This is a genomic window from Kribbella italica, from assembly GCF_014205135.1.
GTDB lineage: Bacteria > Actinomycetota > Actinomycetes > Propionibacteriales > Kribbellaceae > Kribbella > Kribbella italica.
Genome location: NZ_JACHMY010000001.1, coordinates 7,824,363 through 7,880,135, shown reverse-complemented (window position 1 = coordinate 7,880,135; position 55,773 = coordinate 7,824,363). Strand labels below are relative to the sequence as shown.

Annotated in this window: 56 protein-coding genes (2 of these 56 running past the window's edge); 37 read left to right on the top strand and 19 right to left on the bottom strand. The window is 70.3% G+C overall.

The features are described from left to right. From HDA39_RS36945 to HDA39_RS36935, 3 genes are all read left to right on the top strand, one after another. Positions 1-1,366, top strand: partial view of an alpha,alpha-trehalose-phosphate synthase (UDP-forming) gene (locus HDA39_RS36945; protein ID WP_184803264.1) — the 3' portion only. It extends 32 nt beyond the left edge of the window; the window shows 1,366 of its 1,398 coding nt (coding positions 33-1,398); its start codon lies beyond the left edge, outside the window; the stop codon is at positions 1,364-1,366. Then, complete coding sequence (locus HDA39_RS36940) at positions 1,353-2,828, top strand: FGGY family carbohydrate kinase (RefSeq protein WP_184803262.1); 1,476 nt, start codon at positions 1,353-1,355, stop codon at positions 2,826-2,828. Before HDA39_RS36945 ends, HDA39_RS36940 begins: the two co-directional genes overlap by 14 nt. 167 nt (positions 2,829-2,995) lie before the next feature. Continuing rightward, complete coding sequence (locus HDA39_RS36935) at positions 2,996-4,378, top strand: ATP-binding protein (RefSeq protein WP_184803260.1); 1,383 nt, start codon at positions 2,996-2,998, stop codon at positions 4,376-4,378. A 124-nt stretch (positions 4,379-4,502) separates the two neighbouring features. Here HDA39_RS36935 and HDA39_RS36930 read toward each other — a convergent pair whose 3' ends face one another. Continuing rightward, positions 4,503-4,877, bottom strand: a complete 375-nt coding sequence (locus tag HDA39_RS36930) for a hypothetical protein (RefSeq protein ID WP_184803258.1) — start codon at positions 4,875-4,877, stop codon at positions 4,503-4,505. A 315-nt stretch (positions 4,878-5,192) separates the two neighbouring features. Between HDA39_RS36930 and HDA39_RS36925 the strand changes: the two genes are divergently transcribed. Together HDA39_RS36925 and HDA39_RS36915 are read left to right on the top strand one after the other, a co-directional pair. Further along, the gene (locus tag HDA39_RS36925) at positions 5,193-6,101 is read left to right on the top strand and encodes a phosphotransferase family protein (protein WP_184803256.1); all 909 of its coding nucleotides are present in this window, start codon (positions 5,193-5,195) and stop codon (positions 6,099-6,101) included. Between the two features lie 196 nt (positions 6,102-6,297). Next, positions 6,298-7,722, top strand: coding sequence for an aminopeptidase P family protein (locus HDA39_RS36915; protein WP_184803254.1), 1,425 nt, complete (start codon positions 6,298-6,300; stop codon positions 7,720-7,722). Here the strand turns inward: HDA39_RS36915 and HDA39_RS36910 are convergent, their stop codons facing one another. Continuing rightward, positions 7,723-9,678 (bottom strand): M13 family metallopeptidase, encoded by a 1,956-nt coding sequence (locus tag HDA39_RS36910; RefSeq protein ID WP_184803252.1) that lies wholly within the window; start codon positions 9,676-9,678, stop codon positions 7,723-7,725. Positions 9,679-9,868: 190 nt separating this feature from the next. On the opposite strand from HDA39_RS36910, the gene HDA39_RS36905 reads away from it, so the two are divergent. Beyond that, positions 9,869-10,819: an SMP-30/gluconolactonase/LRE family protein gene (locus tag HDA39_RS36905; protein ID WP_184803250.1), complete on the top strand. Its 951-nt coding sequence runs from the start codon at positions 9,869-9,871 to the stop codon at positions 10,817-10,819. On the opposite strand, the gene HDA39_RS36900 is transcribed toward HDA39_RS36905, so the two are convergent. Both HDA39_RS36900 and HDA39_RS36895 read right to left on the bottom strand, forming a co-directional pair. Next, positions 10,820-11,113 (bottom strand): HU family DNA-binding protein, encoded by a 294-nt coding sequence (locus tag HDA39_RS36900; protein WP_184803248.1) that lies wholly within the window; start codon positions 11,111-11,113, stop codon positions 10,820-10,822. Between the two features lie 57 nt (positions 11,114-11,170). Continuing rightward, positions 11,171-11,923, bottom strand: coding sequence for a phytanoyl-CoA dioxygenase family protein (locus tag HDA39_RS36895; protein ID WP_337926143.1), 753 nt, complete (start codon positions 11,921-11,923; stop codon positions 11,171-11,173). 129 nt (positions 11,924-12,052) lie between these two features. Here HDA39_RS36895 and HDA39_RS36890 point away from each other — a divergent pair, with 129 nt between their 5' ends. From HDA39_RS36890 to HDA39_RS36880, 3 genes are all read left to right on the top strand, one after another. After that, positions 12,053-12,883, top strand: a complete 831-nt coding sequence (locus HDA39_RS36890) for a helix-turn-helix domain-containing protein (RefSeq protein WP_184803246.1) — start codon at positions 12,053-12,055, stop codon at positions 12,881-12,883. Positions 12,884-12,949: 66 nt separating this feature from the next. Then, positions 12,950-13,972 (top strand): LCP family protein, encoded by a 1,023-nt coding sequence (locus HDA39_RS36885; RefSeq protein WP_184803244.1) that lies wholly within the window; start codon positions 12,950-12,952, stop codon positions 13,970-13,972. 17 nt (positions 13,973-13,989) lie between these two features. Continuing rightward, positions 13,990-14,502, top strand: coding sequence for a DUF1990 family protein (locus HDA39_RS36880; protein ID WP_337926052.1), 513 nt, complete (start codon positions 13,990-13,992; stop codon positions 14,500-14,502). A 130-nt stretch (positions 14,503-14,632) separates the two neighbouring features. Here the strand turns inward: HDA39_RS36880 and HDA39_RS36875 are convergent, their stop codons facing one another. Continuing rightward, positions 14,633-16,930 carry a fibronectin type III domain-containing protein gene (locus tag HDA39_RS36875; RefSeq protein WP_184803242.1) on the bottom strand — a complete coding sequence of 766 codons (2,298 nt, stop codon included), beginning with the start codon at positions 16,928-16,930 and terminating at the stop codon, positions 14,633-14,635. Between the two features lie 283 nt (positions 16,931-17,213). On the opposite strand from HDA39_RS36875, the gene HDA39_RS36870 reads away from it, so the two are divergent. Further along, positions 17,214-17,903 (top strand): uracil-DNA glycosylase, encoded by a 690-nt coding sequence (locus HDA39_RS36870; protein WP_202894424.1) that lies wholly within the window; start codon positions 17,214-17,216, stop codon positions 17,901-17,903. Here HDA39_RS36870 and HDA39_RS36865 read toward each other — a convergent pair. Continuing rightward, positions 17,881-19,575 (bottom strand): ABC transporter ATP-binding protein, encoded by a 1,695-nt coding sequence (locus HDA39_RS36865; protein ID WP_238356246.1) that lies wholly within the window; start codon positions 19,573-19,575, stop codon positions 17,881-17,883. The two genes, HDA39_RS36870 and HDA39_RS36865, sit on opposite strands and share 23 nt — an antisense overlap. A 203-nt stretch (positions 19,576-19,778) precedes the next feature. Next, entirely contained in the window at positions 19,779-21,488 is a 1,710-nt protein-coding gene (locus HDA39_RS36860; protein ID WP_184803236.1) for an ABC transporter transmembrane domain-containing protein, read from the bottom strand. Between the two features lie 226 nt (positions 21,489-21,714). Here HDA39_RS36860 and HDA39_RS36855 point away from each other — a divergent pair, with 226 nt between their 5' ends. The 7 genes from HDA39_RS36855 to HDA39_RS36825 all read left to right on the top strand — a co-directional run bounded on the left by HDA39_RS36855 (position 21,715) and on the right by HDA39_RS36825 (position 29,083). Continuing rightward, on the top strand, positions 21,715-22,914 hold the full coding sequence (locus HDA39_RS36855) for an ROK family transcriptional regulator (protein ID WP_184803234.1): 1,200 nt from the start codon (positions 21,715-21,717) through the stop codon (positions 22,912-22,914). 88 nt (positions 22,915-23,002) lie between these two features. Beyond that, entirely contained in the window at positions 23,003-24,331 is a 1,329-nt protein-coding gene (locus HDA39_RS36850; protein WP_184803232.1) for an ABC transporter substrate-binding protein, read from the top strand. Then, entirely contained in the window at positions 24,331-25,290 is a 960-nt protein-coding gene (locus tag HDA39_RS36845; RefSeq protein ID WP_238356244.1) for a carbohydrate ABC transporter permease, read from the top strand. Before HDA39_RS36850 ends, HDA39_RS36845 begins: the two co-directional genes overlap by 1 nt. 12 nt (positions 25,291-25,302) lie before the next feature. Then, entirely contained in the window at positions 25,303-26,193 is an 891-nt protein-coding gene (locus tag HDA39_RS36840; RefSeq protein ID WP_202893232.1) for a carbohydrate ABC transporter permease, read from the top strand. Further along, positions 26,190-27,443, top strand: a complete 1,254-nt coding sequence (locus HDA39_RS36835; protein WP_184803231.1) for a 6-phospho-beta-glucosidase — start codon at positions 26,190-26,192, stop codon at positions 27,441-27,443. The genes HDA39_RS36840 and HDA39_RS36835 overlap by 4 nt, the downstream gene beginning before the upstream one ends. After that, positions 27,434-28,480: an N-acetylglucosamine kinase gene (locus HDA39_RS36830; RefSeq protein WP_337926051.1), complete on the top strand. Its 1,047-nt coding sequence runs from the start codon at positions 27,434-27,436 to the stop codon at positions 28,478-28,480. Before HDA39_RS36835 ends, HDA39_RS36830 begins: the two co-directional genes overlap by 10 nt. 69 nt (positions 28,481-28,549) lie before the next feature. Next, positions 28,550-29,083, top strand: a complete 534-nt coding sequence (locus HDA39_RS36825; protein ID WP_184803229.1) for a hypothetical protein — start codon at positions 28,550-28,552, stop codon at positions 29,081-29,083. Between the two features lie 82 nt (positions 29,084-29,165). Here HDA39_RS36825 and HDA39_RS36820 read toward each other — a convergent pair whose 3' ends face one another. After that, positions 29,166-30,071, bottom strand: coding sequence for a mechanosensitive ion channel family protein (locus HDA39_RS36820; RefSeq protein ID WP_184803227.1), 906 nt, complete (start codon positions 30,069-30,071; stop codon positions 29,166-29,168). 226 nt (positions 30,072-30,297) lie between these two features. Between HDA39_RS36820 and HDA39_RS36815 the strand changes: the two genes are divergently transcribed. Further along, positions 30,298-30,750: a GNAT family N-acetyltransferase gene (locus tag HDA39_RS36815; protein ID WP_184803225.1), complete on the top strand. Its 453-nt coding sequence runs from the start codon at positions 30,298-30,300 to the stop codon at positions 30,748-30,750. Between the two features lie 63 nt (positions 30,751-30,813). Here HDA39_RS36815 and HDA39_RS36810 read toward each other — a convergent pair whose 3' ends face one another. Continuing rightward, entirely contained in the window at positions 30,814-32,100 is a 1,287-nt protein-coding gene (locus HDA39_RS36810) for a neutral zinc metallopeptidase (RefSeq protein ID WP_184803223.1), read from the bottom strand. 20 nt (positions 32,101-32,120) lie between these two features. Further along, positions 32,121-33,431, bottom strand: a complete 1,311-nt coding sequence (locus HDA39_RS36805) for a neutral zinc metallopeptidase (RefSeq protein WP_184803221.1) — start codon at positions 33,429-33,431, stop codon at positions 32,121-32,123. 217 nt (positions 33,432-33,648) lie between these two features. Between HDA39_RS36805 and HDA39_RS36800 the strand changes: the two genes are divergently transcribed. Next, entirely contained in the window at positions 33,649-34,416 is a 768-nt protein-coding gene (locus tag HDA39_RS36800; protein ID WP_184803219.1) for an SDR family NAD(P)-dependent oxidoreductase, read from the top strand. Here HDA39_RS36800 and HDA39_RS36795 read toward each other — a convergent pair. Beyond that, positions 34,413-34,853, bottom strand: a complete 441-nt coding sequence (locus tag HDA39_RS36795; RefSeq protein ID WP_184803217.1) for a GNAT family N-acetyltransferase — start codon at positions 34,851-34,853, stop codon at positions 34,413-34,415. The two genes, HDA39_RS36800 and HDA39_RS36795, sit on opposite strands and share 4 nt — an antisense overlap. 84 nt (positions 34,854-34,937) lie before the next feature. Here HDA39_RS36795 and HDA39_RS36790 point away from each other — a divergent pair, with 84 nt between their 5' ends. After that, positions 34,938-35,672, top strand: a complete 735-nt coding sequence (locus HDA39_RS36790) for an SAM-dependent methyltransferase (protein WP_184803215.1) — start codon at positions 34,938-34,940, stop codon at positions 35,670-35,672. Continuing rightward, positions 35,669-36,091, top strand: a complete 423-nt coding sequence (locus HDA39_RS36785; protein WP_184803213.1) for a hypothetical protein — start codon at positions 35,669-35,671, stop codon at positions 36,089-36,091. The genes HDA39_RS36790 and HDA39_RS36785 overlap by 4 nt, the downstream gene beginning before the upstream one ends. Here HDA39_RS36785 and HDA39_RS36780 read toward each other — a convergent pair. After that, a complete protein-coding gene (locus HDA39_RS36780; protein ID WP_337926050.1) occupies positions 36,088-36,636 on the bottom strand; it encodes a class E sortase in 549 nt (182 codons plus the stop codon). The two genes, HDA39_RS36785 and HDA39_RS36780, sit on opposite strands and share 4 nt — an antisense overlap. A 211-nt stretch (positions 36,637-36,847) precedes the next feature. Next, complete coding sequence (locus HDA39_RS36775; protein WP_184803209.1) at positions 36,848-37,786, bottom strand: LysR family transcriptional regulator; 939 nt, start codon at positions 37,784-37,786, stop codon at positions 36,848-36,850. 107 nt (positions 37,787-37,893) lie between these two features. Between HDA39_RS36775 and HDA39_RS36770 the strand changes: the two genes are divergently transcribed. Then, positions 37,894-38,697, top strand: coding sequence for an alpha/beta fold hydrolase (locus HDA39_RS36770; protein ID WP_184803207.1), 804 nt, complete (start codon positions 37,894-37,896; stop codon positions 38,695-38,697). Positions 38,698-39,054: 357 nt separating this feature from the next. Here the strand turns inward: HDA39_RS36770 and HDA39_RS36765 are convergent, their stop codons facing one another. Next, positions 39,055-39,849 carry a TrmH family RNA methyltransferase gene (locus HDA39_RS36765; protein ID WP_337926049.1) on the bottom strand — a complete coding sequence of 265 codons (795 nt, stop codon included), beginning with the start codon at positions 39,847-39,849 and terminating at the stop codon, positions 39,055-39,057. A gap of 103 nt (positions 39,850-39,952) precedes the next feature. On the opposite strand from HDA39_RS36765, the gene HDA39_RS36760 reads away from it, so the two are divergent. Then, the gene (locus HDA39_RS36760; RefSeq protein WP_184803205.1) at positions 39,953-42,748 is read left to right on the top strand and encodes an AfsR/SARP family transcriptional regulator; all 2,796 of its coding nucleotides are present in this window, start codon (positions 39,953-39,955) and stop codon (positions 42,746-42,748) included. A gap of 3 nt (positions 42,749-42,751) precedes the next feature. On the opposite strand, the gene HDA39_RS36755 is transcribed toward HDA39_RS36760, so the two are convergent. After that, on the bottom strand, positions 42,752-43,636 hold the full coding sequence (locus HDA39_RS36755; RefSeq protein WP_184803202.1) for a DMT family transporter: 885 nt from the start codon (positions 43,634-43,636) through the stop codon (positions 42,752-42,754). 41 nt (positions 43,637-43,677) lie between these two features. On the opposite strand from HDA39_RS36755, the gene HDA39_RS36750 reads away from it, so the two are divergent. Then, on the top strand, positions 43,678-44,175 hold the full coding sequence (locus tag HDA39_RS36750) for a MarR family winged helix-turn-helix transcriptional regulator (protein ID WP_337926048.1): 498 nt from the start codon (positions 43,678-43,680) through the stop codon (positions 44,173-44,175). Here the strand turns inward: HDA39_RS36750 and HDA39_RS36745 are convergent. Next, a complete protein-coding gene (locus HDA39_RS36745) occupies positions 44,172-44,600 on the bottom strand; it encodes a hypothetical protein (RefSeq protein ID WP_184803198.1) in 429 nt (142 codons plus the stop codon). The genes HDA39_RS36750 and HDA39_RS36745 overlap by 4 nt on opposite strands. Then, positions 44,597-45,184 carry an RNA polymerase sigma factor gene (locus tag HDA39_RS36740; RefSeq protein ID WP_337926047.1) on the bottom strand — a complete coding sequence of 196 codons (588 nt, stop codon included), beginning with the start codon at positions 45,182-45,184 and terminating at the stop codon, positions 44,597-44,599. Before HDA39_RS36740 ends, HDA39_RS36745 begins: the two co-directional genes overlap by 4 nt. A gap of 115 nt (positions 45,185-45,299) precedes the next feature. Between HDA39_RS36740 and HDA39_RS36735 the strand changes: the two genes are divergently transcribed. The 9 genes from HDA39_RS36735 (at position 45,300) to HDA39_RS36695 (ending at position 50,954) form a co-directional block, all read left to right on the top strand. Continuing rightward, positions 45,300-45,794 carry an Asp23/Gls24 family envelope stress response protein gene (locus tag HDA39_RS36735; RefSeq protein ID WP_184803194.1) on the top strand — a complete coding sequence of 165 codons (495 nt, stop codon included), beginning with the start codon at positions 45,300-45,302 and terminating at the stop codon, positions 45,792-45,794. Then, positions 45,791-46,081 carry a hypothetical protein gene (locus tag HDA39_RS36730; RefSeq protein ID WP_184803192.1) on the top strand — a complete coding sequence of 97 codons (291 nt, stop codon included), beginning with the start codon at positions 45,791-45,793 and terminating at the stop codon, positions 46,079-46,081. The genes HDA39_RS36735 and HDA39_RS36730 overlap by 4 nt, the downstream gene beginning before the upstream one ends. Continuing rightward, complete coding sequence (locus tag HDA39_RS36725; protein ID WP_184803190.1) at positions 46,078-46,260, top strand: hypothetical protein; 183 nt, start codon at positions 46,078-46,080, stop codon at positions 46,258-46,260. The genes HDA39_RS36730 and HDA39_RS36725 overlap by 4 nt, the downstream gene beginning before the upstream one ends. Further along, positions 46,253-46,594, top strand: a complete 342-nt coding sequence (locus tag HDA39_RS36720) for an Asp23/Gls24 family envelope stress response protein (protein WP_184803188.1) — start codon at positions 46,253-46,255, stop codon at positions 46,592-46,594. The genes HDA39_RS36725 and HDA39_RS36720 overlap by 8 nt, the downstream gene beginning before the upstream one ends. Then, positions 46,591-47,124, top strand: coding sequence for a DUF6286 domain-containing protein (locus HDA39_RS43965; protein WP_184803186.1), 534 nt, complete (start codon positions 46,591-46,593; stop codon positions 47,122-47,124). Before HDA39_RS36720 ends, HDA39_RS43965 begins: the two co-directional genes overlap by 4 nt. A 1-nt stretch (position 47,125) precedes the next feature. After that, complete coding sequence (locus HDA39_RS36710; protein ID WP_184803184.1) at positions 47,126-47,701, top strand: hypothetical protein; 576 nt, start codon at positions 47,126-47,128, stop codon at positions 47,699-47,701. A 99-nt stretch (positions 47,702-47,800) separates the two neighbouring features. Beyond that, the gene (locus tag HDA39_RS36705) at positions 47,801-49,066 is read left to right on the top strand and encodes an erythromycin esterase family protein (protein WP_184803182.1); all 1,266 of its coding nucleotides are present in this window, start codon (positions 47,801-47,803) and stop codon (positions 49,064-49,066) included. 13 nt (positions 49,067-49,079) lie between these two features. Next, positions 49,080-49,880: an alpha/beta fold hydrolase gene (locus HDA39_RS36700; protein WP_184803180.1), complete on the top strand. Its 801-nt coding sequence runs from the start codon at positions 49,080-49,082 to the stop codon at positions 49,878-49,880. Between the two features lie 123 nt (positions 49,881-50,003). Further along, positions 50,004-50,954 carry a ferritin-like domain-containing protein gene (locus tag HDA39_RS36695; RefSeq protein ID WP_184803178.1) on the top strand — a complete coding sequence of 317 codons (951 nt, stop codon included), beginning with the start codon at positions 50,004-50,006 and terminating at the stop codon, positions 50,952-50,954. Between the two features lie 46 nt (positions 50,955-51,000). Here the strand turns inward: HDA39_RS36695 and HDA39_RS36690 are convergent, their stop codons facing one another. Then, positions 51,001-51,852 carry a phosphotransferase gene (locus tag HDA39_RS36690; RefSeq protein WP_184803176.1) on the bottom strand — a complete coding sequence of 284 codons (852 nt, stop codon included), beginning with the start codon at positions 51,850-51,852 and terminating at the stop codon, positions 51,001-51,003. A gap of 81 nt (positions 51,853-51,933) precedes the next feature. Between HDA39_RS36690 and lexA the strand changes: the two genes are divergently transcribed. From lexA to HDA39_RS36670, 4 genes are read left to right on the top strand one after another with little or no spacing between them, the layout of a single operon-like run. Beyond that, positions 51,934-52,593 carry a transcriptional repressor LexA gene (lexA, locus tag HDA39_RS36685; protein ID WP_184803173.1) on the top strand — a complete coding sequence of 220 codons (660 nt, stop codon included), beginning with the start codon at positions 51,934-51,936 and terminating at the stop codon, positions 52,591-52,593. A 7-nt stretch (positions 52,594-52,600) separates the two neighbouring features. Further along, positions 52,601-53,686 carry a DNA glycosylase AlkZ-like family protein gene (locus HDA39_RS36680; protein ID WP_184803171.1) on the top strand — a complete coding sequence of 362 codons (1,086 nt, stop codon included), beginning with the start codon at positions 52,601-52,603 and terminating at the stop codon, positions 53,684-53,686. Beyond that, positions 53,683-54,669: a proline racemase family protein gene (locus tag HDA39_RS36675; RefSeq protein WP_184803169.1), complete on the top strand. Its 987-nt coding sequence runs from the start codon at positions 53,683-53,685 to the stop codon at positions 54,667-54,669. The genes HDA39_RS36680 and HDA39_RS36675 overlap by 4 nt, the downstream gene beginning before the upstream one ends. Before the next feature lie 24 nt (positions 54,670-54,693). After that, the gene (locus HDA39_RS36670; RefSeq protein WP_184803167.1) at positions 54,694-55,455 is read left to right on the top strand and encodes an isocitrate lyase/PEP mutase family protein; all 762 of its coding nucleotides are present in this window, start codon (positions 54,694-54,696) and stop codon (positions 55,453-55,455) included. A 76-nt stretch (positions 55,456-55,531) separates the two neighbouring features. Here HDA39_RS36670 and HDA39_RS36665 read toward each other — a convergent pair whose 3' ends face one another. After that, positions 55,532-55,773: the final stretch of a TetR/AcrR family transcriptional regulator C-terminal domain-containing protein gene (locus HDA39_RS36665; protein WP_337926046.1), read on the bottom strand. 733 nt of this gene lie beyond the right edge of the window; the window shows 242 of its 975 coding nt (coding positions 734-975); its start codon lies off the right edge, out of view; the stop codon is at positions 55,532-55,534.

Here is a 55,773-nt window from a genome sequence, read left to right as displayed (position 1 = left end):
GGCCAACCGGTTGCCGGTCGACCGGGTCGAGATGCCCGACGGAAGTACGGCGTGGCGGCGCAGCCCAGGAGGACTGGTCACCGCCCTGGCACCGGTGATGCAGCGCCACCACGGCGCCTGGATCGGCTGGACCGGCGGCAAGGACGAGAAGGTCGACCCGTTCGACTCCGACGGCATGCACCTGGTCCCGGTGACGCTGTCGGCCGAGGACGTCGAGCTGTACTACGAGGGCTTCTCGAACGCGACGCTCTGGCCGCTGTACCACGACGTGATCGTGCCGCCGGAGTTCCACCGGGAGTGGTGGGAGGCCTACGTCGCGGTGAACCGGCGGTTCGCCGAGGCGGCCGCGGACGCCGCTGACGACAACGCGGTGGTCTGGGTGCACGACTACCAGCTGCAACTGGTCCCGGCGATGCTGCGCCGGCTGCGGCCCGACGTACGGATCGGGTTCTTCCTGCACATCCCGTTCCCGCCGACCGAGCTGTTCGCGCAGATGCCGTGGCGCCGGCAGATCCTGGACGGCCTGATGGGCGCCGACCTGGTCGGGTTCCAGCGCCCGGGCGCCGCCTCGAACTTCGCCCGCCTGGCCCGCAACCGGATGGGCCTGCGGACCCGCGGCGACCGCATCCACCTGCCCGACGACCGGATCGTGCGCGCCAAGGCGTTCCCGATCTCGATCGACGTCGGCGAGCTGGAGCAGCTGGCCCGCCAGCCCGAGACCGAGGCCCGCGCGCTGGAGATGCGCAAGGAGGTCGGCAACCCGCAGCACATCCTGCTCGGCGTCGACCGGCTCGACTACACCAAGGGCATCCTCCAGCGGCTGCGCGCCTTCGGGGAACTCCTGGACGAGAAGCGCGTCTCGGTCGACGACGCGGTCTTCATCCAGGTCGCGACGCCCTCACGGGAGCGGGTGGAGCAGTACCGGATGCTCCGCGACGAGATCGAGCTGCTCGTCGGGCGGATCAACGGGCAGCACGGCCGGATCGGGACGCCGGCCATCAACTACCTGCACACGACGTACTCGCGGACCGAGATGGCCGCGCTGCTCCGGGCCGCCGACGTCGCCGTCGTGACACCGCTGCGGGACGGGATGAACCTGGTCGCCAAGGAGTACGTCGCCTGCCGGTACGACGACACCGGCGCGCTGGTGCTGAGCGAGTTCGCCGGCGCGGCCGACGAGTTCCGGCAGGCGTTCCTGGTCAACCCGCACGACATCAACGGGATGAAGGACACCATCGTCGACGCGATGAACACCGACGACCGCCAGCTCGGCCGCCGGATGAAGGCGATGCGCAAGCACCTGGCCGCGCACGACGTGAACGTCTGGGCGGCGTCCTTCCTCGAGGCACTGCATGCCGCCGACTGACGGCCCGTACGACGGTCCGCCCGCCGGCGACCGAGTGCTTGCGCTTGATCTCGGCACGTCCTCGGCCCGCGCCCTCGTCCTGTCCGCCGACGACGCCTCGCCGGTCCCCGGCGCGCTCGCGCGGCACAAGATCGCGCCGACGTACGGGACCGGCGGGTCGGCGACGATCGACCTGCACGCGTACGTCGAGGGTCTGCTCGGCTGCCTCGACGAGCTGCAGCACAACGGCCATCTCGACGGCATCACCGCGATCGTGCTCTCCTCGCAGTGGCACTCGATCGTTGCCCTCGACAACGACGGCGGCGCGCTGACCCCACTGATCACCTGGGCCGACACGCGGTCGGTCGAGCCGCGGCTCGACCCGGCGTTCGACGAGCACGCCTTCCACGCCCGCACCGGCGCCTGGCTGCACCGCCTGTACTGGCCGCGCCGCATCCCGTGGCTGCTGTCCGAGGTTTCCGCTGTCTCCTTCGCCGGGCTGCCCGATCTCGTGATCGAGCGCCTGACCGGAGACCGCGTCACCTCGGTCTCGATCGCGTCCGGCACGGGTTCGCTCGATCTCGCGACCGGCGAGTACGACGCCGAGGCGCTCGCCATCGCGGGCGTGAAGCCCGACCGCCTGCCGGCGATCGTGCCGAGCGGCTGGACCGGCGTACTGGCTGCTTCCTACGCGCGCCGCTGGCCCGGGCTGGTCGGCGTACCGGTCCATCCGCCGACCGGTGACGGCGCCGCGTCCAACGTGGGCAGCGGCGGGTACGACGAGTCGACCGCCGCCGTCACGGTCGGCACGTCGGCCGCCGTACGGGTCGTGCACCCGATCGACCAGGCGCCCGAACTCCCGTGGGAGCTCTGGCGCTACCGCGTCGACGACCAGCGCGCGGTGACCGGCATGGCCTTCTCCGCCGCCGGAAACCTGCACGCCTGGCTCACGAACGTGCTGCAACTCGACGAAGCGCACCAGGAGCCCACCGACGTCGAGATCGGCTCGTCGCGCGTCATCGCGATCCCGTTCCAGGCCGGCACCCGTCCACCCGAGACCGTCCCGGGCGGCTCCGGCGTCTACTTCGGCCTCTCCTTCGACGACGACGCCGCCGACCTGCTCGCCGCCTCTCTGCAAGGTGCCTCCCTGGAGATCGACCGCGGCCTCCGCATGCTCGACACCCTCTTCGGCCGCGAGCTCGAGGTCGTCCTCGGCGGCGGCGGCATCGACGCCTCCGCCTGGTGGCGCCGCTGCCTCACCGCCACGTTCGCCCGCCCCACCGACGTCTGCGCCGAAGCCGAGGTCGGCGCCCGCGGCGCCGCCGCCGTAGCCCTCGGGCTGGCCCCGGTCCCCGGCGGCGAACACCTCAAGCCGGCAGCCCCCGAGGTAGAACGCATCGAACTCCTCCGCCCCCGCTACACGATCCTCCGAGACCTCGCCGTCCAGGCGGCGCAAGAGCTCACGAGGTATACATCCGGCTAGTAACGGACCGATTATCCGGTGGACGCACCGGACCGGCTCGTCTCCCGGCCTGCGGCGGGGCAGACTGACCACCTATCACGTCCGAGCACGGGGAGGACGACGTGACGATGCCGCCATTGGGGCGAAGAGGCTCCGGGCCGCCCGCCGAAGCGCACACACTGAGCGAGTTGAGCGCGGCGCTCGGACGACTCAGGTCGGTCGCCACGATCCCGTACCGCGAACTGCACCGACGGGTGCTCTGCATCCGCCGTGCCCGGGACGCGCCGGCAGTCGCCTACGACACGGTGTACCGCTGCCTGCGCCCGGGCCGGCACCGGCTCGCCGTCGAGCTTGTCGTCGACATCGTGGTGGCGATCACCGGTGACCCGGACACAGGACGGGCTTGGCGTCGAGCGTACGAGTCGGTCGTCGACCAGCTCAGCGACGAGCAGACCGTCGAGTTGACCACCAAACTCGCCCCGGTGCAGGGGATCTTCGTCGGTCGGGCACCGGAGCTGAACAGGCTGCGAAGCCGGTCGACCGAGCAGACCACGGTCCATCTGATCGACGGGATGCCAGGTGTGGGCAAGACCTGGCTGGCGAACGAGGCCGCCTGTTCCGCGGTCGGTGCGGTGCGGCCGGACTTGGTGGCCTTCGTCGACCTGCGCGGCCACGACCCGGTGCGGTCGCCGGCGGACCCTCGCGCCGTACTCGGTGAACTGCTGCGACTGCTGTCCGTCCCGCTGGCACGCTTCGCCGAGCTGACCACCGAGGCTCGCTCCCGGTTGTTCCGCGACGAGCTCGGCGACCACCGGATCGTGCTCGTGCTCGACAACGCGGCGGGCGACGACCAACTGCAGTGGCTACTGCCGGACAACGCCGGCAGCGTCGTGTTCATCACCAGCCGGACTCGGCTACGCCGTACTGCGGGACTGCGGACGCCCGTCGGTGTCCTTCCCGAGGGCGACTCGGTGGAGATGCTGCGGCGAATGCTCGATCGCGACGACGACATCGAACTGCTGCACCAACTGGCCCGGGCGGCGGCACACCTTCCGTTGGCGTTGGCCCTCGTCGGGGCACGGGTCAGGGCCCAGCCGGACTGGACACTGGCCGACCAGGTCGAACGGCTCGCCGAAAGAGCCCGGCGGCTCCGGATCGATGCGGGCGTGGAATCCGCCCTCGACCTGTCGTACCGGGCGCTCGACGCCCCGGCCCGGGCCATGTTGCGGGCGCTCAGCCTGCACCCCGCCCGACGAATGGACCTCGGCGTGGCCGCAGCTCTGGCCGGCGTTCCCATCGACCAGGCCGTCGATCAGATCGGCGCGCTACTGACGGCCAATTTGCTGACCCGGGTAGGACGCGACCGGGTCGAGATCCACGAACTGGTGCGGCTCTTCGCGTCCGCGTGCGCCTACGACGAGGACCCATCCACCGGTAGAGCCAGAGCAGCGGTCCGAATGGGCACCTACTACGCCGCGACCGCCGACCATGCGTCAAGGATCTGGTGGCGACCCGGCGACCAGTGGAAGCCGGTGATCCGGCCGGCGTCGGCGTCGGCCTCGCCGTACTGAGGGGACGAAGCGGTCGCGTGGATCGGACCAAGCGTGGAGCAGGCGTCGCAGTTCCTCGCCGTCGCACGCGAACGCCTCCGAGCCGTACGGCTCGGAGGCGTTCGTTGTTCCACGGCCCGTCGTGTTACCGAGGCGGGGTCAGACCAGCCCCACAGCGCGCGCCGTTGGAACCGGAAATGCTGACGACGTCGCCGCTGTAGACCCAGCCTGGCTGGTTGGAGTCAGCGTCGCGGGCGTAGTACCAGAGGTTGCCGTACTGGTTCGTCTTCCGGCACCAGATGTATGCCTTGCCCGAGCGGGTTTCGTTCGTGCGGCACTCCGCGGCCGGCCCACTCTTGTAGGGGACCGCACCCAGGGTCATGAGCGAGCCACCGTCGAGGTTCGGCCCCGACTGCGTGCAGTCCGGTGCAGCGTTGGCCACGGTGGCGCCGGCACACACCAGCCCGGAGGCCACAACAGCCGCTGCCATCGCGACCCGGGTCAGTTGCGTCATCTTCATCGTTCAAGTCCTTCCGAGAGCTTGCCTGGACGGCTCCGACCCTGCACCGCGCGACCGGAACCCCACCGGTTTTCGGTCAAATTCGACCAAGCAGCGGTGACCCTGCCCTGTGGCGCGTGGTGACGGACATCCCAGATCCGGAGCGGTTGCCCTGGAGGGACGTTCGTCATGGAGTCCATGGGCAAGAAGAAACCAAGGCATCGTCCACTCCGTCGGGCAAGTCCAGTGCCACACCATGCCGGGCCGGTCCGGCGGGCAGCAGTCTCGGGTGAAAAGCGTTTCCGTGCGGTGGCGTCCGGGTGATGAGGTGGGCGCATGACTGTCCGACCGAAGACCCTGGCCTGGGTGGCCGCTCAGCTCGCTGACGGTGAGCGGATCGTCGGCGTCGACATCCTGGTCGGTGGGATCACCGCCGAGATGCGGCGGCTGACCATCGCCGGACCTGATGGCACCCGCGCCCTGGTGCTGCGTTCGTACGTCGACGTGCCCCACGCCAAGGACGCGCTGACCAGGGAGGCCGCGGCGCTGACGATGCTTGCGGCAACCACTGTGACGGCTCCCGAACTGGTTGGCGTCGATGCACTCGCGGACGAGTGCGAGTACCCGTCGCTACTGATGACCGCACTGCCGGGCCGGGCTGTTCTCGATGACGCGGGGCTGGAGGCCCGGATCCCGTTGCTGGCCCGTGAGCTCGTCAAGATCCACGCTCTCCAGCCCGTCGAGCGGCCTCCCACCTACCAGACCTTCACAACCGCCGGCAGCGTCATCGTCCCGCCAGGTGCTGACGCGCAGACCTGGTCGGCCGCGATCGACGTCCTCCGCGGCCCGGTGCCGTCGTACGACGGTCGCTATCTGCACCGCGACTTCCAGCCCGGCAACGTCCTGTTCGACGGGCAGGACCTCACTGGCGTGGTCGACTGGGCCGGCCCCTCCTGGGGTCCGGCCGACCTCGATGTCGCGCACTGTGCCGCCAACCTCGCGCTGATCCACGGGCCTGCTCGCGGCCTCGAGTTCGTCGCCGCCTACGAGGCTGCCGGCGGCCTCCTCGCGAAAGCTCCCGCCGATCGCCGGTACTGGCTGATCCGCGACGCCCTCTCCTTCTCCGAGGAGCTCGACGCGGTGACCGGAGCCTGGCGGGCAGCAGGCCGACCCGACCTGACCGTCCGGACCGCCGAGCAACGCCTCGACACCTACCTCCAGGAGCTGGGCGGCCGCCACCACTGACAGCACTCGCCAAGGCCCGGATGACGCCCAGTTCGCGCACGAGGAGGCGAAGGCGTTCGCGCCGAGCGTAGGCTTCGTGGACGGGCGGAACGCGATCACCCGCATCGGCTCCGACCCCGCCGAAGCGCTGCCGGACAGCGGCACGCTCCGCGGTGACCACCTGTACACCGAGCGTTGAGACGAGGAACGGCCGACGATGACCGAGACGACCGAGAAGGCCCCGAAGACGGCCAGCCACGACAACGAGCCGAAGGACAAGCTGCGCACCTTCATGAACTCCGGCTGGGGTGACATCGAGCGCACCGACGCCAGCCTGCGCGACGTCGCGGCCTGGACCGAGAAGCGTCGCGCCGCGCTGTCGCAGGCCTTCCCCGGCGAGCGTCTGGTGATCCCCGCCGGCACCTACAAGGTCCGCTCGAACGACACCGACTTCGTCTTCCGCCCGCACACCGACTACGTCTGGCTGGCCGGCGACCAGACCTCGGACGCCGTCCTGGTGCTCGAGCCGAACGGCAGCGGCCACGACTCGGTGCTGTACTTCCGCCCCCGCTCCGAGCGCAGCCAGGGCGAGGAGTTCTGGCGCGACCGGATGTACGGCGAGCTGTGGGCCGGCCGCCGTCCGTCGCTGACCGAGACGGCCAAGGAGTTCGGCCTGGAGACCCGGCACGTCGACGACCTCGCCGCGGCCCTCAAGAGCGACGTACCGACCCGCGTACGCCGCGGCGAGGACGCTTCGCTGGCCGCCCTGCTCAGCGGCACCAAGGTCGACGCCGATCGCGACCACGAGCTGGCCGCGACGCTGTCCGAGCTGCGGCTGGTCAAGGACCCGTTCGAGATCGAGCAGCTGCGCGACGCCGTCGCGATCACGCACCGCGGCTTCTCCGACGTACTGGCCGAGATGGAGCAGGTCCGCAAGTACGGCGAACGCTGGATCGAGGGCACCTTCTGGCGCCGCGCCCGCGCGGAGGGCAACGACGTCGGCTACACGTCGATCGCCGCGGCCGGCTCGCACGCGACCACCCTGCACTGGATCGAGAACGACGGCCCGGTGAACGACGGCACGCTGATGCTGCTCGACATGGGCGTGGAGAACCGCAACCTCTACACCGCCGACATCACCCGCACGCTGCCGGTGAACGGCGAGTTCACCCCGCGTCAGCGCGACCTCTACCAGCTGGTCCTGGACGCGCAGAACGCCGGTATCGCGGCGCTGCGGCCGGGCGTCGCGTTCGGCTCCGGGCACAAGGCCGCGATCGAGGTGCTGGTCCGCGGCCTGGACGCGATGGAGCTGCTGCCGGTCTCCGCCGACGACGCGCTCGACCCCGACAGCGGCATCTACCAGCGCTACACGCTGCACGGTGTCAGCCACATGCTCGGCCTCGACGTGCACGACTGCGCCGCGGCCCGCAACGAGCAGTACCGCGGCGACCTGAAGACGGGCTACGTGCTGACCGTCGAGCCCGGTCTGTACTTCCAGGCCGAGGACCTGACCGTGCCGGAGGACCTGCGGGGCATCGGGATCCGGATCGAGGACGACATCCTGATCACCGACGAGGGCACCGAGAACCTGTCGGCAGCGATGCCGCGGGAGATCGATGCCCTCCAGAACTGGATGAGCTGACTACCAGATCTTGACTCTGTCTTCCTCCGGCAGCCACATCGTGTCGCCGGAGGAAGTGCCGAAGGTGGTGTGGAACGCGTCGATGTTCCGCACCACCGCGTTGCAGCGGAACTCCGGCGGCGAGTGCGGGTCGATCGCGAGCCGCCGGACCACCTCGGCCGGCCGCGTCTTGGTCGACCACGCCTTGCCCCAGGCCAGGAAGAACCGCTCGGCCCCGGTCAGCCCGTCCACCACCGGCGGCTCCGCGCCGTCCAGCGAGATCTCGTACGCCGTGTAGGCGATCGACAGCCCGCCGAGGTCGCCGATGTTCTCGCCGAGGGTGAGCTTGCCGTTCACCGTGCCGCCGTCGGCGCCGGTCGGTGACAGTACGTCGTACTGCGCGACGAGCGCGTTGGCGCGGACCTCGAAGGCGGCCCGGTCGGCGTCGGTCCACCAGTCGCTGATGTTGCCGTCGCCGTCGTACCTGGAGCCCTGGTCGTCGAAGCCGTGGCCGATCTCGTGCCCGATCACGGCGCCGATCGCGCCGTAGTTCAGCGCGTCGTCGGAGTCCAGCGCGAAGAACGGCGGGCGCAGGATCGCGGCCGGGAAGACGATCTCGTTGGCGCGCGGGTTGTAGTAGGCGTTCACCGTCTGCGGGGTCATGTGCCACTCGTCGCGGTCGACCGGCGTGCCCAGCTTGGCCAGGTCCCGCTCGGTCTCGACCGCGACCGAGCGCCGGACGTTGCCGGCCAGGTCCCCGGCGACGATCTCCAGCGCGCTGTAGTCGCGCCACTTGTCGGGGTACCCGATCTTCGGCGTGAACCGGCCGAGCTTGTCCAGCGCGCGCTGCCGGGTCTCCGGGCCCATCCACTCCAGCGCCGAGATCCGCTGCCGGTAGGCCTCGACCAGGTTGCCGACCAGGTCGACCATCCGGGCCTTGGCCGCCGGCGGGAAGAACTCCGCGACGTACAGCTGAGCGACCGCCTCGCCGAGCGCCGACTCGACCACGCCGAGCCCGCGCTTCCACCGCTCGCGCAGCTCGGGCGCACCGGTCAGCGTGCGGCCGTAGAACTCGAAGTTCTCACTCACGAACGCCGAGCTGAGCAGCGGCGCCGCGGCGTGCACGATCCGCCAGCTGAGCCACTCCTTCCAGTGGTCCAGCTCGATCTCCCGCAGCGCCTCCGCGGCGACGGTCAGGTAGTCCGGCTGCTGCACGACGATCGTGTCGAAGGCGCTGTCCGGCACGCCGGCGGTCGCCATCCACGCCGACCAGTCGAAGCCCGGCGTCAGCGCGTCCAGCTCCGCGCGGCTGACCTTGTTGTAGGTCGCGGTGACGTCGCGGGTCTTCACCCGGTCCCAGTGGCCGGCCGCGAGCCGGGTCTCCAGCGCGAGCACCCGCTCGGCCGCACCCTCGGGGTCGGCCAGCCCGGCCAGGCCGAGCATCCGCGCCACGTGCGCGACGTACGCCGTCCGCTGCTCGGCGAACGAGTCCTCGCGGTAGTACGACTCGTCGGGCAGGCTGATGCCGCCCTGCAGCACGTACACGACGTACTGGTCGGACTGCTTGGCGTCGATGTCCACGCCGTACCGGAAGACGCCGCCGACGCCCTGCAGCTCCAGCGTGCCGAGCGCCTCGACCAGGTCGGCCCGGTCCTCGATCGAGCCGGCCAGCGCGAGCTGGTCGGCGATCGGGTCGGCACCGAGCCGCTCGACGGTGTCCTCGTCCAGGAAGCTGCCGTACAGGTCGGCGATCTTGCGCGCCTCGCTGCCCGCGGGGTGCCCGGCGTTCAGGGTCTGCTCGACCAGCCCACGGACGCTCTGCTCGGCGTCGTCGGCCAGCGCGTGGAAGGCGCCGTAGATCGCCTTGTCGGCCGGGATCTCGTGCGCGTCCAGCCACGGGCCGTTGGCGTACAGGTACAGGTCGTCCTGCGGCCGGACGGTGCCGGACAGCCCCGAAATGTCGATCCCTGAGGTCATCGAACTCCCCTGCGTGCGCGGCCCGCGGATCCCTGCCCGGTGACCTGGAACATGTTCTGTGCCTGCGACAGTACCCAATCGCGTTGAACCCTTGCGCCCTTGGAACCGTTGTCTACCGTCGAGAGCACATCGTCGACTTCGGGGGCGATGAAGTCGGCGCTAGGTCACCGACCAGGAGGTCATCCAGCTCATGTCCGGCCCGCTGTCCCGTCGCGCCTTCGTCGCCGCGGTCTCCGTCTCCGCTCTGCTGCTCACCACCGCCGGGACCGCCACCGCGGCACCCACCGGCACCACCCACTCCCGTACGGCGTACCCGAAGCACTTCGACCTGCCGGACGGCTTCCAGCCCGAGGGCATCGCGATCGACCGCGGCAAGGCGTACTTCGGTTCGCGCGTCGACGGCGACATCTACGCGGCCGACCTGCGCACCGGCAAGGGCCGGGTGATCAGCCAAGGTCCCGGTACGGCGTCGCTCGGGATGAAGGTCGACGACCGCGGCCGCCTGTTCGTGGCCGGGGCCGCCGGCGGCAACGGCCGGGTGATCGACACCCGGACCGGCAAGGTGCTCGCGAGCTACACGTTCACCACCGCGACGCCGACGTTCGTGAACGACGTGATCCTCGGCCGCGACGCGGCGTACTTCACCGACTCGCGGCAGCCGGTGCTCTACAAGGTCCCGATCGGCCGGCACGGCAAGCTCGGGCCCGCGACGACGATCCCGCTGAGCGGCGAGTACGTGCACGACGCGGTGAACAACAACGGCAACGGCATCGAACTGACGCCGGACGGGCGGTCGCTGATCATCGTGCAGTCGGCGACCGGGTTCCTGTTCAAGGTCGACCCGCGCACCGGAGTCACCCGCAGGATCGACCTCGGCGCCACGCTGATGACCAACGGCGACGGCCTGCTGCGGTCCAAGGACACCCTGTACGTCGTCCAGAACCGGCTCAACAAGATCGCCGTGCTCGACCTGAACGGCTCGGGCACCCGGGGCCGGCTGGTCCGCGAGATCACCAGCCCGGACTTCGACGTCCCGACCACGGCGGCCTTCTTCGGGAACCGGATCTACCTGCCGAACGCCCGGTTCAGCACCCCGCCGACGCCGGAGACGCCGTACTGGGTGACGGCGGTCAGGCGCTGATCAGCTGATCGTGCGCAGGTCGCCGCGTGCGGCAGCCTTCAGCCGGCTGCCGCACGACAGCCGGACCGAGTAGCCGGCCGGGATCGACAGCGGTTCGCCGGTCTGCGGGTTGCGGCCGGTCCGCGGCGCGCGCATCACCCGCTCAATGCTGAGCAGGCCGGTCAGCGAGACCTTGTCGCCCTTGTGCACGGCCTCGGTGACCACGTCGCCCAGGGCGTCGAGGACCTTTTCGGCCTGGTTGCGGGGGATCCCCGCCTTCTCTGCCACCCCTGCCACCAACTCGTTTCGATTCACGGTCGAGACACTAACTAAAATGATTGTCGTTAGCAAGAGGCCCAATAAGGCAGTGCCTCAGAGGCCGTCCCGGTCGTGCCAGTGGGACTGCCAGCGCTGGTCGACGGGGAGATCGACCGGCTGGTAACGGATGTCCGTCGACAGCCGCACCCGGTCGTCCACGTTGTCCAGCGCCGCGTGCACCGTGCGCGCGGTGTGGATCACCACGTCGCCGGCCGCGTAGTCCGCGACCAACCAGCGCGCGTCGTACTCCTCGGCCAGGGCGGGCAGGTCCGCCGTGATCGACGCCGCCGGCCGCTTCAGCCGCCCCTCGGCCTCCTCGCGCAGTACGCGGTGGTGGCTGCCTTCCAGGTACGTCAGACCGCCGCGCTCGACCGGGCAGTCGCCGAGCGGGATCCACGCGGACAGCACCTGATCGGTGCCGCCGCGCAGGTAGACCAGGTCGTAGTGCGCCTGCGTCGCCGTACCGATGCCGTTCTCGCCGGGCGCGGTGTGGCGGATGATCTTGCGCCGGTGCAGGAACGTCTCCGCGCCGAAGAACCAGCCGAACCAGTCCCTGAGCGCGGCCTGCCGGCAGAAGGCGTCGTACTCCGGTCCGGGCACGACCTCGCCGAACAGGACCTCCCGCAGTTCGGCGCGACCGACCTCTCGCGGCCGCCCCTCGAGGTCGGCAACCCCAGTCCGCCCGAAGTAGTACTCCCGAAACCCGTTGCTCACGGCAGGCTCGAGTAGTCCCCGCAACCACAGATACCCATCCCGCCACAGCCGCCCCCTGAGAGCCTCTCGATCCCCTCGCTCTTCCGGCGGCACCTCCACCAGTCGTCCCAACCGTCGCTCGTCCAGGCGATACCCGTTAGATGTCAGCACCACTCCAGTTCACCTGCCTGGGCCTTGAAGGTGAATGGACACAACAGGCGCACTTCTTGGACTCTTGTCGGTGTGGACGAATGGTCGATCTACCTGACTCCCAACGAGCCGCAGCGCCGACTTGGACTCTTCTGTCTCGGCGCCGGCGAACAGACCAACCCCGCGCGCCCGTCCCCCGAACGCGCGCTCGGCTGCCACGCCGCCGTCCTGATCCGTCGCGGCCGAGGCCACCTCCTGCACGGCGCCGACCGCCAACTCCACGAGATCACCGGTCCCGCAGTCCTTTGGCTCTTCCCCGGCGTACTGCACGCCTACCGGCCGACGACCACCTGGCAGCAGTCCTGGGTCCTCTTCGGCGGTCCCGCCGCCGACGCCCTCGCCGACCTCGGTCATCTCGACCCGGATCAGCCCGTACGCCGGTACGCCGATCCGAGGCCGGTCGAACGCACCTTCACCAAACTCCTCCGCACGGCGAGATCCGGCGGCCCAGACGTCCACCTGGTCGCCGCCCTGTACGAGCTCACCGGCCTCTCCGACCCCAGCACCGGGACCCTCGTCGACCGGCTCCGCGGCCTCGCCACCCGCCCGCTGTCGATTCCGGACTACGCCGCTGAACTCGGCCTCACGGTCCCCGAACTGCGCGACGCCGTCCGGCTATCGACCGGATCCACCCCGCAGGAAGTGATCCTGACCACCCGCCTGAACGCCGCCAAGGCCTTGCTCGCCGAAACCGACCTGCCCGTCGCGACAATCGCCCGCGAGGTCGGGTACGACGACCCGGCGTACTTCAGCCGGCTGTTCGCGGCCCGGACCGGCCAGCCGCCGCGCACGTTCCGGCGGATTGGTTCGATCCAGGCGGCGAATTCCTCCTTTGGACGGAGGCCCGGGACCGGCGCGGTCTGAAAGTCTGGGGCCAAACCGTTCGCTGGGGTGAGGCGGGAGCACCGCCGGGCCCGCTACGGTCGTGCCATGAGTCAACCGCAGCCCATCGACCCCCGCCTGGTCGGCCGCCGGCCGGTCCGCCCGAAGAAGCGGCGCAGCCTGGTCGGCCGCCTGATCGGCCTGGTCATCCTGCTGTTCGTGCTGACCCTGATCTGCGTCCCGCTCTACGCGTGGAGCCGGATCGACAAGGTCGACGCCGCACCGGCCGGCCAGCGCCCCGCGGACGCCGCCGGTACGACGTACCTGCTGGTCGGGTCCGACAGTCGCGAAGGTCTGAGCACCGAGGAGAAGAAGAAACTCGGCACGGGAAGCGTCGGCGGCAACCGCACCGACACGATCATCCTGCTGCACGTGCCGGAGTCCGGCCCGCCGGCGCTGATCAGCGTGCCGCGCGACAGCTGGGTGCCGATCCCGGGCCGCGGTGACGCCAAGATCAACACCGCGTTCGAGGGCAGCAAGGGTGGTCCGAAGCTGCTGACGCAGACCTTGGAGAACTACACCGGCCTGCGGATCGACCACTACGTCGAGATCGGCTTCGGCGGTTTCGCCTCGATCATCGACAGCGTCGGCGGTGTCGACGTGTGCGTGAAGAAGGCGATGAAGGACAAGGACGCCCACATCAACCTGAAGCCGGGCTGCCAGGAGCTCGACGGCACCACCGCGCTCGGCTACGTCCGCTCCCGCAAGGTCCCCGGCCTGGGCGACGACTTCGGCCGCGCCGAGCGGCAGCGCGAGGTGATCGGCCTGACCGCGAGCAACGCCCTGTCGTGGAAGACCTTCGTCAACCCGGTCCGCTACTACAAGATCGGCACCTCCGGCGCGGACGCGCTGACCGTGGACGACGACATGGGCCCGTTCGACGTGGCCAAGTTCGCCCTCGCGATGCGCAAGGTCACCACCGGCGGTGACGGGGTCTCGCTCGGCCTGCCGGTCGCGAACCCGAACGCCACCCGCAGGGGGCAGAGCGTCGTACTGCTGAGCGAGACGAAGGTCAAGGCGCTGGTCAAGGCACTGAAGGCCGGCCAGACCGCCGGCTTGAAGTCGAGCTGATCGGGCACCTGATCCCTGTGACGACACTGGACGACCTGGCCGCGCTCCGCTTCTCCTACGACGCGGTCGGGTCGACCCGTTTCGACCAGGCCCCCGAGGGCTACCACCGGATGGACCTCCGCACCCGCCTCGGCGAAGGCGACAAGCTCTTCCACCGAGCCGGCGAGGTCGTCACCACCTGGCAGATGCACCGCGCCGCCGGCGTCCGCATCTACGCCACCGACACCCCCGCCACCATCGGCGCCAACTGCCTGGGCCGCCTGGGCCCCCTCACGATCCCCTGCCGAGTCGTCTGGACCGCGAACGACGACCAGCAGATCGGCTTCGCCTACGGCACCCTCCCCGGCCACCCCGAGTCCGGCGAAGAGTCCTTCCTGATCACCAACGACCCCGACGGCGTCTTCTTCACCCTCCGCGCCTACAGCCGCCCCGGCACCTGGTACACCAAACTCGCCGGCCCCATCGGCCGCACCACCCAGTCCGCCTTCGCCCGCCGCTACACCAAGGCCCTGCAACACCTGGTGGCATAGCAAAGGCCCCGCAAGCTCATACCTTTGCGGGGCCGACCACAGTTCTACCCGGTCTGACGCACCCTGGAGGCGACCGACATGCGAACGCCGGGTGACATGTGCCACTCGTGAACCCGGCAGTTGTGCGGCGTCAGCGCGCGGTGATCTCCTGAACCGCGCTGCGGCCCCGCAAAGTGCTTCCGTCGGCGCGGCGGGTGACAGTCAGGACGCTGACGCGGTACCGCTGGCCGGCGATCAGGCCGGAGTAGGCGGAGGCCGCCTGAGTCGGCGTGGTCCGGGCGATCACCGAGCTGTCGGCCGTGACGACGGCTCGGTCGAGGGAGAAGGCCGGGGCGCCGTCGTCCTCGCGGTTGGCATTGGCGCTGCTGGTCATCGTGACGACGACCGTATGGCGTCCGGCCGGCAGCGCGGTGGAGGTGTAGAGGAGGGTGTCCTCCTGCCGGGTGGGCGAGTACCCGTCGACGGATCGGCTCCGTCCGTCGACGGAGATGGTGGCGATTCCGTGGTGCTTGTCCTTCACCCCGAACAGTTGCAGGCGGCTACCGGTGAACTCGAAGGTGGCGGTGCCGCCGACCTCCCGGGTGTGTGTGTCGCCCGCGCCGACGCTCCAGTAGCCGTTGAACCGCCAGGGGCCGGCCGTCTCGGCTTGGACGACAGCACTTCCGACGGCCTGCACGGAGGTTTCGTACCTGACCAGGCTCCCGCCGTTCAGGTTCGGCTGCTGCCAGTTCGCGGTGAGCCGCCCGTTGCCCGGCGCCGTGAGTTGGAGGCCGGTCGGCGCGGCCGCGACATTGACCGGGACGGCAGGTTTGCTGGTGGCCGACGGCCCCTGGCCGACCCGGTTCTGCGCGCGGACGGAGAACCGGTACGTCGTACCGCTCGTCAATCCGGTGACGGTCGAGGTCCGCGCGGATCCCGGCAGCGTGCGTTGGCCTCCCGGCCAGGACAGGACGTACTGCGTGACGGAGGCACCGTTCGGATTCGCGGGACCCCAGTCGACCCGCACGGCGTCGGTTCCCGCGGTCGCGGTCACCCCGGTGGGCACACCCGGCCGGGTCGCTTGCCGCGGCGGAGCGACGGTCGGTTTGGGAGTCCTGCGGACGACCTCAGGCTCGGCAGGCTCCTCTGTCCGGCCCTCGCCAGGCTCCGCCGAGGGCCGCTCGGTCGGCTCCCCGGACGGGCGGTCGGGCCCGATGGTCGGGCGGTCGGGACCGTCTCCGGGCTGGTCGGGCCCGTCTCCCGGCGGATCGGGTTGGTCGGGCTGGTTCGTCGGGCGCGAGGACGGCACCGGCCGGCTGGGTTCAGGAGTCGGGACCGGATCGTCCTTGCTGGTCCCGACTGTTCGCACCGCGCCTGAGTCGTCGACGATCATCACCTGATCACCGGCTGGACTGTCGACGTACACCTTGTCGTCGCCGCGCACCAGCGAGACCTGCCCGGCCTTGCCCTGGCCGCCGGGGATGGGTGACGAACGCAAGGTCCTGCCGTCGGCGCCGACGGTGACCAGCGTGTTGTCGCGCTCGTTGATCAAGGCCAGCGCCTGACCGGTCGACGCTCCCCGCGTGTACCGTCCCGGAGTCAACTGAAGGCCCAGACTGTGCTCACCCCGTCCCGGGCCGAACAGCGTCTCGGGATCGATCAGGTGCAACTGGTTGCGCTGCTGATCAACGACCACGATCCGACCGTCCAGATCGTTGGTGATCACGATCGAGTCGTCCGGCAGCCGGTCTCCGGGCAACGGCGTCGCCCGGCTCGCTCCCGTGCCGTCGAAGGAGCGCAGCAGGTGCGAGGTGAGGTCGACGAAGACCGTCCGGTCGTCCAGTGCGGCCATGCCGCCACGGTGCCCGGCAGGGACCTCGACAGGGCAGGAGAACCGGGAATCCTCCGGCCCCAGGCGGCACAACCGGCCGTTGTCGAGTTGGTGGATCCACAGCGTCCCGTCGGCGGTGACGATCGACGACTGCACCGCGGAGGCGGTCTCGGTGACCAGCGGCCGTTCGCCGAACCGCAGGACGCGTCCGCTGCCGGAGTAGACGGCATAGGCGATTCCCGCGGCCTCCCAGGCGGTCGGGCGTTCGCCGGCCGGCGTGGGCAGCGGATCGGCCACGGACAAGTCGGACTTGTCGAACGCGGTCACCCGGCCTTGGCTCAAGACATAGCCGTTGCGGTCGGTCTGCACGACCTGATCACCTGGACCGCCGGCCTTGAACTCGATGCCCGGGTTCCTCGCCGTTCCGTTGCCGTCGACATACATGATCCGGCGCAGCACGCTGTTGTACACGAAATGGCCGGACTGCTGGAACTTCACTCCGGCCGCCGGATCGCCGGCCGCCGTGACCGCCAAGGTCATCGCCACGACGCACAGGGCCACCACCACGGCCAGTTGCGCCCGCCCTCGCCGGCCTTCCCGGCTCCCGCTCAGTTTCACGCGCGACGGTCTCACCTCACGACGGCTGGATCCTCCCGCGCATCGTAGCGGGCCCCGGGGTTCGCAGTCGCCCGCCGACCAAGCGCTCAAGAACTCCAAGGCCGGCCCCGCTTGTGCATTCGGCGCTCCCTCGCTCCCCCTGCCTCTTCTCCCTCCCTCAATTCCCCTCCCCTCCTCCTTCCTCCCCTCCTCCCTCTTCTCCATCCCCTCGCTTCTCTCTCCTCCCCCTCTTCTCTGTCCTCTCCCTCCACCCCCCGGGGTGCGTGAGCAGGCAGCGGCTGGGATGCTGTGGCGGGTGAGTTCCAAGTCGTTGGGTGACCTGATCGCGGCGGACTGGGCCGAGGCCCTGGAGCCGGTGAGTGACAACGTGGCGCGGATGGGGGAGTTCCTGCGGGCGGAGATCGCTGCGGGGCGGCCTTATCTGCCGGCTGGGGAGAACGTGCTGCGCGCGTTCCAGCGGCCGCTCGGTGACGTGAAGGTGCTGGTCGTCGGGCAGGATCCCTACCCGACGCCGGGGCACCCGGTGGGGTTGAGCTTCTCCGTCGCGGCGGACGTGCGGCCGGTGCCGCGCAGTCTGGCGAACATCTATCGCGAGCTGATGAGCGACGTCGGCGTGGACAAGCCAACCAACGGCGACCTGACGCCGTGGGCCGATCAGGGCGTGCTGATGCTCAACAGGGTGCTCACCGTGCAGCCGGGCAAGCCCGCTTCACACCGCGGCAAGGGCTGGGAGGCCGTCACCGAGCAGGCGATCCACGCGCTGGTGAAGCGCGGCGGGCCGCTCGTCGCGATCCTGTGGGGACGGGACGCGCAGACCCTCAAGCCGATGCTCGGCGACACCCCGTGCGTCGAGAGCGCGCACCCGAGCCCGATGTCGGCCGACCGCGGCTTCTTCGGGTCCAAGCCGTTCAGCCGGGTGAACGCCCTGCTGGTCGAGCAGGGCGGTTCACCTATCGACTGGCGCCTTCCGTAGTAGCCGTGCCGGTCCAGCTGTGCCACAGCTGGGCGTAGCGACCCCGGGACGCGAGCAGTTCCGCGTGCGTCCCGGACTCCACCAGCTTGCCCTGGTCCATCACTATGATCCGGTCCGCCTGCTCGGCCTGGGTGAGCCGGTGGGCCACCACCAGCGTCGTACGGCCCTCAGTAGCTGCAGCACTCGCCCGCTCCAGCTCACGCGCACCAGCTGACCCGGCCTCCGCCGTCGCCTCATCCAGTACGGCGACCGCCGGGTCCGCAAGCACCAGCCGAGCCAGCGCGACCTGCTGCGACTGCGCGCCGGTCAGCTGCTCGCCGTTCTCGCCCACGTGGGTGTCCAGCCCGTCCGGCAACGCCCGGACCCACGCCAGCGCACCGACTCGCTCCAGCGCGGCCTCGACCTCGTCAACGGTCGCGTCGGCGCGAGCCAGCCGTACGTCGTCCACGAGCGGCCCGGAGAACACGTGGACCTCCTGGCTCAGCAGGGCGACGTACGAACGGGTCCGCGCCTCGCCAAGCTCGCGGATGTCCACTCCGCCGATCCGGACGACCCCACCGGTCGGCACGAGCACTCCGGCAGCGACTGCGGCCAGCGTGGTCTTCCCGGCGCCACTCGCTCCGACCAGCGCGACCCGCTCACCCGGCAGCAGCTTGAGCGACGCGCCGTCGACCACCAGCGGGCCGTCGTACGAGTGCTGTACGTCGACCAGCTCCAGCGTCGCGTCGGCCGGCTCCGGCCCGGCCGGCGGCTCCGCGACAGTCGGGATCTCCACCACACCGGCCAGCCGCGCCAGCCCGGCAGCAGCGGTCTGCACGGCGTCGAACTCCATCAGCAGCGCACCGATCGGGTTGAACAGCCGGTGGAAGTACAACGCGGCCGCGGTCACCGCGCCGACCGTCACCAGGTCCTCCCGCGCCAGGAAGAACCCGGCCGTCAGGATCGCCGTCAGGCCGACGAACTCCGCGTGGTTGATCCGCGACGAGAAGAAGCTGAACAGGCGGAAGACGTTCAGCGACAGGTCCCGCGCGACCGCCGAGCGGTCCCGGATCCGTTCGAGCTGCGTGTCCTCGAGCCGGTACGCGCGGACGGTCGCGCTGCCGCGCAGGGAGGTGATGATCGCCTCGGAGCGCTCGCCGAGCGCCGCGCGCTCGCGGGCGTAGAAGGGCGCGGAGCGCGGCAGGTACCAGCGCAGCGCCCACAGGTACATCGGCATCGACAGCAGCCCGGCCACCCCGAGCCGCCAGTCCAGCGCGAACAACCCGGCCGCCGTCAGGATGATCGTCAGCGTCGCCGACAGCAGCACCGGCCCGATCTCGGTCAGCGCCGCGGCCACGGACGAGACGTCGTCCCCGACGCGGGACAGCAGGTCTCCGGTCCGCACCTTGTCCAGCACCGGCGCGGGGAGCTGCAGAACCCGGTCGAGCACCTTCTCGCGCAACCGCGCGAGCACGGTCTCGCCGACGCGTGCCACCAGCGTCACGCCCAGAGCTGTCAACGCACCGGACACCAGAGCACCGATACCGATCAGCAGCACCACCCGTACGACGGCCGACCGGTCAGCACCGTTGGCGATGTCGTCCACCAGCACACCCAAGGCCCAGGGCGCCACCAGCCCAGCAGCACTCGCCACGGTGATCACCAGAGCAGCAACCAGGGAGGTCCCCGGCAACTGCCGAATCTCCCGCCACAGAACAGACCAGGTAGCCCGGGGGCCCGCAACGGGAAGTAAATGTGGGGAGGGGGAGGAGGCAGGCGCCCCCGCCGGCGCAGCCTCCGGCGCGCCCGTGGGCTCAGGCCCGACCGTAGGCGCCAGCGCACCCGTGGGCCCAGGCCCGACCGTAGACCCAGGCGCGCCCGCGGACTTCGGCGCGCTCATCGGAGCACCGCCTCGGCGTATGCCGGGTTCTCGGCGGCCAGGTCCGCGTGGGTGCCGGAGGCAACGACTTCACCGTCCACCAGCACCACCACGCGATGCATCTTCCCCAGCAGCGCCGGGCTGCTCGTCAGCACCAACGTCCCCAGCGAAGCCACCCCACGCACCTCAGCCAGTCCCTCGGCCAGGACCTCCTCCGTCACCGCATCCACCGCCGTACTCGGGTCGTGCAGCACCAGCACCGGTGGCTCCGCCAGCAGCGCACGGGCCAGACCGAGTCGCTGCCGCTGACCACCCGACAGCGTCCGACCCCGGTCGGACAGCGGGTGATCCAGCCCGTCAGCATGCGCATCGACAACATCGACAGCCGCCGCAGCAGCAACCACTCCACGCAACCGAAGATCGTCAGCAGCAGACCCAGCCAGCAGGTTGGTCCGCAGTGTCCCCTCGAACAGGTCCGTCTCGTGCTGCTCGACCAGCACGGACCGCCGCAGCAGGTCGATGTCCAGCTCCTCCATCACCTGCCCGCCGACCGCAACAGACCCCGTGTGCTCCGGTGCCCGCCCGGAAACGACCGCCAGCAAGGCGTCCGCGTCCCGCGGGTCGTAGCAGAGCACCCCCACCAGCTCACCCCGCCCGACCGTCAGATCCACCGCATTCAACGTCTTGTGCCCCACCCCACGAAGCTCCAGCAGCGGCCGCTCCGGATCCACCGAGGCAACCGACCCGGTCACCATCAACGGCGGCGAGCTCAGCACCGACGCCAGCCGAGCAGCCGACGCGCGTGACATCGCCAGGACCTGGCTGACGTACCCCAGCGTCCCCACCGGCTCCGCAACGAACTGCGCCAACCCCACCACCGTGATCAGCTCACCGATGCTGATCCGCCCGTTCAGCGCGAACCACCCAGCCACACCAGCCACCGCCGCGAGCAGCAGCCCGCTCGTCGCGGTAGTGAGCCCGTCCTGCAGCCCGTTGGTCGACGCAGCCTTCAGCGTCGCCCGCAGGGTCTCCTGCGAAGACCGCCGGTACCGCTCAGCCGCGTTGTGCTGCGCACCGATCCCCCGCAGCGCACGCAGCCCGCTCACCAGGTCGGTCGCCAGCGCCGTCGTACTGGCCACTGACTCCTGCTGGGTAGAGGTCCGCCGAGTCAGCAGGGGCGACAAAGCCTGGATCCCCACCACCAGCAGCGGTACGCCGACCAGCACACCAAGCCCCAGCGGTACGTCGATCAGCAGCAGCACCACCGACGACACCACCAGCGCCGTGGTCGCGGCCGTACCGATCGCCAGCGCCCGCATGATCAACGCCGCCTTCTCCGCGTCCGACGTGGCGATCGACAGCAGCTCGCCCGCCCGCATCCCTGTCCGGTGCCCGCGCGGATCCAGCACGCGCTGCGCAACCTCCAGCCGCAACTGGTGCATCTCGTACTCCGCCGAGCGCACCCCCTGCCGCGCACCGGTCTTCCAGGCCGTCGACAGTACGGCGAACAGCCCGGCCATCATCAGCACGCACCACAGCAGCGGCTCCAGCCGGCCGGTCGACACCGCGCGGTCGACGAAGATGCCGATCGTCACCGGCACGGCCGCCTCGGTCGCCTGGTGCAGCGACAACCAGAACACCCCGAGCGCCAGCCGCTTGCGATGCCGGCCGACCGCGCGCCGCAGCACCTGGCCGCCGATGATCGTCTCCCCCACTTGGTACGCCACGAACAAGCACTCCCCACACACGACCGGACCAGACAGGACGGATCAAATAAGTAAGGCCACCCTAACCTCCGCAGGCGGGGACCGGTTCCGGCACGGGTTCGCCCAACTGATTGACACCGCCCGGCGCGCACCGTACGGTCTCGCGGTAATAGGAAACTTTCCTAACAGTTGGCGGGATTCGGCACGGCACCCGCATCAGACGGCCGCAGGAGGGCAGGGTTAGCGCATGGCCAGTACACCCGGCACTCCCCGCCTGCTCCGCGCGATGAACGACCGCGCCGCTCTCGACCTGCTGCTCGCCCAGGGACCACTGTCCCGGACGACGCTCGGCAACCTGACCGGCCTGTCCAAGCCGACCGCCTCCCAGCTGCTGTCCCGCCTGGAGAACGTCGGCCTGGTCCGCCCGAGCGGCACCAGCGCCGGCCGTCCCGGCCCGAACGCCCAGCTCTACGAGATCAACGGCGGCATCGCGTACGTCGCCGGCCTGGACGTCACCCCGACCCGGATCCGCTCGGCCGTCGCCGACCTGACCGGCAAGGTCGTCGGCCGGTACGAGCTGCCGACCCCCGGCCGCAGCGCCAAGGGCACCGTCGAGCGCGTGGTCAAGGCGATCGAGGGCGCACTCGGCGAAGCCGCCCTGACCAAGGACCGCTTGCACCGCGTCTCGATCGGCACTCCCGGCGGCTTCGACCCGACCACCGGCCGCCTGCGTTACGCGATGCACCTCCCGGGCTGGCACGCGCCGCACCTGCTCGAGGAGCTCGCGGCCGCGATCGCCGTACCGCTCGAGGTCGAGAACGACGTGAACTTGGCCGCCGTCGCCGAGCAGCGCGTCGGCCACGCCGCCGACAGCGACAACTTCGTCCTGCTCTGGGGCGAGGAGGGCATCGGCGCCGCGGTCGTCATCAACGGCCGGCTCGTCCGCGGCGCGACCGGCGGCGCGGGCGAGGTCGCCTTCCTGCCCCTGCCCGGTACGCCGCTGGTCCGCAACGTCGGCCGCAACAACGCCGGCGGTTTCCAGGAACTGGCCGGCGGCGAACCCGTCCTGGCCCTGGCCCGGTCCCACGGCCTCAAAGCCCGTACGGCGGAAGCCGCGATCGCCGCGGCCCTGGACACCCCAGGCGCCGGCGACGCCGTACTGGCCGAGTTCGCCCACCGGCTGGCCGTCGGTCTGGCCGCCGTCGTCGCCGTGGTCGACCCCGAACTGATCGTCCTGTCCGGCGGCGTGATCACCGCCGGCGGCGAACGACTCCGCGGCCTGATCCAGGAGGAGCTGGCCGAGCTGGCCGTCCCCCGGCCGCGGCTGCTGATGACCGCCGTACCGAACGACCCGGTGCTGTCCGGGGCCCTGCAGTCCGCCCTGAGCATCACCCGCGACGAAGTCTTCGACACAGCCGGCCCGACGAGCGGGGGCGGCACCGACTAACCACCCGCACCACCTTCGCCAGCACCCAACGGACAGGTCAGCGACCTGCTCCGGTGGATCCGTACGCGCCAGATCAGGGAGAAACGCCATGTCCCGTGTCCACAGGGCCACGCTCGCCGCCGCCGCGGTCGCGCTGCTCGCCACCGCCTGTACCGGTACGTCGAGCGCGCCGCCGGCCAGCGACGACGCCACGAAGGAAACCACGATCACGTTCTGGCACGGCTGGTCCGCGCCGAGCGAGGCGGCCGCGATCGACGCCAACGTGAAGGCCTTCGAGGCCGCGCACCCGAACATCACGGTGAAGGTCGTCGGCAACATCAACGACGACAAGATCAAGCAGGCGCTGCGCGCCGGCGGCCCGAACTCGCCGGACGTCGTCTCGTCGTTCACCACCGACAACGTCGGCACGTTCTGCCAGTCGAAGGTCTTCGCGGACCTGAAGCCGTTCCTGGAGAAGTCGAACGTCGACCTGGACAAGACCTTCCCGAAGGCGCTGCAGGACTACACCCAGTTCGAGGGCACCCGCTGCACGCTGCCGCTGCTGAACGACGCGTACGGCCTGTACTACAACAAGGACGCGTTCGAGGCGGCCGGCATCACCACTCCGCCGAAGACGCTGTCGGAGTTCGACGCCGCGGCCAAGAAGCTGACCAAGGCCAAGGGCGACAGCTTCAGCCAACTCGGCTTCATGCCGAACTTCCACGGCTACGAGTCGACCACCACGCACTTCGCGGCGCAGTGGAACCCGACGTACTTCACCGCCGACGGCAAGTCGAACCTGGCCGCCGACCCGGCGTTCGGCAAGATGCTCACCTGGCAGAAGAACCTGGTCGCCGAGCTCGGCGGTTTCGCCAAGCTGGAGAAGTACCGGGCCACCTTCGGCGACGAGTTCGGCGCCAAGAACCCGTTCCACACCGGCCAGGTCGCGATGGCGATCGACGGCGAGTGGCGGCTCGGGATGGCCAAGGAAGCCGGCACCAAATTCGAGATCGGCGTCGCGCCTTTCCCGGTTCCGGACGACCAGGCCGACAGCTACGGCAAGGGCTATCTGTCCGGCACGATCATCGGGATCGCCAGCACCAGCGAGAAGCAGAACGCCGCCTGGGAACTGGTCAAGTACATGACCACCGACACGGACGCCGTGGTCAGCTTCGCCAACGCGATCCACAACGTGCCGTCCACGCTGGACGCGCTGAAGTCGCCCAAGCTGCAGGCCGACGAGAACTTCAAGGTCTTCCTCGACATCGCCCAGCACCCGAAGAGCAGCACCACCCCGGCCAGCCCGAACGGTGGCGCGTACCAGCTCACCCTGCAGGACTTCGGTTTCGCCTTCGAGGCCGGCAAGCAGGCCGATCTGGCCGGCGGCCTGGCGAAGACCGACCAGCAGATCGACAAGGACCTCGCGCAGGCCAAGTGATGACGACCGCTGTGATGAAGCCGGGTCCCGGGCTGCGGAGCAAGCAGCGCCGGGACCGGCTCCGGATCCTCGCTTTCCTGTCCCCCTGGCTGATCGGCGTCAGCGTCTTCTTCCTCTACCCGCTGCTCTCGACCGTCTACTTCAGCTTCATGAAGTACGACGGGTTCACGCCGCCGACCTGGACCGGGCTGAAGAACTGGTCCTACGTCTTCAACGACTACCCGTTCTTCTGGCCGGCCCTGCGCAACACGCTGTGGCTGGTGATCGTGATGGTCAGCCTGCGGGTCCTGTTCGGGCTCGGCATCGGGATGCTGATCACCAAGGTGAAGACCGGCGCCGGGTTCTTCCGGACCGCCTTCTACCTGCCGTACCTGGCTCCGCCGGTCGCCGCGACGATGGCGTTCGCCTTCCTGCTCAACCCGGGCACGGGTCCGGTGAACAACATCCTCGGCAGTATCGGGCTCCCGCAGCCGGGCTGGTTCAACGACCCGTCCTGGTCGAAGCCGGCGCTGACGCTGCTGGCGTTGTGGGGTATCGGCGACCTGATGGTGATCTTCATGGCCTCGCTGCTCGACGTACCACAGGACCAGTACGAGGCGGCGTCGCTGGACGGCGCCGGGGCGTGGCAGAAGTTCCGCTTCGTCACGCTGCCGAACATCTCGCCGATCGTGCTGTTCGCGGTCGTCACCGGGATCATCCAGACCATGCAGTACTACACCCAGCCACTCGTGGCCGGGAAGGTCGCCAGCGGCGTGATCGGTGGCTCAGGGCAACAGTTCCAGCCCGGCTACCCGGAGAACTCCACGCTGACGCTGCCGCAACTGGTCTACAACCTCGGGTTCCAGCGGTTCGACACCGGTGGCGCGAGTGTGGTCGCGCTGGTGCTGTTCGCGCTCGCGATGGTGTTCACCGCCGTACTGATGCGCCGCCGCAGCGGCTTCCTGGGCACGGACGACTGAGGAGCCTGCCGAATGACGATGACGACTTCCCTGACCGCCGCTCCGGTCCCGATGACCGCGGCGGGCCGGACGGCCCGGCGTACGAGGTTCCTCAACTGGATCGCCGTGCACTCGCTGGCGATCGCGGCGGCGCTGTTCTTCCTGCTGCCGTTCGTGTTCGTCGCGCTGACCGCGCTGATGAGCGACCAGCAGGCGCTGACCCGCGACCTGTGGCCGGACGCCTGGCACTGGGAGAACCTGCGCACGGTGTGGGAGACCCCGGGCTTCCTCACCTGGTGGAAGAACACCCTCCTGTACGCCGGGCTGGGCACCGCGCTGACGCTGCTGTCCAGCATCCCGGTCGCCTACGCGCTGGCCCGCTTCAAGTTCCGCGGCCGGAACCTGGCGCTGATGCTGGTGATCGCGACGATGATGCTGCCGCCGCAGGTGGTGATCGTGCCGATGTACCTGTTCTGGGCCAAGCAGCTGCACCTGTCCGGGACGCTGTGGCCGCTGATCATCCCGATGGCGTTCACCGACGCGTTCTCGATCTTCCTGCTCCGGCAGTTCCTGCTGACCATCCCGAAGGACTACGTCGACGCGGCCAAGGTGGACGGCTGCGGCGAGTTCAAGGCGCTGGTCCGGATCGTGCTGCCGATGGCCCGCCCGGCCATCGCCGCCGTCGCGCTGTTCCAGTTCTTCTACTGCTGGAACGACTACTTCGGCCCGCAGATCTACGCGTCCGAGAACCCGGCGGCCTGGACCCTGAGCTACGGCCTGGAATCCTTCAAGGGCGCCCACCACACCAACTGGAACCTCACCATGGCAGCGACGCTGCTGGTGATGGCACCGGTGATCATCCTGTTCTTCTTCGCCCAAAAGGCCTTCATCGAAGGCGTCACACTCACAGGGGTCAAAGGTTGAAACTCACAGTCGTAGGCGGCGGATCCACCTACACTCCCGAGCTCGTCGACGGGTTCGCCCGGCTGCGTGACTCGCTGCCCGTGGACGAGCTGGTCCTGGTCGACCCGGCCGCGGACCGGCTCGAACTGGTCGGTGGTCTGGCCCAGCGGATCTTCGCCAAACAAGGACATCCCGGCAAGGTCACCACCACCAGCGATCTCGACGCGGGCATCGACGGCGCGGACGCCGTACTGCTGCAGCTGCGCGTCGGCGGTCAGGCGGCGCGGAACCAGGACGAGACGTGGCCGCTCGAGTGCGGGTGCGTCGGCCAGGAGACGACCGGCGCGGGCGGGCTCGCGAAGGCGCTGCGCACGGTTCCTGTGGTTCTGGATATCGCGGAGCGCGTCCGGCGGTCGAACCCGGACGCGTGGATCGTCGACTTCACCAACCCGGTCGGCATCGTCACGCGGGCGCTGCTGTCCGAGGGGCACAAGGCCGTCGGGCTGTGCAACGTCGCGATCGGGTTCCAGCGGCGGTTCGCGCGGCTGCTCGGGGTGACGCCGGAGGAGGTGGCGCTGGATCACGTGGGGCTCAACCACCTGACGTGGGAGCGCGCCGTACGGGTTGACGGGGTTGACCGGCTGCCTTCGTTGCTGGCCTCGCATGTGGGTGAACTGGCTGACGACCTTCATCTGCCGGCGTCGTTGCTGCTGCAGCTGGGCGTCGTACCGTCGTACTACCTGCGCTACTTCTACGCGCACGACGAGGTCGTCCGCGAGCTGCTGGAGAAGCCGTCGCGGGCCGCCGAGGTCGCGGCGATCGAGAAGCAGCTGCTCGACCTGTACGCCGATCCTGCGCTGGACGAGAAGCCCGCGCTGCTGGAGCAGCGTGGTGGGGCGTACTACTCGGAGGCCGCCGTCGCGCTGGCGTCGTCGTTGCTGAACGACACCGGGGACGTCCAGGTCGTCAACACGCTGAACAACGGCGCGCTGCCGTTCCTGCCCGACGACGCCGTGATCGAGGTCCCGGCGACGGTCGGCGCCTCCGGGACGACGCCGCTGCCGATCTCACCCCTCGAACCGTTGTACGCCGGGCTGGTCGCGAACGTCACGGCGTACGAGAATCTGGCTCTCGACGCAGCTCTGAAGGGTGGTGCGGACCGCGTGTTCACCGCGTTGCTGGCCCATCCGCTGATCGGGCAGATCGAGTCCGCCCAGGCGCTCACCGACAAGCTGCTCGCGCACAACCGCGAGTACCTCCCGTGGGCGTGACCGTGGCGAACGAAGCCGAGGCCCTCCAGACCCCGTTGGTCCCTGGAGGAGTCCTCGCCTTCGACGCCGGCAACAGCAAAACCGACGTAGCCCTGGTCTCCGCCAACGGCACCATCCTCGGCACGGCAAGAGGCGGCGGCTTCGAACCCCACCTCGTCGGCGCCCAGACCGCGGTCGACGGCCTCGTGCCTCTGGTCGCAACAGCAGCCGCGGCAGCTGGTTTCTCTCTTGGTACTTCTCCTTTGGTGGAACAGATCTCCGCGTGCCTGGCGAACGCGGACCTCCCCATCGAGGAGGAACGTTTGGCCGACGCCTTCCGCTCCTACGGGTGGGCCTCCCGTGTGCACGTCGCCAACGACACCTTTGCCCTTCTCCGCGCCGGTCTCGACGAGCCCCGCGGAGTAGCCGTCGTCTGCGGCGCCGGGATCAACTGCTGCGGTCTGCTGCCGGACGGCCGCACCGCCCGCTTCCCCGCGGTCGGCCGCATCTCCGGCGACTGGGGCGGCGGTCAGCAGCTCGCCGAGGAAGCCATCTGGGCAGCCGCCCGAGCCGACGACGGCCGCGGCCCGGCCACCGCCCTGATGACCGTCCTCCCCCACCACTTCGGCGTCCGCTCGATGCCCGAACTGATCGAGGCCATGCACCTCGGCGACATCCCCGCCGTACGCCGCCTGGAGGCGGGCCCGCTCCTCTTCCAGGTAGCCGCCACGGGCGACCCCGTCGCCACCGCCGTAGTCCACCGCCAAGCCGAAGAAATCGTCGCCATGGCCGTAGTAGCCCTCCGCCGCCTGAACCTCCTCGACGAGCCCACCCCGGTCATCCTCGGCGGCGGAGTCCTCACCGCCAACCACCCCCTCCTCCTGGAAGAAATCACCACCCAACTAGCAGCGGCAGTCCCCCAAGCAATCCCCCAGATCGTCGAGGTCCCACCCGTAGTAGGCGCCATCCTCCTAGGCCTCGACCACACGCAAGCAACCCCCGAAGCCCACACCACCATCCGCACGGCGTACAGCTCAAAAGCCCCCGCCCCTGCCTAACTCACCCAACACCCTCCATGCTCCATCGCCCTCTTCCCAACAACTTGATTGCGGTGTAATCATGTAAGCATGAGTACACAGCAAGACGACGAGCGGGTGAGTGGCTGGCTGACCGGCCGGCTCCCGCAGGAGTGGTTCGAGGGTGCCCCGGAGGTGAGCCTCGATCGGGACGAGATCCTGATCGTCGGCACCATCGCCGCGCCCGAGCAGGCCGGGGACGTCAGCCCGGCCGCACGGTCCGCCGCCGAAGAGGGGCGGATCAAGCAGTTCCGTGAGAACACCCGTGAACGCCGCATCGAGATCGCCCAGGAGCTCGAGCACTCGACCCGCCGGAAGGTCGCCTGGGGAGTCCGTTGCGGTGAGACCCGGACGGTCTTCACCTCGCTGTCCGCCCCCGTGATGACCCGCCTGCGTCAGCCCGAGCGCCAAGTGCTCGACACTCTCGTCGACGCCGGCGTGGCTCGCTCCCGCAGCGACGCCCTCGGCTGGTGCGTGAAGCTGGTCGCCCAGCACAGCGAGACCTGGCTCAAGGACCTCCGCGACGCGATGACCAAGGTCGAGGACGTCCGCCGCGCCGGACCGGACGCCGTACCGGAGCAGTAAAAGCAGGGTGGGTGCGACCCGATCCGGTCGCACCCACCCTGCTGGCTCCTGCCGGAGGTGACCCCTTCCGGCAGAAGTGGTTCTACCGCTGCTGGCCGTCCGACCAGTTCGTGGTGCTCTCGCCGGTCCAGTTGCCGTTGGCACCGGTCGTGCCGTTCGAGTACCCACTGTTCTGCGGCGCACCGTGCGTGGCCGGGTACTGCTCGGTCGGGTACTGCTGCTCGGTCGGGTAGCCCGACTGCTCGGCCTGGTACCCGTTCCCGTTCTGGTACCCATGGCCAGCCTGCTGGTACGACGCGTCAGCACCGCCCGCCGGCCGGTTCGCGGCCATCGCCTGACCCCGGTCGAACAGCGTGCGCAGCGCCTCGCCGGCCATCTCCCGGCCACCGAGACCGAAAGCCAGACCCAGCGCGAGCGCCACCCCACCGAGCACGATCAGCAGCGTGTTGCCGGTCAGCTGGACGGCGATGCCCAGCTGCGTCAGCGCGGCGAACGCGGCGTACACGAGGATCGCGTACTTGCCGACCTTGGCCAGCGTCTCGTTGCCGGTGGCACCGCGGATGATCGCGGCCAGGAAGTTCGCGAACAGCGCCGCCAGGCAGACGATCACGATCGCGGCGAAGATGCGCGGGATGTAGCCGAGCATCGCGCTCATGAAGTTCGAGATCTCCGGGACCCCGAGCGCGGAGGCGAACATCGTGAAGCTGATCAGGAACACGAACCAGAACACGACCTTGCCGAGCATCGCCGAAGCGGTCAGCCCCGTGCCGGACCGCTGCAGTACGCCGGACACGCCGGCCCGCTCCATCCACTGGTCGAAGCCGACCTTGCCGAGCAGCTTGCCGACCAGGTTGCCGAGCAGTTTCGCGACGAAGTAGCCGACCGCCAGGATGACCAGGCCGCCGAGCAGGTTGGGGACGAACCCGAGAAGCTTGCCGAAGGCATCTTCGAAGGGTTGGGTGAAGTCGATCGCCAGTGGTGCGGTCATCGGACATCTTCCTTCCGGACTGAGCCCGCACCGCCGCCACGCGCACCGCCTCCACGCGACCCCGGCCACGGGCGGTGCAGTGGTGTCTGACCCACCCGTGCCCGGACCGACGACCCGCAAACGCCTTCTGGGTAACGCAATGTGATTGCATAAGGCAAGTACCGTGACGGCCCGGCGATGCTGCCCCGCTCAACTAACCGGTTCAGGCGCCTGAGAAACTCACCCCATGACCGCTGTCGAGATCCGCCGCGCCACCCTCGCCGACGTGCCCGCCGTCGTCGCCCTGATCGCCGACGACCAGCTCGGCTCCACCCGCGAGTCGCTCGACGACCTCACGCCGTACGCCGAGGCCTTCGCCGCCCTGGACGCCGACCCGAACCAGCTCCTGGTCGTTGCCGATCGCAACGGCGAGGTGGTCGGCACCTTCCAGCTCACGTTCATCCCCGGCCTGTCCCGCCGGGGCTCGACCCGGGCCCAGATCGAGGCCGTCCGGGTCGCCCCCTCCACCCGGGGCACCGGCCTCGGCACCACCTTGATGCAGTGGGCCGTCGACGAGTCCCGCCGCCGCGGCTGCACCCTCGTCCAGCTCACGTCGGACAAGACCCGCACCGACGCCCACCGCTTCTACACCAACCTCGGCTTCACCATGAGCCACGAGGGCTTCAAACTCGCCCTCTGACGCGTACGGCGTTCAGCTCGCCCTGCCGCGGACGGCATGCGGCTCACACTTGCCGGTACGGCGTCAGCTCACCTTCGCGGCCGGAGCGGTGAACGTGTTGCAGCTTGCTGGGTTGGCGGACTTGAAGGCGGGGCCGGACCAGAGCCACTGGCTCTTGCGGGAACCGTGATCGCGCTTCTTGTCCGGGTTGTACTCGTCGCCCGAGTGCTTGGTCTGGTACTCCCACAGGTCCAGGCGGTTGCCGGTCAGCCGGAGGCCGGCCTGGTTGGCGCCGAGGAAGACCCCGCCGAGACAACTGGCCTGGAGTTCGAACCGGCGGCTCTCCTCGAGCTTGGCCGGTTCGGTGGTCAGCCACCCCTTGCGGGAGAACGAGGAGACCAGGATGTTGGTGAGCTGCTGGACGTGGTGGCCGTACTCGTGCGCCAGTGTGTCGAGCATGTCGATCCGCGCGGCGTCGCCGTACTGCCGGAAGTTCTTGGCGTCGAGGTCGCCGCGCATCGTGATCACCTCGCCGTCGTCGCAGTAGAACGCGACGTCCCTGGGCTCGGCGGCGCAGGCGCCCTGTCCCTTCGCGTACAGGACGAGCTTCGGCGGACGGAACTCGTACCCGGCCTTTCGGACGATCGGGGCCCACGCCCGGTTCAGACACGGCAGCAGCGCCTGGTAGTAGCGCAGTACGGCGACCTCGGTGCTCGGTTTGACCTTCGGCTCCACGCAGTTGCTGGCAGCAAGTTTCCCGGCCTTGTAGAGCCCGTTCTGCTTCACCCGGACGGCGTCCGGAACCGTCGTCGCGGTCACGGTGACGGTCGGCTGCGGCGGCGCCATCGGGACCTCGGTCTGTTTGACCGACGGGTTGGACAGCGGGTTCGCGACGGTGTCGACCGTGTCGAGCGCGCGGTAGCCGACGACGGCGGCGGCGCCGACCAGCGCGACGACTCCGACCACGGCCGCGCTGACCAGCAGCGGCTTCGGCAGGCCTCGTCGCGGCGGCATCGGCGGGCCGGTGAACTGCGGCGCCTGGCGGGCCGACGGCGTACTCCAGCCGACCGGCCGGCTCCCGCCACGTTGTCGCGTCCCGGTCAACGGAGTCGCCGGAGCCCCCGGCAGCGGAGCCGGCGGCGGCGCACCGAACCCGGCCTGCCCCGGCTCGGTCGGCAGCGGAGCAGCCTTGCGCTGACTCGGCTGCTCGGCCGACAGCGGCTTGGCCTTGCTCAACCCCGTCGGCTGTCCCCGCCGTACGGGCCGGTTCGCTGCCTCCGCCGAGGTCTCCCCGTCGCCACCGGGAAGGAAGTGCCCAGGAGTAGGCGAAGGTGGCTCAGGAGTCGGAGCAGGTGGGTCGAAGTCGGTCATCGGGGTCCTAGTCTCTCGCGTCAGCTGACCGTGGCAGGAGTCGCCGTGAACGTGTTGCAGGCGCCGGGATTGCCGCTGGCGAAACCCTTGGCCATCCACTGCTCGACACTCTTGCGGGACCCGTGGTCACGCACCTTGTCCTCGGTGAGCTCGTCGCCGCTGTTCTTGCTCCGCCACTGGTACTGCTTCAGCAGCTCCCCACGCAGCGGGAACGTCGCCTTCTCCGTCGCCAGGAACGCCGACGACAGACAAGCCGCCTGCAGCGCCTGCCGCCGGTCCAGCTCCAGCCGGGCCTTCTCGTTCGGCGCGGTGTCCTGCAGCGACCCGGTCGCCTCGAAGATCCCCGTCAGGTGCTGAACGTGCAGCCCGTACATGTACGCGACGTCGTAGGCCAGGTCGACCCGCGCCAGCGGCCGGTTGTTCGTGTAGTCCTCCGGCCAGTCCTCCCACTGCATCGCCAGCACCCCGCCGTCGGCCGGGCAGTACGTGTTCACGGCCTTGTCGTGAACGCCGCAGGCTGTCTCCTGGCCGTTGTCGAAGATCACCAGCTTCGGTGGGTTGAACTCGGCACCGGTCGCGCGCACCACCGGCTCCCACGCCTTGTTCAGGCAGCCGAGCAGGCCCTCGTAGTACGCGCGGACGTTGTCCTTGGTCGTCGGCCGGTACGCCGGCTCCTTGCAGCCGACCGCCTTGAGCTTGCCGGCGGCGTAGAGCTTGTTCTGCCCGGTCAGTACGGCGTCCGGAACCGCCTCGGACGGCTTGGCCTGGATCGGCTGGTCGGAACCGACCACCGACGGCTTGCCGACCGGGTTCGCGACGTAGTCGTCGTACGACGCCAGCAGCTTCATCCCGCCGAACGCGACACCGCCGATCAGCACGATCACGCCGAGGATTCCCCCGGCGACCAGCAGCTTGGACCGCTTCTTCGGCACGAACGGAATCGGCTCCGGCCGGTACCGCGCGTTGAACGCGGCCACCGCGGCATCCCCCGGCGGAGGCGGCCCGATCCGCGACCCCTGCAACTGCGGCGGCCCCGCCGGAGTGTCCGCCCCCAACCGAGGCGTCGGCGCCGCCAACGGCGTCAACCCACGCACCGGCGTCCCACTCTCCCCGTCGGGAGAAGGGGAGGGAGAGGAAGCCCGGTCGCCCCGAGCCCTCGCGCCTTCGGCGCTGGGCGTGCCGTCGCCCCGCGCCCTCGCATCTTCGGCGCTGGGCGGGCCGAAGCGGGCGGCCGCGGCCTGGGGCGCGGCGGCCGGTGTGGGCGAGGCGGGCTGATCGCCGTCGCCGCCGGGTAGGTAGTGCCCAGGCTTGGGTGTCGTGTCGTTGGCCATGCTGTCCTGCGTCTCCCCAGTTCGCGGCCGTGAAAGGCCGGCCCGCCCAAAGTCCGTACGGCGACCGGTCACCACCCCCTGGCCCGAACCGCCGCACGATGGTACTGCGCGACACGCCCAACGGCGTACCGGATTGCAGCTATTGACATCGATCCGCGACCTCACCACGCCTTGTTCTACGCTGAGTCACCCACCGCCGACGTTACGGAGTACCGCGATGAGCGTGCTGGACACTTTCGGCCTGGACGGTCGCCGCGTCCTGGTGACCGGCGGGAACCGCGGGCTCGGCCGGGCCTTCGCGCTCGCCCTGGCGGAGGCCGGCGCGGACGTCGCGATCGCCGGCCGGGACACCGAACGCAACGACCGGGTCGTCACCGAGATCGCCGGGCGCGGCCGGCGCGGTCTGGCCGTCACCGCCGACATCACCCGCCGCGACGACGTCACCGCGATGGTCGAGCAGGTCACCGCCGAGTTCGGTGGCATCGACGTCCTGGTGAACAACGCGGGCGTCGCCATCCACCGCCCGGCCCTCGAGGTGCCGGACGACGAGTGGCGCCACGTCATCGACCTCAACCTGACCGCGTTGTGGAACACCAGTACGGCGGTCGCCCGCGGCATGATCGCCGCCGGTGGTGGCGTGATCGTCAACGTCGGCAGCATGTCCGCGCAGATCGTCAACCGCCCGCAGTGGCAGGCTTCGTACAACGCCTCGAAGGCCGCCGTCCATCATCTGACCCGCAGCCTGGCGGCCGAGTGGGCCCCGCACAACATCCGTGTCAACGCGATCGCGCCGGGCTACGTGAAGACCGACATGGCGCCGGTCGACCAGCCCGAGTTCCGGCAGCACTGGATCCTCGACGCACCCCAGCAGCGCTACGCGACGCCCGAGGAGATCGCTCCCTCTGTCGTCTACCTGGCCAGCCCGGCAAGTTCGTTCATGACCGGCTCGGTCCTCCTGATCGACGGCGGCTACTCCGTCTACTAGGCCGTGAGGTCGAGGGTCAGCTCGACGTCGCCGTACTCGTCCTCACCGTGGTCGGTGAAGCCCACGGCACGCAGGGTCGCGAGGCTGGCCGCGTTCGCCGGCTCGACACCGGCGTGGACCGACGTCGCGCCCTGCTCGCGGGCCAAGTCGACCAGCAGTGCCAGAGTCCGGTGCCCGAGGCCCTGTCCGCGGCGGTCCGGCGCGACGTAGTACGTGATCTCGGCCTCGGCGTCCAGGATCTCCAGGTCGACGAACCCGATCGGCCCGGCGTCGTCCCGGACCAGCCGCCCGAACCGCGTGGGGGCCTCCAGCAACGGCGCCCAGCGGCGTACGGCGTCGCCGTAGAAGCCGCCGAAGACCGCGCCGCCGACCGGGTCGTCGGCCAGCCACGTCTCGACCTGCCGGAGCCCGTCGGCGTCCATCGCCTCCATCCGCATGCGACGACTCTGCCTGGACAGGGAGCTGCTCACAACCTCGAAATCTGGTTGCGGCCCACTCGTCGCGCCCGGTTGGCTGGCCGGATGGAGCTGCTGAACAAGCCGGAGTACCCGCTGTCCTCGAAGTACGACGCCGAGTGGGTGCTCGCCAACGACATGGGCCCGCACCCGCTCTGGCTGCTGGAGGACCTCGCCCGCGACCTGGACCTCAAGCCGGGAATGCGCGTCCTCGACCTGGGCTCCGGCAAGGGCGCGACCAGCGTCTTCCTGGCCAAGGAGTACGGCGTTCAGGTGTGGGCGGCGGATCTGTGGATCGACCCGACCGAGGCGGCGGCCAACTTCGCCGGGCTCGACATCAGCGCGATCAAGGCGGAGGCGCACGCGCTGCCGTTCGCCCGCGGGTTCTTCGACGCGATCGTGTGCATCGACGCCTACGAGTACTTCGGTACGGCGGACGGCTACCTCGCGTACCTCACCGGCTTCCTCAAGCCCGGCGGCCAGCTCGGCGTCGCCACTCCCGCGCTGCGGCGGGAGGTCCGCGAGCTGGGGTACATCCCGGAGCACATCAAGAAGCTGGTCGGCTGGGAGGCGATCGCCTGGCACACCGCGGACTGGTGGCGGTTCCACTGGGAGATCACCGAACTGGTCGAGGTCACGTCGGCGCGGCTGCAGGAGTCGGGCTGGCAGGACTGGCTCGCGTGGGCCCAGGCCTGCAGCGCGCACCGCGGCGTACCGGACGCCGCGCTGGAGATGCTGGAGCAGGACAAGGGTGAGTACCTGACGTTCGCACTTCTCACCGCCCGTACTGTGGGGGCATGAGCTGGGCTATTTACGCGTTGCGAGGACCGGGTGGTGTCCGCCGGCTGGACGAGTTGCCGGAGGACTACGCGCCACCGTCGCTGGGCACCGCCGACGAGGTGGTCGAGATCGTGCGTGAGGTCGCGCCCGGCGTCGACGCGAGCAAGCGGTCGTGGCTGGTGCTGCAGGGCGACGACCACGACGTCGAGCTGACGATCGGCAAGGGGGTCGACGTCCGTGACCTCACCTTCTACCTGAACGACGGCGCCCGCTCGGTCCCGCTGGTGATGGAGATCAGCCGCCGCCTCGGCGTCACCGCGTACGACACCGAGTCCGGCGACTTCCTCACCGAGGAGTCGCGTCCGCCGGTGCCCCCGCCGCTGACCGAGGAAGAGATCAAGGCCAACAAGCCGAAGTGGTGGAAGTTCGGCCGGGCCTAGGCGGGCCGGGTCGCGACCAGGGTGCCGATCTTGTTGATGCGGTGCTCGGGGTTGCCCAGGGCGTCCTTCCAGTAGTTGCCTTGGGCATGGTCTTCGGGTGTGGCGCAGGTGCTCAGCGTGAGCTTCGCCTGGGTCGGCCGGACGCCCGGCCGGCCGGGGACGGCGGCGTTCTGCTGCGCCAGTTCGGCGGGCTTGCGGAACGAGATCGTCATCGTCGCGTCGATCACGTAGTCGTAGATCACGCCGTTGGCGGCGACCAGGACGTGGTCGCCGTTCTTCAGCTGCGGCACCCGGCCGAAGGGCCGGCCGTGCGTGGTGCGGTGGGCGGTGACGATGAAGTTGCCGATCTCGCCCGGCCCGACGCCGCCGCGCGCTCCCCGCGGTGAGGCCGCGACGCCGCGGTTCTGGATCACCGTCCCCGGGCGGTCGTCCGCCGTGCCCGTGTACGGGACCACGCGCAGGACCTTGCCCAGCGCCGGAATGCGCAGGATCGACTGCGTCGTACGCCGTACCGTCGGCACTGGGGTCGGCACAGGGGTCGGCACAGGCGTCGGACTGGGTGTGCTGACCCTCGGACTCGTGGGAGTAGGAACTGGAGTAGTCGGAGCAGGAGTCTCGGCCAGCTGCTCAGGCACGTCCGAGCAGCCCGCAAGCACGCAGGCCAGCAGCACCGCGCCCACCGACCACCTCACCATCTCAGCAAGCTAGCCCCACCCACCGAAAACCCGCCGAAACCCCACGACCTCCAGCTTTACGTCAGTCGCCTGACTCAGGCCGCGGCAGCCAGGCCCCGTCCGACTGGTCCAACCAGCCATCAGCCGCCCCCAGCCGATCCACCGCGGCCTGCAACGCCACCAACCCAGGATGCGCGGTCCCCCGCCGCCAGTACATCGCCCACGGATAAAGCGCTTCCGGCTCGACGACCGGCCGCACCACCGACCCAGGCACGCGCGGCTGGGAAGTCAGCCCCAGAATCGGCGCGTTCCGATCCCGCAGATGCTGCGCCACCTCATCAGCCCCCAGCACGTGCGGATGCGCCCCACCCGCCTCGATTCCGAGCGGCGACAGCAGCTGCAGTACGGCGTGCTCCCACCCAGCCGTCACGTGGTCACCAGCCCGAAAGCACACCCCCGCCGGACCCAGCTCAGCCACCGGTACGGCGTCCAGCTCAGCCAGCGGGTGCCCGATCGGCAGCAGCACCGTCAACGGCTCCCGGCGTACGTCGCGATGCTCCAGCTCGCCGTACGAGCCAGTGAGCCGGCCGAACGTCACGTCGAGCCGCTCAGCCAGCAGGTGCGGTGCAGCGGACTCCCCGCCCGTGTGGAACCGGGCAAAGAACTCCACCTCCGGAGCGATCCGCCGGGCCTCGGCCAGGACCAGCGACGGAGTCAGTCCGGGCCCCACCACGTCCACTGTCAGCGAGCGGGCCTCACCACGCAGCTCCAGCACGGTCGCGTCGTGCAAAGCGATCAGCTGCCGAGCCCTGTCGAGCAGAGTCCGCCCAGCCGGCGTCAGGGTCACCCGCCGGGTAGTCCGGTCCAGCAGCCGTACGCCGGCGCGCTCCTCCAGCCGCTGGATGTCCCGGCTCAGTGCCTGCTGAGCGACGTACAACTTCTCGGCGGCCCGGCTGAAGTGCAGCTCCTCGGCGACCGCGACGAAGTAGCGCAGCAGTCGGATCTCCAGCTCGTCGGGCACGGCACCAGTTAACACACCTGGGGTGTTAATCGGCCAGGAACAGGTGTTGGAGTCCGACCGGCCCTCTCCGGCATCGTCGAAGACACCACTCGACCAAGGAGAATCCGATGACCACCTTCACCGTTCCCGGCGCCACCCTGTACTACGAACTCCGCGGCAGCGGCCCGCTGGTCGTGCTCGCCGGCGCCCCGATGGACGCCCGGTCCTTCGCCCCGCTGGCCGACCTGCTGGCCACCGACTACACCGTGCTCACCACCGACCCGCGCGCGATCAACCGCAGTACGGTCGAGGACCGCGACCAGGACTCCACGCCCCAGCAGCGCGCCGACGACCTCTCCCGGCTGATCGCCCACGTGGACAAGGGCCCGGCGATCGCCTTCGGGTCGAGCGGCGGCGCGGTGTCCGTGCTCGCGCTGGCGGAGGCACACCCGGAGCAGCTCACCGCGGTGATCGCGCACGAACCGCCGATCGTCGGTCTGCTGGACGACTCCGAGCGCGTGCACGCCGAGACCGACGCGATGTGCGAGACCTACCTGGCCGGGGACGTGCTCGGCGCCTGGCGGATGTTCATGGACCAGGCGAACCTGCACGTGCCGGACGAGGCGCTGGAGATGATGTTCGGCGGGGAGCGCGACGACCGGTCGGTGGCCGACGAGCGGTTCTGGTTCGAGCACGAGCTGCGGCCGAGCACGCACTGGATGCCGGACCTGGCCGTCCTGCGCTCCCGGAAGGTGCTGATCGGGCTCGGCGAGGAGTCCGGCGGGCAGCTGTGCGACCGGACCTGCCACCGGCTGGGCGCCGAGCTCGGGGTGGAGCCGACGGTCTTCCCGGGGGATCACACGGGCTTCGCGGACCAGCCGGAACCGTTTGCGAAGGTGCTGTACGACGTACTGCGGGAGCTCCGCGGCTAGTTCGCGAAGGCCTCGGGGGCTGGTATTTGGAGTGGGGCGCGGAGGCGGGACGGCTAGCGCTTGCCCCGGCGCGCCTGTTCGGCGGACGCGCCTGCAAGCGGTAACAGTGAGGTGATGACCAGAGGTGACCAGAAGCCCGAGTGCAAGCCGTGGTGCAGCCCCAAGCACTACCGGTTCTGCGGCGGCGCCTGCTGCCCGCACCTGCACCAGGTCACCCAGGACGGGAAAGACGCCGGCCGAGACCCAGCCCGCCCCTCTGGCCGCACTCGCGCCGGCGTCTGAAGTCCACCGTCGTCACCGGTGCTTCACGGAAGTGCTCACGTGACCAGCACCGGATGCCTCCACACGCTACGACGCTCAGCGCCGGTTGGCCACCTCGAACGCCACTACAGCTGCCGCGACCGCCACATTGAGCGACTCGACACCGTTGTGCAGCGGGATCCGCAGGTCGGTGTCGGTCCGGACGGAGATCCCGTGCGTCTCCCCACCGAGCACGAACACCGCCCGCGGTGCCAGCTCGGTCCGGAACAGCGACCGCTGCGACCGGGCCGACAGCCCGTAGATCTCGTACCCCGCCTCGCGGAACGCGTCGACGGCACCGGTGGCGGTCGGCGCGTTCACGATCGGGGCCTGGAACGCGACCCCGGCCGACGCCTTGATCACCAGCGGCCCGACGTGCGGCGTCCCGGCGCGCGGCAGGACGACACCGTCGAAACCCGCGCCGGTGGCGGTCCGCAGGATCATCCCGACGTTGCCCGGGTTCGTCACACCGTCCAGCAGGAACACCTGCGTGGGCTTCCGGCCCCGATGGCGCAGGAAGTTCTGCAGCGGGGTCATCCGGGGCGCGTCGACGTCGGCGACCACGCCCTGGTCCTGCTTGCCGTTGCCGGCCAGCCACTTCACCCGGGTCGCGGTGGCCCGCTCGACCGGCGTACCGACCCGGCGGGCGGTGGACAGGATCTCGTCCAGCGAATCGCCACCGGCGTTGTCGGCGACCACCACCTTGGCCACCGTCAGGGCGGGGTCGTTCAGCGCCTCGAGCACCGGCTTGCGGCCGAAGATCGTGATCCACTTGTCCCGCGGCGACAGCTCCGCCCGGTCATGCCCCTCAGAGGCCCGTCTGGGTGCTCCACCCTCTGTCCGCCGACTCACCGAGCCACCTTATCCGCCGAACTCGGGACCGCAGCCAACCTCCGGCCCCTCGCCGGGCATCTGTGTCCTCGTCAGCACGAGCTATCTGGGGGATCGTGAGGCGATGAGGTTTCACCTGCTCGGGCCGGTCGAGGCGGTGGTCGCGGAGCGCAACGTCGTGCCGCCCGGCCGCGGACGGCTCGTGCTGGCCGCGCTCCTGCTGCGCGCCAACAGCACGGTGTCCCGCAACGACCTGGTCGACGCCCTGTGGGAGTCCGACCTGCCGGCCAACCCGGAGGCCGCGCTGCAGACGACGGTCTCCCGCCTGCGATCCGCACTCGACAGCTGCCGCGACCAGATCACCACCGAGCCGCACGGCTACCGGATCACCATCGACCCGGAGCAGCTGGACCTCCTGCAGTTCCGGAGCACTGTGGAGGACGCCGTACAGGAGGACGACCCGACCACCCGAGTCGGCCTGCTCCGCAAGGCGCTGGCGCAGTGGCGTGGTGAACCGCTCAGCGGGCTGCCGCCGTCCGCACTGGTCCGCGACAACGCGCCGGCCCTGACCGAGGAGCGGCTCCGGGCGATCGAACTGCTGGCCACCGACCAGCTCGAGTTGGCCCAGCACGCCGAGATCGTGCCGCAGCTGACCTCACTGGCTCGCCGCTACCCGGCCCGTGAGCGTCTCGCCGTACTGCTGATGCAGGCGCAGTTCCGGTCCGGTCACCAGGCCGAGGCCTTGCACGTCTACCACCGCATCCGGACCTACCTGGCGGACGAGCTCGGTGTCGATCCCGGTCCGGAGCTACGACGCCTGTACGACGAAGTGCTGAACAGCGGCGAGCCCAGAACCACCCGGCGCCGCCGCGAGCACCACCGGCCGCGTCAGCTCCCCACCGACATCACCCGCTTCACCGGACGCACCGCCGACCTCGCCGTACTCGACACCCTGATCCCCACCGCCGCCGAGCCTCCGGTCGTCATCGTGGCGCTGGACGGTCCCGGTGGAGTCGGCAAGACCGCGCTGGCCGTGCACTGGGCGCACAGCGTCAAGCACCAGTTCCCCGACGGCCAGCTCTACCTGAACCTGCGCGGCCACGGACCGGGCCAGCCGCTCGACTCGGCGATGGCGATCGAGACCGTACTGCGCTCGCTCGGCATCACCGACCAGCAGATCCCCACAGACCTGGACGGCCGCTCCGCACTGCTGCGGACGGTCCTGGCCGGCAAGCGCATGCTCCTGCTGCTCGACAACGCGGCGGACGCCAACCAGATCCGCCCGCTGCTCCCAGGCTCCGGCAGCCTCGTCCTGGTCACCAGCCGGACCCAGCTGCGCGGTCTGGTCGTCCGCGAAGGCGCCAACCGCCTCACGCTCGACCAGCTGCTCAGCAGCGAAGCCGCTGAGCTCCTGACCCGGATCATCGGCGACCGGGCCCGCCTGGCTCCCACTGCCATCCACGACCTGGTACGCCGGTGCAACGGTCTCCCACTGGCCCTGGTGATCGCCGCGGAGCGAGCAACCCGGTCTCCCGACGCCCGGCTCGACGACCTGGTCGCCGAGCTGTCCGGCGAACGCGATCAGCTCGACTTCCTCGGTAGCGGCGACGACCCGAGCACCGACATCCGCAGCGTCTTCTCCTGGTCGTACCACGCACTCTCACCCGACGCGGCCGGGCTGCTCCGGCTGCTGGCGATCTTCCCGGGCGCCGACATCGGCGTACCGGCTGCTGCCGCGCTGGCCGGTCTCTCCCAAGGCCAGACCGTCCGCCTGCTCGACCAGCTGGTCGACACCAGCCAGCTGATGAACCGCAGACCCGGCCGGTACGAGCTGCACGACCTGATGCGCACGTACGCCGCTGAGCTGGCCGAACAGCTCGACCCACCCGAGCTGCGGTCGGCCGCGCTCCACCGGCTGGTCGACAACTACCTGCAGTCCGCCGTCGTCTCGCGGCCGTGGCTGCAGGCTGGTGAGCCCGCAATCGCCTTCCCTGCTGGGCTCAGCGAGCCGGACTCCATCGAGGACGCCAGGTCCGCGCTGGCCTGGCACGAGACCGAAGGGCGCAACCTGGTCGCCGTGGCGAAGCTCGCCGTCGACCAGGGCTTCGACGACCTGTGCTGGCGGTTCGCGTACGCCGCCTGGGTCGGTCCGCACCGCGGCAACAACTGGCAGGACCTCCTGGAGATCCAGCAGGCCGGACTGCGCGCGGCAGAACGAGCCGGCGACCTGATCGGCCAGGCGCACGGCCACTCCGGCATCGGCGGCGCACACCGCGGTGCCGGTCGGCAGGAGGAGGCCATCGCCGAACAGCTGAAGGCCCTGAAGCTTTTCCAGCAGGTCGGCGACCCCTCTGGTCAGGCGGCGACGCTGCGGAACCTCTCGGCGGTCTGCCTGGACGCCGGTCGCCACACCGAAGCGCTGACCTACGGCAGCTCGGCACAGGTCGCCGACAAGGCCACCGGCCGGCCCGGCAACACCGCCAAGTCGGCGTACCAGGTCGCTCTGACACTGCTTGCCCTAGGCAAGTACGACGAGGCGGTGGTGATCGGCGCCGAGGCCTGCGCGCTGTTCCGCGAGGTCGGGCAGCGCCGGGCCGAGGCCGGCGCCCTGCACCTGCTGGCGACCGCGTGGGGCCGGCTCGGCGAGCACGCGTCGGCGATCGACGCGGCCCGGGCGGCGGTCGAGATCCGCGCCACGATGGGCGACCACGCCTACCAGGCCGTCGCGCTGGAGCAGCTCGGCGACCTGCTGCTGGCCACCGCTCGCCGGGCCGAGGCGGACCGCGCCTGGCTGGAGGCGCTGGGCATCCTCGACGACCTGGGCGACCCGGCGGCCGACGTACTGCGGTCGCGGCTGGGCGACCTGACCATCGGCGGCAACCTCTGGCCGACCCCGGGTCCCGCCAGGATCCGCTACTGAAGATCAGCTGACCGCGACAGGCTCCTTCCGGGTCGACCGCCTCCGGGCAGGTCGGCCCAGGGCAACACCTGTCAGGACCAGTGCCAGACCCGCCAGCTGGCCCAACGTCAGGCGGTCACCGGCCAGCGTCGTCCCGAGAAGGACTCCGGTGACCGGGTTGAGCAGGCCGACCAGCCCGACTGCGGCCGCGTCCAGATGCCGCAGTCCGGAGAACCAGGCCACGTAGGCACCCGCGGTAGCCACCAGTACGACGTACGCGAAACCGCCCATCGCCCGCAGGTCGAGCGACGGCGGTGCCCCCTCGACCACGACCGCGAACGGGACCAGCACCAGACCACCCGCGACCAACTGCCAGGCGGTAGTGGCCAGGAGGTCACCACCACGGCCCCACTTCTTGGCCAGCACGAAGCCGCAGGACGACAGCGTCAGCGCGGCCACCGACGCGAGCACTCCGGCCACCCTGATGCCGCCGGTCCCTCCGCCGAGCATCAGGCAGACACCCGCGATGCCGGCGACCGCTCCGATCAGCACGCGCCCTGACGGCCGGGTGCCGAGCAGGAGCCAGGCGAACATGCCCATGGTCAGTGGTGTGGCCGACATGATGGTCGAGGCGACGCTGACTGGCAGCAGCTGCGACGCGACGTAGATCAGCGCGAAGAACGCGCCTACGTTGCACACACCGAGCACCAGCGACTTCCACCACCAGTCACCGCGCGGCAGGGTCCTGGCCAGTGCAAGCAGCAAGAGTCCGGCGGGCAGCGCGCGGATCACCCCGCCGTACAGGGGATAGCCGACGGGCAGGAACTCGTGCGTCACGAAGTAGTTGGCACCCCACGCGATCGGCGCGATCGCCGTCACCAGCAGCCAGCGCCACGATGTGTCTTCCATGGAAGACACTATATCTTCCATGGAAGATATATGCTGACCGGGTGAGCGAAGACCGCGTCGACCGCATCCAGGCCGCCTGGCAGACCGAACGTCCCGACGTCGACGTCAGCCCGCAGGGCGTGATCGGCCGGCTGCACCGGATCGCGGCGCATCTGACCGAGGAGCTCGTCGTGGTCTACGGCAAGTTCGGGCTGACCGAGGGCGAGTTCGACGTCCTGGCCGCACTACGCCGGGCCGGTACGCCGTACGAGCGGGCGCCCGGAGAGATCGCGCTGCACACGATGGTCACCACCGGCGCGGTCAGCAAGCGCGTCGACCGGCTCGAGCAGGCCGGGCTGGTCCTCCGGATGCGCAGCAGCACGGACGGCCGCGGCCGCGTCGTCCAGCTGACTCCGGCCGGCCGCCGTCTGATCGACAAAGCCTTCACTGCCCACATGGCCAACGAGCAGCGCCTGCTGGCCGGGCTGAGCACAGCGCAGACCAGCCAGCTGGAGGCCCTGCTGAAGACCTGGCTGACGGACCTGGAGCCGCCGGACTAGGGCTTTACCGTCAGATCCGTGATCGTGACGTCGACTCCATCGTCACCGAACTCCGGCCCCAGCAGGTCGGTGAAGACTTCGTAGACCAGCGAGCGCACCCGGTCGGCCAGCAACTGCAGGTCCTGCCCGTACGTCGTGACAACCACGTCCACCACCGCACCGGTGCAGGTGTCCTCGCCACCGATCAGCCGCACCCGGTCCAGCTCGCAGCCGGGCAGTGTGGCGATCCGCCGCCGCAGCTGGCTGATCAGGACGTGGTCGGCGACGTAGATCAGAGCGCCGCTGTCAGTGGCCGCCCGGAGCGGCCTGGTCCGCCGGGCGACCGACTTGAGCCGCTGCTGGACGGACGCCGAGATGTCGATCCAGCCCGGCTCGGGCGTCTCGCGGGCCTCGGCCGCTGCCTGCTGCAGGATGTCGTCGATCATCGCCACTCCTCCAGCCGGTCCTGCAGCGCGACCCGGCCCCGGGCGAGCTGGCCGCGGACAACCGTGGGTGTCGTGTTCAGAGCGGTGGCGATCTCGGCGTAACTCAACTGCTCGACCTCCCGGAGGAGCCAGGCCGCGCGCTGCAGGTACGGCAGCTGGGCCAGCGCGGCGTCCAGCGCCTGCAGCAGTCCGGCGCCTTCGGCCGGGTCGGCGTTGGCCGCCGGTACGTCGGCCAGCAGGTCGTCCTCGATCGGGGTCGGCCGTTTCTTGCGCAGGACGTCGACCGCCTTGCGCCCGGTGATGGTGAACAGCCAGGTCCGCAGCGTCGAGTCGCCCCGGAAGTCGGGGAGCGCTTTCCAGGCGGCGACGAACGCATCCTGCACCACCTCCTCGGCATCTCCGTGATCGTTCAGCAACCGGCGCGCGTACCGGAACATGGCCGGACCGTGCCGTTCCAGGATCTCCGCGAACGCGTCCGTGTCGCCCAGCGCGGCGGCGCGGCGTAACGAGTCGTCGGAGGTCACTGTTGGTACGACGAGGTCACCGGCCCGATCGTCACGCGGCGTTTCGGTGACCCTGTTCACACCGTGAAATGTAGTGGCACCGCGTGACATCGGAGTCCATCGCCACGACTCAGTCAGTGAACGATCCGAACATTTCCCCGGTCCCCGGACCGGCCCCCTCCCGAGAGGCAGTGCGATGACCCAGACCCCGAGCACCACCACCAGCGGCCCGAAGGCCGTCTCCTCGCGGGACCTGAGCCCGGCCGACGACACGTCGGCGCTGACCAGCGAGCACGGCAAGACCACGATCGCCGACCAGGTGGTCTCCAAGATCGCCGGGATCGCGACCCGCGAGGTGACCGGCGTGCACGACCTCGGCGGCGCCGCGGCGCGCACCGTCGGCATGCTGCGCGAGCGGATCCCGGGCTCGCGGACGAACCTGTCGCAGGGCGTCTCGGTCGAGGTCGGCGAGAAGCAGGCCGCGATCGACCTGCAGATCATCGTCGAGTACGGCGTCGGCATCGCCGACCTGGCCGAGGGCATCCGCCGCAACGTGATCAGCGCGGTCGAGCGGATGACCGGCCTGGAGGTCACCGAGGTCAACATCGCCGTCAGCGACATCCACCTCGAGGGCGAGGACGACGACGTCGAGCCCGCCACCGAGCCGGCCGCCGAACGCCGGGTCCAGTGACCGAACCCGAACTCTCCGAGCGGATCGCCGAACTGACCCGCGCCGTACCAGGTGTCGCCGACCTGCACGGCGGGGTGTTCGGCGAGGTCGCCACCTACCTTCCCGGCGGCCGGGTCCCCGGCGTCCGGATCCGGCCGGACCACACCGAGGTCCATGTCAGTGTGTTCTGGGACCAACCGGTCCGGGCCACCGCCGAGGCCGTTCGTACGACCGTTCAGTCCCTCGTCGGTACGCCGGTCCTGGTGACCGTCGAGGACGTCGTCCACCCCACCAAGGAGAACCAGTGAACGCATCCACCATCGGCCTGTTCGCCGGACTGCTGATCGCCATCGCGGCGGCCGCCGGTGGGTTCGCCGGTTTCCTGCTCGCACTCGTCCTCGGTGCCGCCGGCTTCGTCGCCGGCCGGTTCCTGTCCGACGGCAGCAAGGGCCTGGACGACCTCCTGTCCCGCCGCGGCCGTGGCTGACACCACGACCCTGCCGGCCCCAGCGGCGCGCGGGCGCCTCGAGATCGCCCCGAAAGCCATCGAGAAGCTCGCCGAACGGGCCGCGCTGGACGTCGCCGCGGTCATCCACCGCGGCACCACCTTCGGGCGCGGCCTGCCCAAGGCGACGTCGAACACGGTCGGCAGCCGAGTCCGTATCACCCTCCAGCTGGCGGTCCTCTGGGGCCGCCCGCTGCCGGAGATCGCCGCGGAGACCCGCGCGCACGTCGCGACCACCGTCGCCGGCCTCACCGGCCTGGCCGTCGACCTGGTCGACGTCGAGATCACCGCCGTACTCCCCAGGAGTTTGCCGTGAGCAACCAATCGACCAAACGCCCGGTCGCCGCCCCCGCGGCCGCGACCGCCGGCCTCCTGCTCGCCCTGGCCGTGATCGCCCTCGGCGTCGCCGGCGTCCAGCACGCCTCGTCCTCCGCGGGCTGGATCAGCGAGTCCTCCTGGCTGGACTGGATCGCCGGCAAGGCCGAGGTCCTCCGGCCCGCCGACTGGATGATGTACGCCGGGATCCCTGCGGCCCTGATCGGGATCTGGCTGATCGCCACCGCGCTCACTCCCCGCCGCGCGACCCACCTGGCCGTCGGCGACGCGGACGTCTGGATCCGTCCCGGCGACCTGGCCCGCCTGGCCGCCGACACGGCCCGCGCCACCAGCGAGGTCTCGTCGGCGTCGAGCAAGTCCAACCGCCGTACGGTCAAGCTCACCGCCACGGCGGTCACCCCCGACACGGCCCAGCTGACGCAGTCCCTCGACACTGCGATCGCCACCCGGCTGCAGCCCGTGCGGCCGAGCCCACGCATCCGCGTCCACGTCACCCCCGAGGAGCTCTGACATGCGTCGCTCCGTCATCGCTCTCGACCGTCTGGCCGCGCTCGTCGCCGGCCTGATCCTCCTCGCCGCCGGCGCGGCCGCCGTCGCCTGGCGCCAGGACTGGATCCCCGACGCCCCCGACCGCATCCGCTCCCCGTGGATCACCACCGCGACCTCCGCCGACTGGTGGCCCTGGGCAACAGGTTTCGGCGGCCTGCTCCTCGTCGTCCTCGGTCTGTCCTGGCTGGCCCGTCACCTCCCGCGCCGAGGCAACGGCCGCCTCCGTCTGACCGGCTCCGACACGTCCGGCCGTCTGACGGCCGACGTCAACGCCGCACTCACCGCGGCCGGCGACCTGCTCGCCGACACCCCCGGCATCCGCTCGGCCGACGGCCGTGTCCTCCTCGACCGCGGCCAGCTCGTCGCCGAGCTGCACCCGGTGCTCGAACCGGGCGCCGACCTCGACGAGGTCCGCGCCGCCGCCGAACAGACCGGCCGCGACCTGCTCCGGCTCGTCGGCCGCGACGACTTGTCCTGCCGGGTGAAGCTTCGGGTTGCCCGGCAGGACAAGACCCCCGCCGTACCCCGCGTGCAGTAGCCAGTACGCCGTACGTCGTACAGCCGGTGTCTCCTCCTGGCCGATGCCCGCACGGGTGTGCCTCCGCGATCGTGGTGAGCCAACGACCGGAGGCACACCATGCATCGTCGAACCTTCCTGACCGTCCTCGGCGCCACCGCCCTGGCTCCGGCGGTTCCCGCCGCCGCAACGAAGCCCACGCTCCACGACTGGATCGCCCGCCACGCCACACCGCTGCGCACCACCAGACCCGGCGCACCGCTCGACGACCTCCGGCACCTCGAACGCCCGCTCGCGGGAGCCCGGATCGTCGCGCTCGGTGAGGCCTCGCACGACACCGCCGAGATCACCCGGCTCAAGCACCGCACCCTGCGGCACCTGATCGAGCGGCAAGGGTTCCGCGCGATCGCGTGGGAGGACGACTGGTCGCTCGGCACCTTGCTGAACCAGTACATCCTCACCGGCCGCGGCGACCTGCGGGCGTTGATGGGCCAGATGAGCGAAGCCTGGCGCTCCGAGGAGGTCAGGGACGTCTTCGAGTACCTCCGGGCCTACAACGCCAAGCATCGCGACAAGGTCCGGTTCGCCGGCGTCGAGTACTTCTCCACCCGGCACCTCGCGTACGACGCGGTCGACGCGTACGTCGCCCAGCACGCGCCGCACCGGCTGGCCGAGCTCCGCGCTCTGCTCAAGCCGATCTACCCGCACCTGACGGACATGGGCGCGTACGTCTACTGGTACTGGAAGGAGGTCGCCGACAAAGCGCCGTACCTCCAGAAGTCCAAGGCCGTCCACGCGTTGCTGCGCGGCCTCCGTCACCACGGCCGTTCGTACGCCGTGGCCCTGCACCACGCCCGCCAGATCGCGTCGTTCTACGAGGCGTTCAGCCTCGACGACAACTTCGCCTACCGCGACGCCCGCGCCGCCGAGAACCTCCGGTGGTGGCACGAGTTCACCGGCGAGAAGGTCGTCTACTGGGCCGCCGCCGCCCACACCGCGAACGCCCCCGACCTCAGCGTCTCCAACCCGTCGGGCCCCGGATTCGCCTTCCCCAGCGCGGGTTCCCACCTCCGCCGCCAGTACGGCGACCGCTACCGCACCATCGGCTTCACCTTCGACCACGGCACCATGCACGGCCCGGTCGACATGCCGCCGCCCCGGACGACCTGGTTCGAGCACCCGCTCGGCCAGATCCGCCACAGTCATTACACCCTCGACCTCCAGCGCCCCGGGAGTTCCGCGGCCCGCGCCTGGCTCGACGCTCCGCTGCGCACCCGCGGCTTCCCCCACCTCGGCCCGGCGTCCGAAATGACCGGCGGCACGCTGGCCCAGTGGCACGATGTGCTGATCCACACCCAGCTGGTCACTCCGATCCACCCGCTCTGAAAGGCCTCCACGGATGTCGAACACCGTGAGTTCCGCCGACGGTACGACGATCGCCTACGACCGGACCGGGTCCGGCCCGGCGGTCGTCCTCGTCGACGGCGCGCTCTGCAGCCGCGCCCAGGGCCCGATGCCGGACCTGGCGAAGGAACTGCAGGCCGGCTTCACCGTCCACACCTACGACCGCCGCGGCCGCGGCGAATCCGGTGACGCCGGCAACTACGCCCCCGACCGCGAGGTCGAGGACCTGGCGGCGCTGATCGAGGCCGCCGGCGGTACGGCGTACGTCTACGGCACCTCGTCCGGCGGCGCCCTCTCGCTGCGCGCCGCCGCGGCCGGGCTCCCGATCACCAAGCTCGCCGTCTTCGAGGCGCCGTTCGTCGTCGACACCACCCGCAAGCCGATCCCACCGACCTGGACCGACGACCTGCGCTCACTGGTCGACGCCGACCGCCGCAGCGACGCGGTCAAGTACTTCCTCACCAAGGGCGTCGGCCTCCCCGGCCCCGCCGTCACGATGATGAAGCTGCTGCCCGCCTGGAAGCCCATGACGGAACTGGCCCACACCCTCCCGTACGACGCTCAGCAGCTCGGCGAGAACGCCTTCGGCCGGCCGCTCGACGTGTCGCAGTGGTCAGCGCTGGCGATGCCCGTCCTGATCGCCGCCGGTGGCAAGAGCCCGGCCTGGATGAAGAACTCGATGACCGCGCTGGCGGCCGCCGTACCGACCGCCAGGCACCGCGAGATCCCTGGTCAGAGCCACATCATCAAGGCCACCGCGATCGCCCCGGTCCTGACGGAGTTCTTCTCGAGCTGATTCCCACCCATCCGGGCGTCGACCGGCTCCGAAGACCCCGTGGCCGGTGCGTCCGCGCGCCGGCTCCAGGTCCCCGTCCGGGGCCGCCCACCTGTGCCATTCTCGCCACTTGGAGAGAAGCGCATGTTCGACAAGCTGTTCATCCGCAACGCCATCGACCGCAGTGCAGAGAACGCCCTCGACCGCCGACGCTTCCTGCGCTCCGCGAGCGCGGCCGGGATGGGCGTCGCCGGCGCCGGTCTGCTGGCCGCCGGGACCGCCGGCAACGCCTTCGCCGACTCGTCCGGTCACCACCCGCACGGGAAGCCGAGCGACGGCGCGGTGCTCAACTTCGCGCTCAACCTCGAGTACCTCGAGGCCGAGTTCTACCTGCGTGCGGTCAAGGGCTTCGGCCTGGCCCCCGCGATGGTCACCGGCAAGGGCAAGCCCGGTGGCGTCAAGGGCGGCCGGAAGGTGAAGTTCAAGACCAAGGCCGTCCGCGCGTACGCCGAGGAGATCGCCGCCGACGAGCTGGCCCACGTGAAGTTCCTCCGCAGCGCGCTCGGTGGCGCCGCGGTGTCCCGCCCGGCGATCGACATCGACGCCGCGTTCACGGCGGCCGCGACCGCGGCCGGGCTGATCAAGCCCGGGCAGAAGTTCGACGCCTACGCCAACGAGAACAACTTCCTGCTCGCGGCGTACGTGTTCGAGGACGTCGGCGTCACGGCGTACAAGGGTGCCGCACCGCTGATCACCAACAAGACGTTCCTGGAAGCGGCGGCCGGGATTCTCGCGGTCGAGGCCTATCACGCGGCCAACATCCGGACGAGTCTGGTCGCGGCCGGCCTGGAGGTCCCCTCGGTGGCGATCTCCAACGCGCGCGACAGCCTAGACGGCAAGACCGACCTCGACCAGGGCGTGACGTTCAAGGGCAAGACCAACATCGTTCCGACCGACGCCAACGGCATCGCGTTCAGCCGCGGCGCCGACCAGGTCCTGAACGTCGTCTACCTGACCCCGAAGAAGGCCACCAAGGGCGGCTTCTTCCCGGCCGGAGTCAACGGCGAGATCAACACCAGCCGCGCGAACGGCTGACCGGACCGCCCTGCTCCCCTCCTGTGGGGGAGCAGGGCCCCGCCCGTCAGCGCAGGCCGGACCGTACGGCGTGCCACTCGGTCAGCACGTCGTACCACTGACTCTCGGCCGGGCTCAGCGGGAGCACCGACTCGTACCCGGCGCGCAGCGTCCGCCGTACGGCGGACGGTGTCGCCTTCCAGCCGGTGAAGAGGGTTCCGAGGTAGACGCCGGCCCGCGCCAGGTCCTCGACCCGGTGTCCCCAGCCAAGGTCGTCGAAGTCGAGCACGCCGACGACCTTCGCTCCCTGGGTGAGGAGGTTCGCGGCCCGGAAGTCGTTGTGCACCAGCTGTTTCGCCGCGTCGAGCGGAGGCAGCCCGGGCGGTAGGTCCGTCGCGTCCCGCGGGTTGCTGGTGGGCAGCCGGTCGTCCTCGTACCCGGTCAGCGCGACGTGCAGCTGGGCCAGGCAGGCACCCGCCGCGAACACCGCCTCGTCGTTCTCGATGTCGAGCCAGTCGCCGGTGACCTCCGGCAGCACCCCCACCGACAGCGCGCCGATCGGCCCGTCGACCACCGCGCGCTCGCGCCCGTCCAGAGCCCGCAGCGGAGCCGCCACCGGAACACCCCGCTCGTCCAGCACCCGCAGCAGCCGCGCCGACGCCTCCAGCACGGCGAACAACTCGGGAACCACCGACCACTTCACGACCAGCGGGCCGCGGTCGCTGTCCACCCACAGGATCGCGTTCGGGCCGCTGATCACCATCCGCCGGCAGCCCGTGGCCTCGATCCCCCAGACCTCCGCGAGCACCCCCGGCACCCACTCAGCCACGGCCTCGAACCCCTCGAACCCGAACCGCTCCCGCAGCGCCGGCTCCGCCTCGACCTGCTCCCACAACATCGACAACCCCATCGGCAACATCACCCCACCGTACGAGGCGTCGCGGTCAGCCCTCCGCGCCGCTCGACGGTTTTGGGGGTGGCGCCCTCTAGGCTTCCGCGGGTGAGTACTTATGACGCCGACCCGTTCGAGCACCTGGCCCCGGCGTTGCTGCCGCAGCGGCAGCAGCAGATCCTGGTGGTGATCCGCGACTGGGTGAACCGGCACGGGTACTCACCGAGCACGCGCCAGATCGGCGACGCGGTCGGCCTGCGCTCGTCGTCCTCGGTCGGCAAGCACCTGGCCGCCCTCGAGGACAAGGGCTTCCTCCAGCGCGGGACGTCGGTGTCCCGCCCGATCGACGTCCGGCTCTTCCTGCAGAACGACTCGTCCGCCGCGACCTCCGACAACTCGGTCTCCGTCCCGGTCGTCGGCGACATCGCCGCCGGTACGCCGATCGCGGCCATCGAGCACGTCGACGAGCAGCTCAGCCTCCCCCGCGACCTGACCGGCCGCGGCACGGTCTTCGCCCTCCGCGTCCGCGGCGAGTCGATGGTCGACGCCGCGATCTGCGACGGGGACATGGTCGTCGTCCGCCAGCAGTCCGAGGCCCACTCCGGCCAGATCGTCGCCGCGATGATCGACGAGGAGGCGACGGTGAAGGTCTACCGCCGCCGCAACGGCCACGTGTACCTGGAGCCCCGCAACCCGGCGTACGAGGTCATCGACGGCGACAACGCCACCATCCTCGGCGTGGTCGTCTCGGTGCTCCGGACGGTCTGAGGCGCGGATGGGACTTCGCCGCCTCACCCGGGACCAGGCCCGCCGGATCGCGGTCCGGGCTCAGCTGCTCGACGCCCCGAGACCCACCGAACTGGTCGCCACGGTCGAGCGGCTGACCCTGCTCCAGATCGATCCGACCGCCGCGGTCGCGCCCAGCGCCGACCTGGTCGCCTGGAGCCGCCTCGGCCCGGCGTACCAGCCGGAGCAGCTCAAGCAGGCCGTCGAGACCGACCGGACCCTCTTCGAGTTCAACGCGCTCATCCGCCCGATGACGGATGTCGGCCTCTACCTGGCCGCCCCGGACCTGCACCCGACCCTGCAGGACTGGATGACGGCGAACAAGTCCTTCCAGAAGGACATCCTCGCCGTACTGCGCGACCGCGGCGCGGTCACCTCCCGCGAGATCCCCGACACCTGCCCGGTCCCCTGGAAGTCGACCGGCTGGACCAACAACCGCAACGTCACCCGGATGCTCGAGCTCCTGGTGCAGACCGGCCAGGTGGCGATCGCCGGCCGGATCGCCCGCGAACGCGTCTGGGACCTGGCCGGCAACGTCTATCCCGCCGACCTCGTCGTCCCGTCCCCGGCCGAAGCCGAGACCCGCAAGAACGAACGCCGCCTGAGCTCGCTCGGCATCGCCCGCGCCAAAGGCACCGCGGTCCCGGTCGAGCCCGCGATCGTCGGCGAGGTCGGCGAACCGGTCGAGATCGAGGACACCCCCGGCGTCTGGCAGGTCGATCCCGCGGCACTCGCCGCCGCCGACGACTTCACCGGCCGTACGGCGCTGCTGTCGCCGTTCGACCGCCTGATCCACAACCGCACCCGGGCGGTGGAGCTCTGGGACTTCGAGTACACGCTCGAGATGTACAAGCCGGCCGCCCAACGCCGCTGGGGCTACTTCGCCCTCCCCATCCTGCACGGCTCCCACCTGGTCGGTAAGGCGGACGTCAAGGCCGACCGCAAGGCCGGCGTACTGCGGGTCAATGCCCTGCACCCCGACGTCCGTTTCACCCGCGCGATCACCACAGCGGTGTCGGAAGAGCTCGACAACCTCGCCGCCTGGCTGGCCCTTCCCACCATCGAGCGCCCATGAAGATCGACGTCGTCGACTACCACACCGCCGGCGAGCCCTTCCGCATCGCGCTGACCGGCGTCCCCGAGATCCCCGGCAGCACAGTCCTGGACCGCCGGACGTTCGCCCAGCGGTCCGTCGAGGTCGATGCCGTGCGCAAGTTCCTCGTCAACGAACCCCGCGGCCACGCCGACATGTACGGCGGTTTCCTGGTCCCGCCCGACGACGACGGCGCCCACTTCGGCGTCCTCTTCTGGCACAAGGACGGCTACTCCACCGCCTGCGGCCACGGCACGATCGCGCTGGCCACCTGGGCGGTCACCACCGGCCGCGTGCCCGCCGCTCGCGACGGAGCCACCGACGTCGTGATCGACGTCCCGTCAGGTCGCGTCACCGCCCGCGTCACCTCTGCCGACGGCGTGGTCAAGAATGTTGCCTTCCGCAACATCCCGTCGTACGTCGTGGCCCGCGAGGTCCCGGTGCTGACCACCCACGCCGACATCACCTACAGCGGCGCCATCTACGCCTCCGTCAGCGCCGCATCCCTGGGCCTGGCGGTGACTCCGACCCACTACCCGGCCCTGATCGCCGTCGGCCGGGAGATCAAGTGGCTCCTCAACGACACCGAGTGGGCCGAGCACCCCACAGACCCCCGCCTGAACGGCATCTACGGCACGATCCTGTACGACGACCTCGGGCAGACCCCCGACGGCCCGCACCAGCGCAACCTCACCGTCTTCGCCGACGGCGAAGCCGACCGCTCCCCCTGCGGCTCCGGCACGTCGGCCCGGGTCGCTGTCCTCCACGCCGACGGCCGTCTCACTCCCGGCCAGACTCTCCGGCACGACTCGATCATCAACACCACCTTCCAGGCTCGCGTGGTGGGCTCCGACGACCGGCGAGGCGTCGTCACCGAGGTCAACGGCACGGCGTACGAAACCGGCACCGCGACCTTCACCCTCGACCCGAACGATCCCCTGGGCACCGGCTTCACCCTCCGCTAGGCCCCACTGTGTAAAGCTCGGAGCATGACCGATCTCGCCGCACAGGCCAGCGAACTCCTCCGTCTCCACCACACCGGCACGACCCTCGTCCTCCCGACCGTCTGGGACGCCTGGTCCGCCCGCGCCGTCGTCGACGCCGGCTTCCCCGCGCTCAGCGTCGGCAGCCACCCCCTGGCCGACTCCCGCGGCCAGAAGGACAACGAGGGCATGACCCTGGACGACGCCCTCGACGGCGTACGCCGCATCACCGCGGCCGTGGACGTCCCCGTCACCGCCGACCTGGAGTCCGGCTACAACACCCCCGCCGCCGAACTCGTCGAGCGCGCTCTGGACGCCGGCATCGCAGGCATCAACATCGAGGACACCGTGCACAGCGAGTCCCGCCTCCGGGACCTCACCGAGCACGCCGACTACATCGCCGCCCTCCGCGCCGCCGCCGACCAGGCCGGCGTCGAGCTCGTCATCAACGCGAGAACCGACGCCCTGATCACCAAGCTCGTCACCTTCGACGACCCGCTGACCGAAGCCGTCAACCGCTCCAAGGCCTGCGAGACCGCCGGCGCCCGCTGCGTCTACCCCGTCGGCGTCCCCACCCCCGAGGCCCTGCAGACCCTCCTCAAGGAACTCTCCGGCCCGATCAACGTCACCGCCGACCCGGTCAAGGGCGCCTACTCCGGCTCGTACGCCGAACTCCAGGCCGCCGGAGTCCACCGCATCACCTTCGGTCCCCTCCTCCAGTTCACCCTCACCGAGAAGATCACCGAACTGCTCGGCCCCTGGCACTGACAGTCGTCCGCACTGAGACTCACCGCGGCGTCGTCGCCTGCCACCGGATCGCCGGGAGGTGTGGCGGACGCCGCGGTCAGCCGTCGCGCTGGGCCTCGATGTAGGCGACGAGGCCGTCGAGATGCCGGTCGAGGCCGTAGTCGAACTGGGCGTCGAGGTCGGGAACCATGATCTCGTGGAGCTCGGCGAGCAGCGGGAACCGCCCGGAGGCGAAGAGTTCGTCGGTGCGGGCTCGTTGGGTGACCATCCAGTGGGCGAGGGTCATCCCGGTCTCGTGCTCGGCTTCGTGCTCTTCGGCGAGGCTCAGCGCAGCGGTGA

What these genes read in the sequence shown, in the direction of transcription:
- HDA39_RS36805 (WP_184803221.1), bottom strand. Translation starts at nt 33,431, where the DNA reads ATGGCCAACGACACGACACCCAAGCCTGGGCACTACCTACCCGGCGGC.
- HDA39_RS36825 (WP_184803229.1), top strand. Translation starts at nt 28,550, where the DNA reads ATGAGTACACAGCAAGACGACGAGCGGGTGAGTGGCTGGCTGACCGGC.
- HDA39_RS36690 (WP_184803176.1), bottom strand. Translation starts at nt 51,852, where the DNA reads ATGTTGCCGATGGGGTTGTCGATGTTGTGGGAGCAGGTCGAGGCGGAG.
- HDA39_RS36885 (WP_184803244.1), top strand. Translation starts at nt 12,950, where the DNA reads ATGAGTCAACCGCAGCCCATCGACCCCCGCCTGGTCGGCCGCCGGCCG.
- HDA39_RS36790 (WP_184803215.1), top strand. Translation starts at nt 34,938, where the DNA reads ATGGAGCTGCTGAACAAGCCGGAGTACCCGCTGTCCTCGAAGTACGAC.
- HDA39_RS36735 (WP_184803194.1), top strand. Translation starts at nt 45,300, where the DNA reads ATGACCCAGACCCCGAGCACCACCACCAGCGGCCCGAAGGCCGTCTCC.
- HDA39_RS36870 (WP_202894424.1), top strand. Translation starts at nt 17,214, where the DNA reads ATGCTGTGGCGGGTGAGTTCCAAGTCGTTGGGTGACCTGATCGCGGCG.
- HDA39_RS36675 (WP_184803169.1), top strand. Translation starts at nt 53,683, where the DNA reads ATGAAGATCGACGTCGTCGACTACCACACCGCCGGCGAGCCCTTCCGC.
- HDA39_RS36785 (WP_184803213.1), top strand. Translation starts at nt 35,669, where the DNA reads ATGAGCTGGGCTATTTACGCGTTGCGAGGACCGGGTGGTGTCCGCCGG.
- HDA39_RS36800 (WP_184803219.1), top strand. Translation starts at nt 33,649, where the DNA reads ATGAGCGTGCTGGACACTTTCGGCCTGGACGGTCGCCGCGTCCTGGTG.
- HDA39_RS36915 (WP_184803254.1), top strand. Translation starts at nt 6,298, where the DNA reads ATGACCGAGACGACCGAGAAGGCCCCGAAGACGGCCAGCCACGACAAC.
- HDA39_RS36810 (WP_184803223.1), bottom strand. Translation starts at nt 32,100, where the DNA reads ATGACCGACTTCGACCCACCTGCTCCGACTCCTGAGCCACCTTCGCCT.
- HDA39_RS36930 (WP_184803258.1), bottom strand. Translation starts at nt 4,877, where the DNA reads ATGAAGATGACGCAACTGACCCGGGTCGCGATGGCAGCGGCTGTTGTG.
- HDA39_RS36705 (WP_184803182.1), top strand. Translation starts at nt 47,801, where the DNA reads ATGCATCGTCGAACCTTCCTGACCGTCCTCGGCGCCACCGCCCTGGCT.
- HDA39_RS36855 (WP_184803234.1), top strand. Translation starts at nt 21,715, where the DNA reads ATGGCCAGTACACCCGGCACTCCCCGCCTGCTCCGCGCGATGAACGAC.
- HDA39_RS36760 (WP_184803205.1), top strand. Translation starts at nt 39,953, where the DNA reads ATGAGGTTTCACCTGCTCGGGCCGGTCGAGGCGGTGGTCGCGGAGCGC.
- HDA39_RS36680 (WP_184803171.1), top strand. Translation starts at nt 52,601, where the DNA reads ATGGGACTTCGCCGCCTCACCCGGGACCAGGCCCGCCGGATCGCGGTC.
- HDA39_RS36840 (WP_202893232.1), top strand. Translation starts at nt 25,303, where the DNA reads ATGACGATGACGACTTCCCTGACCGCCGCTCCGGTCCCGATGACCGCG.
- HDA39_RS36795 (WP_184803217.1), bottom strand. Translation starts at nt 34,853, where the DNA reads ATGCGGATGGAGGCGATGGACGCCGACGGGCTCCGGCAGGTCGAGACG.
- HDA39_RS36670 (WP_184803167.1), top strand. Translation starts at nt 54,694, where the DNA reads ATGACCGATCTCGCCGCACAGGCCAGCGAACTCCTCCGTCTCCACCAC.
- HDA39_RS36910 (WP_184803252.1), bottom strand. Translation starts at nt 9,678, where the DNA reads ATGACCTCAGGGATCGACATTTCGGGGCTGTCCGGCACCGTCCGGCCG.
- HDA39_RS36815 (WP_184803225.1), top strand. Translation starts at nt 30,298, where the DNA reads ATGACCGCTGTCGAGATCCGCCGCGCCACCCTCGCCGACGTGCCCGCC.
- HDA39_RS36745 (WP_184803198.1), bottom strand. Translation starts at nt 44,600, where the DNA reads ATGATCGACGACATCCTGCAGCAGGCAGCGGCCGAGGCCCGCGAGACG.
- HDA39_RS36925 (WP_184803256.1), top strand. Translation starts at nt 5,193, where the DNA reads ATGACTGTCCGACCGAAGACCCTGGCCTGGGTGGCCGCTCAGCTCGCT.
- HDA39_RS36700 (WP_184803180.1), top strand. Translation starts at nt 49,080, where the DNA reads ATGTCGAACACCGTGAGTTCCGCCGACGGTACGACGATCGCCTACGAC.
- HDA39_RS36770 (WP_184803207.1), top strand. Translation starts at nt 37,894, where the DNA reads ATGACCACCTTCACCGTTCCCGGCGCCACCCTGTACTACGAACTCCGC.
- HDA39_RS36695 (WP_184803178.1), top strand. Translation starts at nt 50,004, where the DNA reads ATGTTCGACAAGCTGTTCATCCGCAACGCCATCGACCGCAGTGCAGAG.
- HDA39_RS36940 (WP_184803262.1), top strand. Translation starts at nt 1,353, where the DNA reads ATGCCGCCGACTGACGGCCCGTACGACGGTCCGCCCGCCGGCGACCGA.
- HDA39_RS36755 (WP_184803202.1), bottom strand. Translation starts at nt 43,636, where the DNA reads ATGGAAGACACATCGTGGCGCTGGCTGCTGGTGACGGCGATCGCGCCG.
- HDA39_RS36820 (WP_184803227.1), bottom strand. Translation starts at nt 30,071, where the DNA reads ATGACCGCACCACTGGCGATCGACTTCACCCAACCCTTCGAAGATGCC.
- HDA39_RS36710 (WP_184803184.1), top strand. Translation starts at nt 47,126, where the DNA reads ATGCGTCGCTCCGTCATCGCTCTCGACCGTCTGGCCGCGCTCGTCGCC.
- HDA39_RS36905 (WP_184803250.1), top strand. Translation starts at nt 9,869, where the DNA reads ATGTCCGGCCCGCTGTCCCGTCGCGCCTTCGTCGCCGCGGTCTCCGTC.
- HDA39_RS36845 (WP_238356244.1), top strand. Translation starts at nt 24,331, where the DNA reads ATGACGACCGCTGTGATGAAGCCGGGTCCCGGGCTGCGGAGCAAGCAG.
- HDA39_RS36850 (WP_184803232.1), top strand. Translation starts at nt 23,003, where the DNA reads ATGTCCCGTGTCCACAGGGCCACGCTCGCCGCCGCCGCGGTCGCGCTG.